At 60.1% G+C, this 57671-nt stretch carries 44 protein-coding genes and 1 riboswitch (1 of these 45 cut by a window edge); of the genes, 14 read left to right on the top strand and 30 right to left on the bottom strand.

The features are described 5' to 3' along the window. From fdhF to IEX75_RS19690, 6 genes are all read right to left on the bottom strand, one after another. Positions 1–776, bottom strand: the 5' end (the start) of a protein-coding gene (fdhF, locus tag IEX75_RS19715; RefSeq protein ID WP_188796957.1) for a formate dehydrogenase subunit alpha. The gene continues 2104 nt to the left of window position 1, outside the view; the window shows 776 of its 2880 coding nt (coding positions 1–776); its start codon is at positions 774–776; the stop codon falls past the left edge of the window. A 137-nt stretch (positions 777–913) separates the two neighbouring features. Continuing rightward, positions 914–2500 carry a formate dehydrogenase beta subunit gene (locus tag IEX75_RS19710; protein WP_188796955.1) on the bottom strand — a complete coding sequence of 529 codons (1587 nt, stop codon included), beginning with the start codon at positions 2498–2500 and terminating at the stop codon, positions 914–916. After that, on the bottom strand, positions 2497–2997 hold the full coding sequence (locus IEX75_RS19705; RefSeq protein WP_188796953.1) for a formate dehydrogenase subunit gamma: 501 nt from the start codon (positions 2995–2997) through the stop codon (positions 2497–2499). The genes IEX75_RS19710 and IEX75_RS19705 overlap by 4 nt, the downstream gene beginning before the upstream one ends. Before the next feature lie 13 nt (positions 2998–3010). After that, positions 3011–4654, bottom strand: coding sequence for an OFA family MFS transporter (locus IEX75_RS19700; RefSeq protein ID WP_188796951.1), 1644 nt, complete (start codon positions 4652–4654; stop codon positions 3011–3013). Positions 4655–5126: 472 nt separating this feature from the next. Then, the gene (locus IEX75_RS19695) at positions 5127–8348 is read right to left on the bottom strand and encodes a WD40/YVTN/BNR-like repeat-containing protein (RefSeq protein WP_188796949.1); all 3222 of its coding nucleotides are present in this window, start codon (positions 8346–8348) and stop codon (positions 5127–5129) included. A 141-nt stretch (positions 8349–8489) separates the two neighbouring features. Continuing rightward, positions 8490–10658 (bottom strand): TonB-dependent receptor family protein, encoded by a 2169-nt coding sequence (locus tag IEX75_RS19690; RefSeq protein ID WP_188796947.1) that lies wholly within the window; start codon positions 10656–10658, stop codon positions 8490–8492. A gap of 379 nt (positions 10659–11037) precedes the next feature. On the opposite strand from IEX75_RS19690, the gene IEX75_RS19685 reads away from it, so the two are divergent. Then, positions 11038–14154 carry a WD40/YVTN/BNR-like repeat-containing protein gene (locus IEX75_RS19685; RefSeq protein ID WP_188796945.1) on the top strand — a complete coding sequence of 1039 codons (3117 nt, stop codon included), beginning with the start codon at positions 11038–11040 and terminating at the stop codon, positions 14152–14154. Positions 14155–14227: 73 nt separating this feature from the next. Here the strand turns inward: IEX75_RS19685 and IEX75_RS19680 are convergent, their stop codons facing one another. Further along, positions 14228–15232 (bottom strand): hypothetical protein, encoded by a 1005-nt coding sequence (locus tag IEX75_RS19680; protein WP_188796944.1) that lies wholly within the window; start codon positions 15230–15232, stop codon positions 14228–14230. 446 nt (positions 15233–15678) lie between these two features. Next, on the bottom strand, positions 15679–16098 hold the full coding sequence (locus IEX75_RS19675) for a VOC family protein (RefSeq protein ID WP_188796943.1): 420 nt from the start codon (positions 16096–16098) through the stop codon (positions 15679–15681). Positions 16099–16235: 137 nt separating this feature from the next. Next, a riboswitch (glycine riboswitch) is annotated at positions 16236–16345 on the top strand. Between the two features lie 39 nt (positions 16346–16384). Here IEX75_RS19675 and gcvP point away from each other — a divergent pair. Then, positions 16385–19270 carry an aminomethyl-transferring glycine dehydrogenase gene (gcvP, locus tag IEX75_RS19670; RefSeq protein ID WP_188796942.1) on the top strand — a complete coding sequence of 962 codons (2886 nt, stop codon included), beginning with the start codon at positions 16385–16387 and terminating at the stop codon, positions 19268–19270. A 307-nt stretch (positions 19271–19577) separates the two neighbouring features. Further along, complete coding sequence (locus IEX75_RS19665) at positions 19578–22472, top strand: sensor domain-containing protein (RefSeq protein ID WP_188796941.1); 2895 nt, start codon at positions 19578–19580, stop codon at positions 22470–22472. A gap of 38 nt (positions 22473–22510) precedes the next feature. On the opposite strand, the gene IEX75_RS19660 is transcribed toward IEX75_RS19665, so the two are convergent. The 4 genes from IEX75_RS19660 to IEX75_RS19645 form a co-directional block, all read right to left on the bottom strand. Then, positions 22511–23269, bottom strand: coding sequence for a hypothetical protein (locus tag IEX75_RS19660; RefSeq protein ID WP_188796940.1), 759 nt, complete (start codon positions 23267–23269; stop codon positions 22511–22513). A 136-nt stretch (positions 23270–23405) separates the two neighbouring features. Beyond that, positions 23406–25274, bottom strand: coding sequence for a M48 family metallopeptidase (locus IEX75_RS19655; protein WP_229720979.1), 1869 nt, complete (start codon positions 25272–25274; stop codon positions 23406–23408). Between the two features lie 266 nt (positions 25275–25540). Continuing rightward, on the bottom strand, positions 25541–26128 hold the full coding sequence (locus IEX75_RS19650) for a LemA family protein (RefSeq protein ID WP_188796936.1): 588 nt from the start codon (positions 26126–26128) through the stop codon (positions 25541–25543). 172 nt (positions 26129–26300) lie between these two features. After that, positions 26301–27800 carry a GGDEF domain-containing protein gene (locus tag IEX75_RS19645; protein ID WP_188796933.1) on the bottom strand — a complete coding sequence of 500 codons (1500 nt, stop codon included), beginning with the start codon at positions 27798–27800 and terminating at the stop codon, positions 26301–26303. Positions 27801–28112: 312 nt separating this feature from the next. On the opposite strand from IEX75_RS19645, the gene IEX75_RS19640 reads away from it, so the two are divergent. Beyond that, positions 28113–29051 carry a sensor domain-containing diguanylate cyclase gene (locus tag IEX75_RS19640; RefSeq protein WP_188796931.1) on the top strand — a complete coding sequence of 313 codons (939 nt, stop codon included), beginning with the start codon at positions 28113–28115 and terminating at the stop codon, positions 29049–29051. Positions 29052–29226: 175 nt separating this feature from the next. Here the strand turns inward: IEX75_RS19640 and IEX75_RS19635 are convergent, their stop codons facing one another. Beyond that, positions 29227–30138, bottom strand: a complete 912-nt coding sequence (locus IEX75_RS19635; protein ID WP_229720978.1) for an NmrA family NAD(P)-binding protein — start codon at positions 30136–30138, stop codon at positions 29227–29229. Positions 30139–30206: 68 nt separating this feature from the next. Between IEX75_RS19635 and IEX75_RS19630 the strand changes: the two genes are divergently transcribed. Continuing rightward, positions 30207–31112, top strand: coding sequence for a LysR family transcriptional regulator (locus IEX75_RS19630; protein WP_188796929.1), 906 nt, complete (start codon positions 30207–30209; stop codon positions 31110–31112). 39 nt (positions 31113–31151) lie between these two features. Here IEX75_RS19630 and IEX75_RS19625 read toward each other — a convergent pair whose 3' ends face one another. Beyond that, positions 31152–32045, bottom strand: coding sequence for a LysR family transcriptional regulator (locus IEX75_RS19625; RefSeq protein WP_188796927.1), 894 nt, complete (start codon positions 32043–32045; stop codon positions 31152–31154). Positions 32046–32131: 86 nt separating this feature from the next. On the opposite strand from IEX75_RS19625, the gene IEX75_RS19620 reads away from it, so the two are divergent. Beyond that, positions 32132–32908, top strand: coding sequence for an NAD(P)H-dependent oxidoreductase (locus IEX75_RS19620; RefSeq protein ID WP_188796925.1), 777 nt, complete (start codon positions 32132–32134; stop codon positions 32906–32908). Between the two features lie 24 nt (positions 32909–32932). On the opposite strand, the gene IEX75_RS19615 is transcribed toward IEX75_RS19620, so the two are convergent. The 12 genes from IEX75_RS19615 to miaA form a co-directional block, all read right to left on the bottom strand. Beyond that, positions 32933–33889, bottom strand: coding sequence for a hypothetical protein (locus IEX75_RS19615; RefSeq protein ID WP_188796923.1), 957 nt, complete (start codon positions 33887–33889; stop codon positions 32933–32935). A gap of 20 nt (positions 33890–33909) precedes the next feature. After that, positions 33910–34149 (bottom strand): type I restriction-modification enzyme R subunit C-terminal domain-containing protein, encoded by a 240-nt coding sequence (locus tag IEX75_RS19610; RefSeq protein ID WP_188796922.1) that lies wholly within the window; start codon positions 34147–34149, stop codon positions 33910–33912. Beyond that, entirely contained in the window at positions 34133–34372 is a 240-nt protein-coding gene (locus tag IEX75_RS19605; RefSeq protein ID WP_188796921.1) for a helix-turn-helix domain-containing protein, read from the bottom strand. The genes IEX75_RS19610 and IEX75_RS19605 overlap by 17 nt, the downstream gene beginning before the upstream one ends. Positions 34373–34458: 86 nt before the next feature. Continuing rightward, positions 34459–35121, bottom strand: coding sequence for a DUF4276 family protein (locus IEX75_RS19600; protein WP_229720977.1), 663 nt, complete (start codon positions 35119–35121; stop codon positions 34459–34461). Positions 35122–35131: 10 nt separating this feature from the next. Next, entirely contained in the window at positions 35132–36214 is a 1083-nt protein-coding gene (locus tag IEX75_RS19595) for an AAA family ATPase (RefSeq protein WP_188796919.1), read from the bottom strand. Between the two features lie 178 nt (positions 36215–36392). After that, positions 36393–37685, bottom strand: coding sequence for an adenylosuccinate synthase (locus tag IEX75_RS19590; RefSeq protein ID WP_188796918.1), 1293 nt, complete (start codon positions 37683–37685; stop codon positions 36393–36395). Between the two features lie 88 nt (positions 37686–37773). Beyond that, positions 37774–37959: a DUF2065 domain-containing protein gene (locus IEX75_RS19585; RefSeq protein ID WP_188796917.1), complete on the bottom strand. Its 186-nt coding sequence runs from the start codon at positions 37957–37959 to the stop codon at positions 37774–37776. 8 nt (positions 37960–37967) lie between these two features. Then, the gene (gene hflC, locus IEX75_RS19580) at positions 37968–38843 is read right to left on the bottom strand and encodes a protease modulator HflC (RefSeq protein WP_188796916.1); all 876 of its coding nucleotides are present in this window, start codon (positions 38841–38843) and stop codon (positions 37968–37970) included. Then, positions 38840–39946, bottom strand: coding sequence for an FtsH protease activity modulator HflK (gene hflK / locus IEX75_RS19575; protein ID WP_188796914.1), 1107 nt, complete (start codon positions 39944–39946; stop codon positions 38840–38842). Before hflK ends, hflC begins: the two co-directional genes overlap by 4 nt. Positions 39947–40247: 301 nt before the next feature. Further along, positions 40248–41558: a ribosome rescue GTPase HflX gene (hflX, locus tag IEX75_RS19570; protein WP_188797173.1), complete on the bottom strand. Its 1311-nt coding sequence runs from the start codon at positions 41556–41558 to the stop codon at positions 40248–40250. A gap of 6 nt (positions 41559–41564) precedes the next feature. Beyond that, complete coding sequence (hfq, locus tag IEX75_RS19565; protein WP_188796912.1) at positions 41565–41846, bottom strand: RNA chaperone Hfq; 282 nt, start codon at positions 41844–41846, stop codon at positions 41565–41567. Positions 41847–42011: 165 nt separating this feature from the next. After that, a complete protein-coding gene (gene miaA, locus IEX75_RS19560) occupies positions 42012–42959 on the bottom strand; it encodes a tRNA (adenosine(37)-N6)-dimethylallyltransferase MiaA (RefSeq protein WP_188796910.1) in 948 nt (315 codons plus the stop codon). A 118-nt stretch (positions 42960–43077) separates the two neighbouring features. On the opposite strand from miaA, the gene IEX75_RS19555 reads away from it, so the two are divergent. From IEX75_RS19555 to kbl, 7 genes are all read left to right on the top strand, one after another. Beyond that, complete coding sequence (locus IEX75_RS19555) at positions 43078–43803, top strand: hypothetical protein (RefSeq protein WP_188796909.1); 726 nt, start codon at positions 43078–43080, stop codon at positions 43801–43803. 105 nt (positions 43804–43908) lie between these two features. After that, on the top strand, positions 43909–44943 hold the full coding sequence (gene tdh, locus IEX75_RS19550) for an L-threonine 3-dehydrogenase (RefSeq protein ID WP_188796907.1): 1035 nt from the start codon (positions 43909–43911) through the stop codon (positions 44941–44943). A gap of 227 nt (positions 44944–45170) precedes the next feature. Next, positions 45171–48833 (top strand): DUF748 domain-containing protein, encoded by a 3663-nt coding sequence (locus tag IEX75_RS19545; RefSeq protein WP_188796905.1) that lies wholly within the window; start codon positions 45171–45173, stop codon positions 48831–48833. 338 nt (positions 48834–49171) lie between these two features. Beyond that, positions 49172–49999 carry an SAM-dependent methyltransferase gene (locus IEX75_RS19540; RefSeq protein WP_188796903.1) on the top strand — a complete coding sequence of 276 codons (828 nt, stop codon included), beginning with the start codon at positions 49172–49174 and terminating at the stop codon, positions 49997–49999. Positions 50000–50052: 53 nt separating this feature from the next. Next, the gene (locus tag IEX75_RS19535; RefSeq protein WP_188796901.1) at positions 50053–50361 is read left to right on the top strand and encodes a hypothetical protein; all 309 of its coding nucleotides are present in this window, start codon (positions 50053–50055) and stop codon (positions 50359–50361) included. Positions 50362–50377: 16 nt separating this feature from the next. Beyond that, positions 50378–52180 carry a tetratricopeptide repeat-containing diguanylate cyclase gene (locus IEX75_RS19530; RefSeq protein ID WP_188796899.1) on the top strand — a complete coding sequence of 601 codons (1803 nt, stop codon included), beginning with the start codon at positions 50378–50380 and terminating at the stop codon, positions 52178–52180. Between the two features lie 234 nt (positions 52181–52414). Next, a complete protein-coding gene (gene kbl / locus IEX75_RS19525) occupies positions 52415–53611 on the top strand; it encodes a glycine C-acetyltransferase (protein WP_188796897.1) in 1197 nt (398 codons plus the stop codon). 82 nt (positions 53612–53693) lie between these two features. On the opposite strand, the gene IEX75_RS19520 is transcribed toward kbl, so the two are convergent. Next, positions 53694–54419, bottom strand: a complete 726-nt coding sequence (locus IEX75_RS19520) for a hypothetical protein (RefSeq protein ID WP_188796895.1) — start codon at positions 54417–54419, stop codon at positions 53694–53696. Positions 54420–54545: 126 nt separating this feature from the next. Here IEX75_RS19520 and IEX75_RS19515 point away from each other — a divergent pair, with 126 nt between their 5' ends. Continuing rightward, entirely contained in the window at positions 54546–55421 is an 876-nt protein-coding gene (locus tag IEX75_RS19515; RefSeq protein WP_188796893.1) for a LysR family transcriptional regulator, read from the top strand. On the opposite strand, the gene IEX75_RS19510 is transcribed toward IEX75_RS19515, so the two are convergent. The 3 genes from IEX75_RS19510 to IEX75_RS24255 form a co-directional block, all read right to left on the bottom strand. After that, positions 55336–56199: a pseudouridine synthase gene (locus tag IEX75_RS19510; RefSeq protein ID WP_188796891.1), complete on the bottom strand. Its 864-nt coding sequence runs from the start codon at positions 56197–56199 to the stop codon at positions 55336–55338. The genes IEX75_RS19515 and IEX75_RS19510 overlap by 86 nt on opposite strands. A 66-nt stretch (positions 56200–56265) precedes the next feature. Continuing rightward, entirely contained in the window at positions 56266–57405 is a 1140-nt protein-coding gene (locus IEX75_RS19505) for an OmpA family protein (protein ID WP_188796889.1), read from the bottom strand. A 69-nt stretch (positions 57406–57474) separates the two neighbouring features. Beyond that, positions 57475–57671, bottom strand: a 197-nt coding sequence (locus IEX75_RS24255) for a hypothetical protein (RefSeq protein ID WP_229720976.1), incomplete at its 5' end; no start/stop codon positions are given.

Genomic DNA, 57671 nt, shown 5'->3' with positions numbered 1-57671 from the left:
CAATAGGCACACGTCGTGACGATGCTGTGCTCGGCCTGGCCGCGTTCGATCAGCGTATTCTCCGATAGCGTCGCGGTCGGGCAAGCCTGCACACAAGCGCCGCAGGAAACGCACTCGGAATCCAGGAAGGCATTGTCCTGGCTGGCCGACACCTTCGACTCAAAGCCACGCCCCTGAATAGTGAGCGCGAACGTGCCCTGCACTTCATCGCAGGCGCGCACGCAACGCGAACAGACAATGCACTTGGAGGGATCGAAGGTGAAGTAAGGATTGGATTCGTCCTTGGGCGCGAAATGCGGGTTGACGTCGCCCTCTTTCGTTTTGGCGAAGACATGGTTCTCGCCGTCGTAGCCGTAGCGCACTTCGCGCAGGCCCACCACGCCAGCCATATCCTGCAACTCGCAGTGGCCGTTGGCTGGGCAGGTCAGGCAATCCAGTGGATGGTCGGAGATGTATAGCTCCATGACGCCGCGGCGGATATCGGCCAGCTTTGACGTTTGCGTGCTGACCTTCATGCCTTCCGTCACCGGTGTGGTGCATGATGCGGGGTAGCCCTTGCGCCCTTCGATCTCCACCAGGCACAAGCGGCAGGAACCGAAGGCATCCAGCATGTCGGTGGCGCACAGCTTGGGAATGTTGATGCCAGCCTGAGACGCAGCGCGCATCACGGAGGTGCCTTCCGGCACGCGGATACTCCGGCCATCGATTTCCAGCGTGACCTGCTTGTCCGATTTGACGGCGGGGGTACCGCGGTCGATGTCGACGATGGACAGCATGACTAACTACCTCCTCAACGATACATAGCCCCTCGCCCCTTTGGGGAGAGGGGTGGGGGTGAGGGGCAAAGGCTTGCCAGAAACATCAATCAAGCCACGACTCCGCACCTGCATAACCTTGCTGCAAGATTTGCCCCTCACCCAACCCTCTCCCCGGAGGGGAGAGGGCTTAGAGGCGGGTGCTTCTTACCTTCAAAATCCTCATGAAAATGATCCAACGCACTCAATACCGGAAACGGCGCCATGCCACCCAGCGCGCACAGCGAACCCGCCACCATCGTCTGGCACAGATCGCGCAGCAACACTTCGTTGCGCGCTTTCTCCGCATCATCACCGGCAACGATGCGATCGATCACTTCCACACCACGCGTAGAACCGATACGGCACGGCGTGCACTTGCCGCACGATTCGATCGCGCAGAACTCCATCGCGAACCGCGCTTGCGCAGCCATATCAACGGTATCGTCAAACACCACCACGCCGCCGTGCCCCACCATGCCGCCGATGGCGGCAAAGGCTTCGTAATCGATCGGCGTATCCAGCTGCGATGCAGGAATGTAGGCGCCCAACGGACCACCGACTTGCACCGCCCGCACAGGACGTCCGCTTGCCGTGCCGCCGCCGTAACCTTCGATCAGCTCGCGCAAGGTAAGTCCGAAAGCGCGCTCCACTAACCCCGTTCGCTTCAGGTTGCCGGCCAGTTGCAACGGCAGCGTGCCGCGCGATTTGCCCGTACCGTAGTCGCGATAGAACGCGGCGCCGCGATCGAGAATGATCGGCACCGTCGCCAATGTAATCACGTTATTGATCACGGTGGGTTTGCCAAACAAGCCCTGGATGGCCGGCAGCGGCGGCTTGAAACGCACCTGGCCGCGCTTGCCTTCCAGGCTCTCCAGCAGCGAGGTTTCCTCACCGCAGATGTAGGCACCGGCACCCATGCGCACTTCCAGATGGAAGGCCTTGCCGCTGCCACAGATGTTGTCGCCGAGATAACCGCGCGCCTTGGCTGTATCGATCGCTGCTTGCAGCGCACGCTGTGCATGCGGGTATTCAATGCGCAGATAGATGTAGCCGCGTGTTGCACCCACTGCCAGGCCGGCGATAGTCATCCCTTCGATCAGCACGAAGGGATCGCCTTCCATGATCATGCGATCGGAAAAGGTGCCGGAATCACCTTCGTCCGCATTGCAGACGATGTATTTCTGATCGGCACTGACATCCAGGCAGGTTTTCCATTTGATGCCGGCCGGAAACGCCGCGCCGCCACGGCCACGCAAGCCCGAATCGGTAACTGCTTGCATGATCGCCGCCGGTTCCATCGTCAATGCGGCAGCGAGTCCGCGATAACCATCGTGCGCCAGATAATCATCCAGGTTGCGTGGATCGACGATGCCGACACGCGCAAAGGTAAGGCGCTGCTGGCTCTTCAACCACGGGATGTCCTCGGTGAGTCCCAGCTTCAAAACATCGTCGCCGCCATGCAGAAAATCGGCATCGAACAGACCCAGTACATCGGTCGGTTGTACGGGGCCATAAGCGACACGCCCCGCGGGCGTTTCCACTTCCACCATCGGCTCCAGCCAATACAGGCCGCGAGAACCATTGCGCACCATGCGCACATCGATATTGCGCGACGCCGCTTCGGCTTGGATCGCCTTGGCGACGGCATCCGCGCCTAGCGACAAAGCGCTGGCATCGTGCGGCACGTAGACGATCGTGCTCATTTGGCCTCCGACAGCAGCCACGCATCGAAGCCTTCCGGCGTCATGCGGCCTTTCAACTCGTCATCCACCATCATGGCCGGTGAGCACGCGCAGTTACCCAGGCAGTAGACCGGTTCCAGCGTGAACGTGCCGTCCGCCGTGGTTTGATGAAAATCCACGCCGAGCCGCTGCTTCACGTGCTGCTCCAGCTTCGTGGCGCCCATCGATTGACAGGATTCCGCGCGGCACAGATAGATGGTGCGCTGGCCGGCCGGATGCGTGCGGAAGTAGTGATAGAAGGTCACCACACCATGCACGTCGGCGCGCGACAGGTTCAACTCGCGCGCGATCAGCGGGATGGCTTCATCGGGTACGTAACCCAGGGAGTCCTGCACGCCATGCAGGATGGGAAGCAAGGCGCCAGGCTGATCCTTCAGCCTGGCGGTCACGTCGAGTACGGCACCGCGGATCCTTTCATCGATCGGTGGCAACGATGCGACGCTTTTTGCGGTTTTCATAACAGGTCGATCCTCAAAACAACGCGGCAGCCTTGCTCAGCGCAATCCAAACGCCAATCAGGAACGGAATGCCGACCAGGGCCCAGGCGACCACGCCCACGATGCCGAAGCTGCCGCGCGCCGCCTGATCGGCATTGGCCACGACATGAGGCGCCTCGTGCTGCAGCGACCGCTCGTGCGCGAGTTCCTCGTCGGTCATATGGTGCGCTTCCTTGACCGGCCTGACCATTAAATTGGCGATAAGGCCAATCAGCAGCAGGCTGGCCAGGATATACAGCGTACGGTCGTACACCAGGTTCTTGGCGACACCGGCATCCAACTGAGCCTGCCGCACAGCGGCAATCAGAAATGGACCGACAACACCCGCTACGGACCAGGCTGTCAGCAAGCGACCATGAATGGCGCCCACCATTTGGGTACCGAAAATGTCGGCCAGGTAAGCCGGCACCGTGGAGAAGCCACCACCGTACATGGAAATGATGATGCAGACGGCGATCACGAACACGCCGGCCATGCCCATGTGCCCCAACGTCGGCAGCGCGCAATAGAGCACGATGCCGAGCACGAAGAACGCCACGTAGGTGTTCTTGCGACCCAGGAAATCAGACACTGACGCCCAGAAAATACGGCCTAGACTGTTGAACAGGCTGAGCAGCCCCACCAGCCCTGCCGCCGCTGCCACGATCGACGCCTTCTGCGCCACCGTAAGCGGCGTGTTTGCATCAATGCCGAGCAAGCGCCCGCCGAACACCTCCTGGAACATCGGGCTGGCCATGGCAAGCACACCGATGCCCGCTGTCACGTTCATGCACAGCACGATCCAGATCATCCAGAACTGCGGCGTTTTCCATGCGCGGTTCAAATGCACGTGCTTGGTCGTGATGAGGCTGCTCTTAACCGCCTCTCCGCTCCACCCAAGTGGCTTCCAACCGACTGGCGGCACCCGGAAACCGAACGCTCCGGCGGTCATGGCAATCACGTAGATCACGCCCATCACGATCAACGTACTGGCTACGCCCGCAATTTCGCCATGCGCGAAGCGCGCCATCAGTGCCACGGCAATCGGCGCACCGATCATCGCGCCGCCACCAAAACCCATGATGGCAAAACCGGTCGCCAGGCCACGACGATCCGGAAACCATTTGATCAAGGTGGACACCGGCGTGATATAGCCCAGGCCAAGACCAATACCGCCGAGCACACCGCAACCAAGAAACACCACCCACAGCTGGTGCATCGACACACCGATACCGCCGATCACCAACCCACCGCCCCAGCACAACGCGGCAATAAAACCGGCCTTGCGCGGCCCGGCATGCTCCAGCCATCCACCCCAGATCGCGGCGGAAATGCCGAGCATGGCGATAAAGGTTTCAAAAATATGCGTGACGGCAGGCACCGTCCAATTGCACGAACCCGCAAACAGCTGCGCAAAAAAACCAAGACTCTCGCAACTCGCCGCTCCCGGCACCAGCTTGCTCATCGGCAGCCAGAACACCGAAAAACCGTATGCCATGCCAATGCACAAATGGATGGCCAACGCTGCCGGCGGCACGAACCAGCGATTGAAACGCGGCCCCGCGATGGTGCGTTCCCTTGCCAACAAACCTGACGTCGTTCCCCCCGACGCCGATACAGATTCAGGCACTACTGTCATGCTCGTCTCCTCATGATTCGCTCGAGACAACCTGTCGCGTCAACGACCTTCTGACTCTAGCTCAAATACATGAGAAGAATGGTTACAAACATGAAAGCTATGAGAGGGTTGCTGCTTCGCAGCATGCCCTACGGATCACTCGTGTGCAGTTTTAGGCAGACGAGATGATCATCGCTGATGCGACAAACATCTGCCGTGCGGATGTGCATCAAAAAATTGCAGCACGTAGACTGGAATGCAATCCCAGCATCAGGGATGCCGAAAGAAAGTTGGGGTTCCATGCCAGCCGGCGCGTAGATGTTTGATCTTTAGCGTACCGTCATTCCGGCGAAGGCCGGAATCCATCTTCGTGCTTGCCATAGATTCCGGCCTTCGCCGGAATGACGGTGAGGGATAGGTGGATTTCCCGCAAGATTCGCCCCTCACCCCACCCCTCTCCCCGAAGGGGAGAGGGAGCTGGCATGTCGCAAGATTAAGGAACATCGTCCGAATCAGCCGGACCTTCTGCGTGGATCTGATTCGCCGCCGGCACAGTGATCGCCTTGATGCCTGCAGCGTGCAGATGCGAATTGAGTGTGGCGAGATCAGCACCACGCATCGACTGCCACTGCGCAACGGCCTTGTCCAGATTCGCCTTGTACTCCGCAAACGCCTGCCGCTGTCCATCGGTCGGCGCGCGATCCGCACCTTCGACATCGGATGCAATGACAGTGAGCGCGTCGTTCATGCCTTCGAGGTTGGTGGAGTTTTCGCTGTCACCGGAAACGAGCGGATCGGTCTTCTTGCGGAAGGCGTCGATCTCCTCTTGCATGGCTTTGTTGCTGCCGAGTTTTTTCTCTGCGTCGTCGAGCTGATCACGCACGCCATCCACTTCACCGTGGGTTTGCCAGACTTGTTGCAGCGCTGTGCCGATGTCCTTCGAGAAAGCCAGGCCTTCGGCAAGTGCGTTCTGGTCGATTGCGACGCGCGGATCAGGCACGACGTTCAACGGCGCGCGATAGGATTTGCCGTTGACGGTGAGCACCACCTGGTATTGACCCGGCAGCGCCATCGGGCCTTCGGGCGTGAGCGGCGTGTCGGAATCCCAGGTGGCGGCGATGCTATAGCCGTAGAGCAAGGCTTCCGGGCGCGGGTAGCGCAAGTTCCAGACGAAGCGATGCATGCCGGCACTGGTGCCGAGTGTTTCCGGCGCGCCGAGCCAGCCTTTCTGGAAGTAACGCTCAGCAGGCAGGTTTTCCGGCTTGTCGGCGCTGGAGAAGTGGCGCACGGTTTTGCCGTCGCTATCGAGAATATCCAGCGTTACAGGGCCTTTCGCGGCGCCGGCCAACTGGTAATCGATGATGGCGCCGGCAGGTGGATTCTGGCCAAGCGGCTCATCGGGCGGTAGCGGCGTGTCTTTGTTTTCGTTCGCGCGCACGCGTACCGCATCCGCGGGTGTGTAGAGCGTAGTCTTGCGCGCGTTATCGGCACTGGCCTGACGCAACGGCGTGATGTCGTCGAGGATCCAGATCGCCCTGCCCTGTGTGCCGGCAACCAAGTCGTTGCCGTGAATGGTCAAATCGCGCACCCATGCGGTGGGTAGATTGCGTTGCAGGGATTGCCAGTGTGCACCGTCGTCGTATGACACATACACGCCGCGATCGGTACCGGCGAAGAGCAGGCCTTCGCGCTGGGTATCGGCGCGCACGACACTGACAAAGTCATCTTCCGGCAAGCCGGCGGAAATATCCGTCCAGGTTTTGCCGTAGTCATGCGTGCGCCACACATGCGGACGGAAATCGTCCTGGCGGTGATTGTCGACAGCAGCGTAGGCAGTGCCCTGCTGAACCGCGGAAAGATCGAGCGAGCTGACGATGCCCCAGTGCGGCAAGTCTTTTGGCGTGACGTTCTGCCAATTCTTGCCGCCGTCACGGGTGAACTGGATGGAGCCATCGTCGGTGCCGATCCAGATTTCGTCGTTGCTGAAGGGTGACGGTGCGATGCTATAGATCACGCCATAGCCACAATCGCGTGCTTGTTGCGCATTGGGGTTGCCTTGGCAACCTTCGGTAGCGCCTTCTTTCTTCGCACTGAGATCAGGGCTGATCACCTCCCAATGCTGACCTTGGTCGGTGCTGCGGAACAATACCTGGGCGCCGAGATAAAGCGCGTACGGCGCCTTGGCGGAAAAAGCGATCGGCGTGATCCACGTGTAGTGATATTTGAAATTAGTGGGGCGCAAGCCATAGCTGCTGACCGGCCACGCGGTGACGTTCTGCACGACACCGGTGCGCCGATCCCAACGCGATACGCGTCCGCCGAGGCCAGAACCGAACACGATGTTGGGATCGTCTGGATACGGCACGTCGTAATCGCGCTCGTCACCGCCGACGGGACGCCAGTCGCGATAGGAAATGGAGCCGTAGTCGCTGCGGCTGGCGATGCCGACCGTGCCGGAATCCTGCTGGCCGGAATAAATCCAGTAAGGGAACTGGTTGTCCGTGGCAAGGTGATAGAACTGGCCGGTGGGTTGGTTGTACCAGCTGCTCCAACTCTTGCCTCCATTAACGGTGACGACGGCACCTTGGTCGCTCGCGGCAATCATGCGCTGCGAGTCGCGCGGATCGAGCCACAGGAAATGGTAATCGTCGCCGCCCGGTGCTCCTTTGAAGACAGTCCAATGCTTGCCGCCGTCGTCGGAACGACGGATGGATTGTCCTGCCGAATAGATGCGATCTGGATCCTTCGGATCGACGGTGATGCGGCTGAAGTAATCGTTCGGCAGCCAGGATTCGTGGCTTTCTACTTGCCACGTAGCGCCGCCGTCATCAGAACGATACAGGCCGCTGTCTTTGTGCGGATCGGCAGAGTTCACCACCGCGTACACGCGATTGCCGCTTGCCGTAGCAATGCCGATGCGCGCCAACGTGCCGCTCGGCCAACCGCCACCGCTGATGCGCTTCCAAGTCACACCGCCATCGGTGGATTTGTACAGGCCACTGCCCGGCCCCGCATTCGGCTGGAAGTACGACAGCCATGGGTAATTGCGCACTTGCCATGTCGCGGCATAGACGACGTTCGGGTTGGATGGATCGGCTGCAAGATCGACAACGCCGGTGTCAGCGTCGACGAAAAGGGTTTGCTGCCACGTCTTGCCGCCATCGGTGGAGCGGTAGACGCCGCGCTCCTTGTTCGGGCCGAAGTAGTGGCCAAGCACGCCGACCAGCAAGCTGTTTGCATCATGCGGGTCGACCAGGATGCGGCCGATGTGCTTGCTCTCGATAAGACCGATGTGCTGCCACGTTTTGCCACCGTCATCGGAACGATACATGCCGTTGCCAGCCGCGACGTCGTAGCGCGCTGCAACCTGTCCGGAGCCGGCGTAGATCACGTTTGGGTTGGAAGGCGCAACGGCGATGGCGCCGATGGGTGCAGTGCGCACGTTGCCGAAGCTCGGCTGCCAGGTGCGGCCGGCGTCGCTCGTTTTCCACACGCCGCCGCCAGCGGTGCCGATGTAGAAAGTATCGGGTTTGGAAGGATCACCCGCAGCCATGGTGGCCCAACCACCACGGAAGGGGCCGACAAGGCGCCACTGAAGGGCATCGCTGGCGTGGTTGGGGGTTGGCGTCGTATCCGCATGCAACGCGGCGGCGCTGGCGAGCACACATGCACAAGCAAGCGCGGAAAGGGGACGGAGGAGAGAGCGTGTCGACATCGTGAACTCCCGCTTCAAGATGGAAATAAGCCCTCTTCACTCCAGGAGAGAGCCATCGTTGTTTTTTTACTCCGTAGGTTGGGGTGTAAACCCCTGCATCTCCCATGCATCCCGATGTTCGGGTTTGCACCCCAACCTACGTTAATACGTCAGCGCAAACCCCGTATACCAAGTTCTGCCAAACGCCGGCTCCAATCCATTCTGCCAAACGCGATCAAAGTAATGCCGATCGCCGAGATTGCTGATCCCCGCCAACAAGCGCAGCGAATGGTTCAACTGCCAATCCGAAGCGACATCCACCACGGTATACGCCGGCATGCGCGCCGGCATATAGGTCAGGCCGCTGCCGTACGATTGATCGGAATCCTGCCAGTACTGTGCCGCTGACGAGACCGCGGTAAGGCTGAGCTTGACGCGTTCGTTGCGCCAGGTAACGCCGGTCTTGATCAGATAGTCCGGTGAAAATGCCGGTGTTTTGCCCACCTGTCCAGGAATGGCGCTGGCGACGAACCTGGCGTTGAGAAGGCTGGCATTGACGAAGGTTTCCAGGTGCTGGCCTTCGGTGGCCAGCTCCGTGGGCGCGAAGAAATCGTAATCGAGTTGCGCTTCCAATCCGCGGCTGCGCGTATCACCCGTATTGACGTAGACGGTGTCGATGGCGTTGATGTACTGCGTTTCGAGGCGATTGCGGAAATTGATCCAGAACACGCTCACGTCGTAATACAAGCCGGTGACCGGCGCACCGTGCACACCAGCTTCCCACGACACCGATTTGGACAATTGCGCGGCATGCCCTTCCAGCAGATTGCTGAAAGGTGGTGCGACATCGAAGAAGCGCAGCGGACGCCAGCCTTGTGAAACATTGAAATACGTTTCGTTGCCGTGACCAAAATCGTTGCCCAGGCCCAGGCCGAACAACGGCAGATGGCGCGTGTCGGTTTCTTTGATCAGCGGGCGTGACAGGAACGGCGGATGCACCGTTTCGTCCACCGAAATGCGTTCGCGCTCCAGGCGTACCGACGGCACGATATGAATGCGATGCGGCAGGCGGAACACGTTCTCGGCAAACACCGAGTTGTATTGCGAATTACGGCGCTGGTTGAGGATCTGCGTGCCGCTGTGGTCATCGCGCGCCACCATCAGGTCCGGACTGCTCCATTGCCGGAACGGATCGCTGCCGTAGTACATCACCGTGCCAATGGTGAAGGCATTGCCATGCCCCCAGTTCTTGCGCAGGCGCACGTCGGCGCCGTAGGTGCGGAAGGCCTCATCCTGCAGCGTGGTGTTGCTCGGCGGCAGTTGGCCCGGCAACGCCGCTTTCGCCGCGCGGCTGACCAGGTCCTGATAGGTGAACCACAGCTTGGCATCCAGCGACCATTGATTGCCGAAATCATGCGTGTGGCCCAGCACCAGCTGATCGCGGTTCACCCAGTCGCGGTTGTACGGCGTGGTGACAGTGCGCGGGTCCTGCTGCCATTGCGTATAACTCAGCCGCCCTGGATCGCCGGATGCAGCACTGATCGCATGAAAATCCAGCCACCACTGCTGGTGGTCGTCCGGTTTGTAGGCCAGGTAGAAGTCGGCCTGCCGATTCTGCGAGCCATCGTTGGCGCGCGTGCCATCGCTATGCACATAACCCGCATCGGCACGAAATGCCCACGCGCCCTGGTTGCGTTCGATCACGTTGTAGCTGGACAACAATCCGTGTTCGCCGACCACGTTTTCAGTACTCATGGTGAGCGGCGTATTCGGCGCCGGGCGCTTGGATACCAGGTTGATCACCGGCGCCGGCTCGGGCCCATAGAGCAGGCTGGAACCGCCACGGATGAGCTGCACTTCAGACAAGCTCTGCGTCATCGGAAACGCATACAGCGTAGGAAAGCCGATCCAATCGCCTTCCATTGGAATGCCGTCCTGCATCACCAGCACGAACTCCGATTCCTGGGGATTGCCGATGCCGCGATAGCTGAAATTGAACTGCGTAGGCGTGGGTTGTTCGGAAACCAGCACACCGGGCGTGCGCGCAAGCGCCTGGTTGAGGTTGTTGCTGACCACCGTGGGCTGGTTTTCCAGATGCGTCACCGTGGTTTTCCTGGTGACGGTGATCTTGGGGCCGTCCACTTCCGGCATCTGGTATTGCAGCTTCGCCTTCTGGTATTTGCGCCAGTCATTGGCGTTGACGTTCACCGCAGGCAGCTTGGTGGTCTTGTGGATGCCAGTGGCTTGATCGCTGTCCTGCGCGAAGGTTGAGACGGAGGCCAGCGCAAGCAACAAGGCGAATGGCAGCGCAGCGTGGCACAACGGCAGCATGCGGGTTCCTGGCAATGGCAAGACAGCCGTGCTTTATCGCGCATGTGACTGCACTTGGCTATATGCCATCGGTTTACCCTTTGGGATCAGCGACGACAGCGCTACAGTGTGGCGACAGCTTCCTTGCCTCTCCGGCGAGAGGGTCAGGGTAAGGGGCAACCTCGCAAGCATGTTGCGCAACCACACGGACGTCATTCCCGCGCAAGCGGGAATCCATTGTTGCTTTGGCACAACGTCCAAGTGGATTCCCACCTATGCTGGAATGACGACACAGAGGGTCACGCGACATGAGCACGCTTGAGGCGAGTGTGTCCCCTCACCCCATCCTTTCCCCGGAAGAGAGAGGGAGTAAACCTCTCCCTGCAAGAGATACCGCCCCGTGCAACTGCGCCGTCTTGCTCTACTCGCCTTCGGCATCACCACAGCCCTTGCCGCTCACGCCACCGTCGATCCGTCCTTGTTCCAGGATCTGCACTGGCGATTGATCGGCCCTTTCCGCGGCGGCCGCGTGCTGGCCGTCACCGGCATTCCCGGCGATGACCGGCATTTCTATTTCGGCGCCGTCGACGGTGGCGTGTGGAAGACCAACGATGCCGGCCGCACCTGGCAGCCGATCTTCGACGCGGAGCACGTTGGTTCGATTGGCGCCATCGCGGTGGCACCATCGCAACCGGATACCGTGTATGTCGGCACCGGCGAAGCAGACATGCGCTCGGATATTGCGCATGGCAATGGCATGTATAAATCCACCGACGGCGGCAAGCATTGGAGCCACATCGGCCTGGACGATAGCCGGCAGATCGCGCGCATCCTGGTCGATCCGCATGATCCCAACCGTCTGTACGTTGCCGCCCTGGGCCATGCCTATGGTCCGAATGCGGAACGCGGCGTGTTTCGCTCCACCGACGGCGGCCAGCACTGGGAGAAAGTGTTGTTCAAGGACAACGACACCGGTGCAATCGACATGGCGTTCAAGCCGGATGATCCGAACACGATCTACGCCTCGCTCTGGCAGACGCGCCGTCCGCCGTGGAGCGTGTATCCGCCTTCGAACGGGCCAGGCAGCGGCTTGTATGTGTCCCACGATGGCGGCTCGCATTGGACCCCGGTCCAAGGCAACGGCTTTGCGGCGCATCCTGGTCGCATCGGCGTGGCGACTGCACTCAGCGATCCCAAGCGCGTCTATGCATTGATCGATGCACCCAATGGCGAAGGCGGCCTCTACCGCTCCGACGATGAGGGCGCTCATTGGAAACATGTCACTGACGATCAGCGCATCTGGCAGCGTGGCTGGTATTTCGACCGCCTGACGGTGGATCCAAAGAACGCCGATCGCATCTATGTGATGAACACCATCGTCTTGCGCTCGGACAATGGCGGCAAGCAATTCATCGCGCTGAAAGGCGACCCGACCGGCGACGATTTCCACGAGATGTGGATCGACCCGACCGATTCGAGCCGGCAGATTCTCGGCATTGACCAGGGCACGCTGATCACGCTCAACGGCGGCGCGACGTGGAGCAGTTGGTACAACCAGCCGACGGCGCAGATCTATCACGTCAGCACCGACAACCGTTTCCCGTATTGGGTGTATGGCGCACAGCAGGATTCCGGCGCGGTGTCGCTGCCCAGCCGCAGTGGCAGCCATGACGGCATCACCATGCAGCAGTTCCACGAACTCACGCCGGGTGGCGAAAGCGACATGATCGCGCCCGATCCGGACGATCACGACATCGTCTATGGCGGACGTGTCGACAAGCTCGACATGCGCACCGAGCAGGTACGCAGCGTCGATCCCACGCTGGCCTATCCCGCTGCACATTACCGTGTGGCCTGGACGCTGCCGCTGCAGTTCTCCAAGCGCGATCACAAGGTGCTGTATTTCGCCAACCAACGCCTGTTCCGCACGGCGGACGGCGGCGAGCATTGGGCGCCGATCAGCCCTGACCTCACGCGCCAGGACGCAGGCGTGCCGCCCAACCTCGATGCGCCGACTGCCGCCGACGACAACCATGTCGACAAGCAACGCGGCGTGATCTACACCATTGCGCCCTCCCCGCTCGATGCGAAGGCTCTATGGATCGGTACGGATGATGGGCTGGTTTGGCGTACCGACGATGAAGGCGCGCATTGGAGCAATGTCACGCCCAGTGCACTGACGCCATGGTCGAAAGTGGGTGGCATCGAGCCCTCGCATTTCAGTCCTGACGTGGCGTATCTCGCCATCGACCGTCATCGTCTCGATGACGACGCACCCTACATCTACCGCACCACCGATGGCGGCAAGAGCTGGCAGCGCATCGACAACGGCATTCCGTCCAACTGCTTCGTCAATGTGGTGCGCGAAGATCCGGTGCGCAAAGGCCTGCTCTACGCCGGCACTGAAAAAGGCATGTTCGTGTCGTTCGACGACGGCGCGCATTGGCAGCCGCTGCAGCAGAACCTGCCGTCGACCTCGGTGCGCGATATCGATGTGCATCAGGATGACCTGGTCATCGCCACGCACGGCCGTGGCTTCTGGATCATGGATAACGTGACGGCGCTGCGCCAGGCAGAAGACACGAGCGCGCAAGCGGTAACGCTGTTCAAACCGCAGGATGCCTACCGTGTGCGCCATCCCGAGTTCACCGGCACACCGATGCCGAAGGACGAACCTCTGGCGGCCAATCCACCGGATGGCGCGATGATCGACTATGCCTTGCCGCAGCACGTCAAAGGCCCGGTCACGCTGACGATCCTGGATGCGCAGAACAACAAGGTGCGCAGCTTCAGCAGCGACGACAAGCCGCCGATGCTCGACCCGGCGAAACTGGAATTCGCGCCGGAATGGGTGCCGATTCCGACGCCGCTGCTTACTACGCCAGGCATGCATCGCTTCGTGTGGAATCTGCGCTATGCCGGCAAGGGCGAAGAAGGACGCCGCCATCAGAAGGATGGCATATGGGCAGTACCCGGCCATTACACGGTGGAGCTGACCGTCGACGGGCACAGCCACCGGCAACCGCTGACCATCAAGCCAGATCCGCGCGTGACCGTTTCGGTGGCGGCGATGCAGCGCGAGTTTGAACTGGCTACCAGGGTGGAGACGTCAGCCGGGCAAGCGGCCAAGGCTAGCGCGGAAGCGAAACAGTTGCTGCAAGCGCTGGATGATCGGCAGTCGCACGCCAGCGGCGCCTTGCATGATCAGATTGCGGCGTTGATGGCGCATGCCTCCGATGTGTCCGGCGTGCCATTGCATGCCGATCCGCGCAATTCCATGGGATCGGATCCTCGTCGCACCGACAGCCTGCGCAGTTTGTCGATGAATCTGGAAAAGCTGCTCGCTGCCGTGGATGGAGCTGACGCCGATCCGAGTTCGGATTCGCAGACGTCTTATGCAACGCTATCGAAGACGCTGGATGCGACGCTTGGTGAATGGCAAAAGCTGAAGCAGCAGGAATTGGCCGCACTCAACGACAAGTTGAAAGCGGCCGGACAAAAGGTGATCACGCTGTAGGTTGGGGTGCGAACCCCAACATCGCGATCCGTACAGGCATGGCAATGTTGGGGTTTGCACCCCAACCTACGGTCTATCGCGCCGCCAACCGCGCCTGCACTTCCGCATAAATCCGCGCGCGCTTCGCGGAAAACCAACCCAGCACGCCGGTCACCGGCATCGGCTGCAAACCAGCCAGGCGCGCATGCGCTACGCGCAACAGATGCGCCCGGTGAAATTCCGCAAACACGTCCGCCAGCGCCGGCGTCTGGAACGGTGCTTCCACGAATTCGTCCATCACGGTGCCAAGCACTGCCGCGGCGCGCCGCGCAATCTCGGTATTGGCTTTCACGATGCTCGCGTCATTCGACGGCACGTGGTAAGCACCTTCGATAGCGCACGCCAGCCGATGAAATTCAGTGGCATGCAAGGGCCGGCAATAGATCGGCGTTTTTGCGCGGGCCAGCAGCCACGCCTGATCCACGCGCGTGAGCGCACCGGAGTTGTTGGTGGCGATATCCAGTGCATCGTTATAGCCGTAGGCATATTCGCCCATCAGTTCGATGGCCAGCTCTTCGCGCACCATCGGTTCCGCACGACGCACGCCATCACGCCCGTACCAGCGGATATATTCAGGCGTGACCTGCATAAAGCTGCCGCGCGGCGGACGATTGAACAGCCGCTCTTCCACCTCGCCGTGAACCTGCGGATGCACCGCCTTCATGCCGGACGCGCGTGCCGCCAGCACGCGATCCATCAGCACTTCGGCCGTGACCAGTTCATGGTGGTAATCGCCATACAGACTGTCGTCATCGACGTGGGCGAAGTACACGAAACGAATATGCCGCACCACACGCAAAGCGCGTCGCGCCCGCTTGGCGGGATCGTACAAGCGGCGCTTCCACGCACGGCCATCCTGCATGGTGTGGGCACCATGCGCCGACGGCAAGTCGCTGAGCAAACGACCCACTTCGCGATCGGAAACGTGAGCGATATTCACCGTGCCGCCATTTAATGAACGAGTCGAACTATCCGATTCACACACACCGACATCCTCGAACTGCGGGCGCACGGCCACCCAAGCCGCTACCCGGCGCATTGAAGAATCCCGTTGCCTTGCCCACGCATGGCCAAACGCGGCCACGCGCGCAGGAGCAAACGCTCCTACACGCTGTAGACAGCCTTGCGAATACCTTCGCGGTGAACGGATCAGCCGGTGGGGAAAGCCGGCCGATGCCTCAAACTCCTTGCGCCAGGAACAGCTCGATTTGCTGGAACCGAATCATTCGGCACGAACGCCGACGCGTTCATGGCGAGATCCGTATGCATCGAAAGCCATCGTGAAATCCGTCGCGAATGCCAGAGGGGGAATTGCTTCGCTGGATTGCACTCGCTTATGCGCTGCACCGTGGGGACGGCAAGCAGGCACACGCGCCCTGGGAAGCGCGCATTATAGCGAGAACCAGATCACAAACGTTAAATGCATGACCTATGGCCCATGCTTTTTTAAAGCATACGTATGTATCGGCCAAGTACATTAATCGGCTAGCTGATCGGCGGCCCTTTCAGCTCCACCATGTTGCCTTGTGGATCAAAGAGATAAATGGAAGGGCCTTCGCCCTTGGCGCCATAACGGCTGCCAATTTCACCTACCCGCACACCATGCTCCTTCAAGTGCGCCACGATGGCGGTTTCGTCGTAACCGGCCACGCTAAGGCACAGGTGATCCATGTTGTGCCCTTCCGTTCCTGGCCCCTTGCCACCGTAGCGGCCGAGCTTGCCGTCGATGCTGACCAGGTCGATCAGCGAATGGCCGGCGCGTAGCTGCACCAGGCCGAGCTCGTCCTGGCGGCGCTCAACGGTGCAGCCAAGCACGTCGCAATAGAACGCCTGCATGGTTGGCATGTCGTAGGCGCGCAGGACGATGTGGTCGAGTTGCTCGAGGCGGAAAGGTGGCTTGTTCATATTTTCTGATCTCGCCGCTATGAGTGGTGGTGCGAGGTATATAATCACCGCCTTGACGTACATGGTGGGAGAAGCGGGCAAATACCCGCTGCCGAAGGCGCAACGCCCGTAATCGCTCAGGCCCCATACCGCCATCTACCCAAGACTCTGGAGAGACCGGTTGAATCCGGCGCCGAAGGGGCACGAAGACAGGGTTTATCGAACCCGGCGCTTCCAAACTCTCAGGCAAAAGGACAGAGGGGCGCCCCGCGTGCGGCCTGCACGTTTTCTTCGGACGCCCTTGCCCATGACTCAAGCACCTTCATCTCCCTTGGCTTCCCCCTCGCTGCGCGATCTCGAGCACCACGACGCTTTCATCGAGCGCCACATCGGCCCCAACGATGCCGAAATCGCGCAGATGCTGCACGCGATCGGCTACGACTCGCTCGAAGCGATGACCGACGCGATCGTGCCCGGCCAGATCAAATCCAAGGCGCCGCTGGCGTTGCCGGCAAGCATCACGGAAGAAGAAGCGCTGGCGAAGATCCGCACCATCGCGCGCAAGAACAAGGTGTTCAAGAACTTCATCGGCCAGGGTTACTACGGCACGCTTACGCCGAACGTCATCCTGCGCAACATTCTTGAGAACCCCGCGTGGTACACGGCATACACGCCGTATCAGGCGGAGATCTCGCAGGGCCGCATGGAAGCGCTGATCAACTTCCAGACCATGGTGGCCGACCTCACCGGCATGGACATCTCCAACGCCTCGCTGCTGGACGAAGCCACCGCGGCAGGCGAAGCGATGACGCTGGCCAAGCGTTCGGCGAAGTCCAAGAGCAACGTGTTCTTCGTTGCCAACGACGTACATCCGCAAACGCTGGAAGTGCTGCATACGCGCGCTGACGGCATCGGCATCGAGCTGCATCTGGGCGAACCGGCGGAAGCATCCAGTGTGGATAGCTTCGGCGTGCTGCTGCAGTACCCGAATACGTATGGCCAGATCCGCGACTATCGCGCCGTGGCCGATGCAGTCCATGCACGCGGCGGCATCGTGGCAGTCGCCACGGATTTGCTTGCATTGACGCTGATCGCCTCGCCCGGTTCGTGGGGCGCCGATATCGTGATCGGCAACAGCCAGCGCTTCGGCGTGCCGTTCGGCTTCGGTGGCCCGCACGCGGCGTACCTTGCTTGCCGCGATGCCTACAAGCGTTCCATGCCGGGACGCTTGATCGGCGTATCGGTGGATGCGGAAGGCAAGCCGGCTTACCGCCTCACGCTGCAGACGCGCGAACAGCATATCCGCCGTGAAAAGGCCACCTCCAACATCTGCACCGCACAGGTGCTGCTGGCAGTGATGGCCAGCATGTACGCGGTGTACCACGGCCCGGATGGCTTGAAGCGCATTGCATACCGCACGCACCGCTTTGCCGCCATTCTTGCCGCTGCACTGCGCCGCGCCGGCCTGACGGTAAGCAGCGACTTCTTCGATACGCTGCACATCACCAACGTCGATGCGGATGCGATCCACGCCAAGGCCGCCAGCGCCGGGCTGAATCTGCGCCAGATCCACGGCCAGAGCGTGGGCATCAGCCTGGATGAAACCACCACGCGCGCCGACGTGATGGCGCTGGCCGCACTGTTCAGCGCCGAGATCGTCGATATCGACGAAGCAAACACCACCACGCCGGACGAACTGCCCGCCGCACTGCTGCGCAAGGAAGCCTTCCTGCAACATCCGGTATTCAACACGCATCACAGCGAACACGAGCTGTTGCGCTACATGCGTTCGCTATCCGACAAGGACCTTGCACTGGATCGCACGATGATCCCGCTGGGCAGCTGCACGATGAAGCTCAACGCCACCGCAGAGATGATTCCGGTGACGTGGCCGGAATTCTCCAGCATCCACCCGCTCGCACCCGGCGACCAGACGCAGGGCTACAAACAGCTGATCGATGAGCTGGAAGCGATGCTGGTGGAATGCACCGGCTACGACTCGGTGAGCCTGCAGCCGAACTCCGGTGCGCAAGGTGAATACGCCGGCCTGCTCGCCATTCGCACCTACCACCGCTCGCGGGGCGAAGATCAGCGCGACATCTGCCTGATTCCGGAATCCGCACACGGTACCAATCCGGCTTCCGCCCAGATGTGCGGCATGACGGTGGTGGTCACCAAGTGCGACAGCAACGGCAACGTTGACGTCGAAGACATCCGCGCCAAGGCCGAGAAATATTCCGATCGCCTCGCCGCACTGATGATCACCTACCCCTCCACGCACGGCGTGTTCGAGGAAGACGTGGTGCGCATTTGCGAGATCGTGCACCAGCACGGCGGCCAGGTGTACACCGACGGCGCCAACATGAATGCGCTGGTCGGCCTGGCCAAGCCGGGCAAGTGGGGCTCGGACGTCTCGCACCTCAACCTGCACAAGACCTTCTGCATTCCGCATGGCGGTGGCGGCCCGGGCGTCGGCCCGTGTGCGGTGAAGTCGCACCTCGCGCCCTTCCTGCCGCGCACGCTGGGCGGTGAAGGCAAAGTCGGCATGGTGAGCGCAGCGAGCTTCGGCAGCGCCAGCATCCTCCCGATCTCCTGGATGTACGTCACGCTGATGGGCCAGCAGGGCCTGCGCAAAGCCACGCAGGTTGCGCTGCTCAATGCCAATTACATCGCCAAGCGTTTGGCGTCGCATTACGAAACGCTGTACACCGGCCGCAACGGCCTGGTGGCGCACGAGTGCATTCTCGACTTGCGCCCGCTCAAGGACAGCACCGGCATCAGTGCCGAAGACGTGGCCAAGCGCCTGATCGATTTCGGCTTCCACGCGCCGACGCTGAGCTTCCCCGTGGCCGGCACGCTGATGGTGGAACCGACCGAAAGCGAATCAATGTATGAGCTGGATCGCTTTATCGACGCGATGATCCAGATCCGCGACGAAATCCGCGCGATCGAAGACGGCCGCCTGGATCGCGAGGACAATCCGCTGAAGAACGCGCCGCACACCGCCACCATGGTCACCGGCACGGAGTGGACGCATGCCTACCCGCGCGAGCTGGCCGCCTTCCCGCTGCCGAGCCTGAAGTTGCAGAAGTACTGGTCGCCGGTGGCGCGTGTGGACAACGTCTACGGCGACAAGAACGTGATGTGCGCGTGCATTCCGGTGGATGCGTACAAGGAAGAGGCAGAGGCGTAAGCCACCCTGTCATCCTTTGCAAAAACCCCGCTCAATGCGGGGTTTTTTGTAGGTTGGACACTATGCGCGACTGACACCCAGGACACCAAGGTTGTCCATGCATGTCGCAGGCATTTTGATCTTGCCATGCGACTTTCTTAGCTTTACCCCAGAACTATGTGTCATCTATGTGAACGCCGTAGTGACGCGAAACCATAGATGGAAACGACAATCGATGCGCTACCTTCCCCAGGCATTGCGGCGGTTGTCGTCGCCAGCGTAATCTGAACCTACAAACCCGAGCCTTTATGGGGAAGGCTACCGTGCTATGAGCACCTCATCCTGGGGTTTTGACCCAGTCCAGGTCTTCGAACGCATTTCCGAAGCGCTTGCGGCGGTCGACGAGCAGTGGCGCTATACCTATCTGAATACCCAGGCCTGTGCATTGCTGGGGCGCGATGCCGAGGAACTCATCGGCAAGCGTGTGGGAACCGAGTTTCCAGACGGCATCGGCCAGACCATCCGCCAGGCATGTGAAAGAGCCGTGAAGAACCAGGTAGCGGTATCGTTGAGCATCCTGGCTCCGTCTCGCCAACGATGGCTTGAGTACCGCATTTATCCGGCTGGCGATGGCGCAACGATTTATTTTCGAGACGTCACCGAGCAAAAGCTGGCCACCCAAACACAGCAGCACGATCAGCAAGTTTTTGCCCGCGCGCAGGAGATTGCGCATCTCGGCAGCTGGGAGTGGGACATTGCGACCAATCGCGTCACGTGGTCCGACGAGCTTTATCGCATCTACGGAATATCCCCCGGCGAACACGAGGCGACGTTCGAAGGTTATCTGGCACGCGTGTGTGAAGACGATCGCGCGCGAGTCATGGGTATCATCAAGCAGTCGCTTGCAGACCATCAGCCCTACGAATTCGAAGAGCGCATCGTTCATCCGAACGGTGCCATGCGCACCCTGCTCAGTCGTGGCGCGGTTCATGTGGACGACCACGGGCAGCCGGTTCTCATGCTCGGTACCTGCCAAGACATTACCGACCGCAAGCGTGCGCAACGGCTTGCCATAGGACAGCATGACATTCTGGTAGGCGTGGCTGCACAACATCCGCTCATGGACAGTCTGGAACGGATTGCACGCTTGCACGAAGAACTCAATCCCGGCGCGCTGTGCTCCATTTTGCTGCTGGATGAAAGCGGGAGCTACGTGCTTCACGGTGCTGGACCAAGTCTTCCCACCGCCTATAACGCCGCCTTGAATGGATTGGCCATTGGCGACAAGCGAGGCTCCTGCGGAACAGCAATCTGGCGCCGCGAACGCGTCGTCGTAGCAGACATCGCCACCCATCCCTATTGGGAAGAATTCAAAGGACTGGCTCTGGCATATGGGCTCATGGCGTGCTGGTCCACACCCATCTTCGGCAGCGGCGGCCAGGTGCTCGGCACCTTCGCCGTGTATTACCGCGAAAAGCGCGAACCGCAGCAAGAAGAACTCGAGAGCATCGACCGGATGGTACCGGTGGCCGGCGTGGCGATCGAAAGTGCGCGCCTCATCAACCGTCTTCGCGTGCGCGACAGCTTCTTCGAAATGTCGCTGGAGTTGTTCTGCATCATCGATCCAGCTACCGAGCGATTGGTGCAGTTCAACCCGTTCCTGCAGCGGCTTACGGGGTATTCCACTGAGGAGCTTGCCAGCCGAACCTATCGCGAGTTATTTCACGCCGACAGCCGAGAGCCGTTATTCAACGAAGCAGGACACAGTATTCACGAATTTGTCAGTGGTTGTGGATGCAAGGACGGCAAGAAATGCGTACTGGAGTGGATGTCCTTCGCGGCGCCCGATGGATTGGTCTACGCCGTCGCGCGCGATATCACCGAGCGCCGCCAGATGGAGGCGAACCTTGCCTATGCCTCATCGCACGACGCCATCACGGGGCTTCCGAATCATCCGTTGTTCGAACAGGAGCTAGGCAAGATTCTGCACGATGGGGCGCCACCTGTTTCCGTCTTCGCCATTGGATTGGACCGCTTTCGCGTCGTCAACGAATCGGTCGGCCATCTGGCCGCAGATGACGTACTTAAGTGCCTCGCCGTTCGTCTCCAATCCGTGGTGCAACATCTGGGACAAGTCGCGCGTTTTGCCGGGGACCAATTCGTCATAGCCATCATCGGCCTCGATCCAGCCGGTGCTCGTGTCATGGCGGAAAAGCTACGCACGGTCATTGCCGAGCCGCTTGAGGGCGAGAATTATCGTCTGCTGCTTACCGCCAGCGTTGGTATCAGCCGTTTTCCTGATCACGGGCGCACTCCCGAGGAACTGCTGCGTCGTGCCGAAGCGGCGATGATCCAGGCCAAGCGCGATGGGCGAGACCAGGTGGCAGAGCTTACCCGCGCGCAGATGATCGAACTGGAAGACCGGGTTACGCTTGGATCTCATCTGCGCGACGCCGTAAAGCGCGGTGAATTGGAACTCTATTATCAACCGCAACACCGCGCTGCCGATCTGGAATTAACGGGATTCGAGGCGTTGTTGCGCTGGAACAGCCCGCGGCTGGGGTTCCTGCTGCCGGGGCGGTTTATCCCGATCGCCGAAGCACTTGGACTGATGCCAGAGATCGGCGACTGGGTGCTCCATACTGCCTGCCAGCAAATGCGCACGTGGCTCGATCAAGGACATGGCAATTTCACCGTCGCCATCAACGTGTCGGTACAGGAGCTCAAGCGCCCCGGTCTCGCCGAGCGCGTGAGCGAAGCGCTGCAACGACACGCGGTGCCGGCGGCGATGCTGGAAATCGAAATGACCGAGAGTTCCGTCATGGAAGACGTGACGCGCGCCCGGCACACGCTGACCAGCCTCAAGAACCTCGGCACGCGCCTGTCACTGGATGATTTCGGCACGGGATATTCCAGCCTTTCGTACCTGCGCCTGTTCCCGATCGACAAACTGAAGATGGACCAGAGCTTTGTCCGTCATCTGCCAGGTGAAACCAGGGATGCCGCGATCGTCCGCACCATCGTGATGCTTGCCCACCAACTGGATATGGAAGTCGCAGCCGAAGGCGTGGAAACCCATGCGCAGGCGATGCTTCTGACGGAGATGAGATGCGATGGCTTGCAGGGCCATTACCTTTCGGAAGCATTGCCGTTTCGAGCGGTAGAAAACTACTTTCGCGCTACGCGTGTCGCCGGGCAAAGCGGTGTCGGATCGGGGGGCTGAGGCATGGCCATGTTGGGGTTTGCACCCCAACCTACTGGCTAATTGCTGCCGCCGGCTGCCTTGGCAGGCGCATCGACCTGCCGCAACGACCCTACCGTGACGTGTCCTGTCCATCCCTCGAAGACGGTGTCAGCCTGGCGGTCAATCGTCGTGACCACTTGTTGTACCGGTGGGCAATTGGCTGGATCGACCGTCTGCCGATCGAGCGTCGACATGCCTTCCAGGCAGACCTGATTGTTGCCCATGTTCATGCGTGCCAGCCACTTCATGCCCTCGATGTAGCGTTCCTCGGCGCGCTTGGTGGCGGTCGCATCACCGTAGATCGGCCGCATCTTTTCCAGCAGATCATCCGCAGCGCGGCGCTCGGCCTGGGTCGATACCTTATGGAGCTCTTCGTAAGGCGCCTGGAAGCGCGAATTCGGCCGCTCCGACGCGAGCGCAAGCCATGCCAACGCAAGCGCACGATTTCGTGGCTGGTGATCGCCGTTCAGCGCCATCACGGCCAGCACATATTGCGCGGGTTTGCTGGCCCAGCTCGCGGCCGTGGTGAAGAAACGTACCGATTGGCCGTAGTTGTGCTGGCCGTAGGTGAGACCGCCGAGGCAGTAGTAATAGTCACCCGGCAGGAAACGCTCTTCACCGATGACGCAGTGTGCGGCGGCAAGGTCCGCATCGGTGGGCACGTAGCCGGCACTGCTTGACGACGCAGGGGTTTGGGGTTCCTGCGCTTGAACCCATGCTGCAATCGGCATGCTCAAGCATAAGGCGATGGTGGTGCTCCAGAATCTCTTGGACATGCAAACTTTCCCTGTATCCATGAAGAATAAAAACGCAGTGCCACGATAAACGATCCATGGCGCATAACGATGACAAGCATAGGGCTTGCTGCGACGTCATTCGGGCGAAGGCCGGAATGACAGGCAAATGATATGCCTACACGCCGGCCTGCGCCGGCACGGGGCAATGCAGGCTCGCACAGATGACGCGCAACAACTCCGACTCTGCCGGCGTCACAACACCATCCGCGCGAATCGCGCTCAGCAAACTCTGGATGACGATCTCCTTGGCCGCGGGCATCAAGCGATCCAAATCATCCAGTGCGCGATCAAAATGAGCCTGCCATTCCAACGGCAAGGTCTGCCATGTAGCGGCAGCTCCAGGGAATGCCTGATTCATGGCCAGCAGCCACGCCCGGCGGGCTGCAGCGTCATCGCTGGCGCCATACGTGGCAACGACGGCACAGACAAGCGACACACTGTCCCTGCATGCAGGCAGCTTCTTCTGTCCATCGACCGGCGCACTGCGTGGCTTGCAGGCTTCAAGCAAATGCATCCGCAGCAATCGCACGAGACAGTAATCGTCCAGACCCACTTGCGGATCGATACTGACCACACCATCGAGTGTTTCCAGCAAGGTTTGCTGGCGCCCTTGCGGCAGTTGCTTGAGTGCTGGAAAGGCAAGCGACAACAGAGGCATGTGTGAAGTCGGCGGCAGCGCGTTCACCTCTGTCGCGAATTCGCCCACGGCCGATTGCACATCATCGCCAAAGGCATTGGCGACCACCCTTGCCTGTCTCGCTTGAAGCTCGGCGTGCCTGGACGTAGCGAGTACCAGTGAGATGGCAAGCGCGGATTCCGGCTGCCTGACAGCCTCCCTCAAGCGGGTAAATATTTCTCGCGAAGAGATCGTGACGTTCGGAGCAGCTTCCGTTGCTTGGGCAGCCTGAGGCGTCGCGGCAACCTGCGCCGCCACCGCCGCCGCTCCCACCACCTGGCCAGGCCACTGCAGTGGCGGCAGTTCACGGGGCGCTGCAGCCTGTGCGTCGTCATTATGTTTGGCCGAAGACGCCTGGACCTTTGTCTTGAGCTGTTCCAACTGCTGCTCGCGGAAATAGGGTTCCAACAGGCGAATGCGCGCCATCAAAGGCGGATGCGTAGCGAACCACGCACTGAAGTGATCCACATCGCCAAGCATCATGTGCGCGATTTCATGGCGGTTCGTGACTTGCAAACGCGAACCTTCCGCCAATACGGCGATCTTCTTCAGCGCACCGGCAATACCGCTCGTCTGCCGGGTGAATTGCACGGCCGATGCATCGGCAAGCGTCTCGCGCGATCGCGCCACCGCAGCCTGAATCAAGCGGCCAAAGAAATGCCCGATCGAACCGATAGCCATCAATGCGATGCCGACCAGGAACCAGGCCGATGGTCTGTTGCGGTCGTCCTCGCTATTCCAGATACCGATATTGCCTCGCGACCACGTCATCTGCCGACCGATGATCGACAGCGCCATGATGCCGAACAGCAATCCCATCAAGCGAATGTTGAGCCGCATGTCGCCATTCAACACATGGCTGAACTCGTGAGCGATGACGCCTTGCAATTCGTCACGCGTCAGATTGTCCAAACACCCCTGTGTCACGCAGATGGCGGCATCGGAGGGCGAATAGCCGGCCGCGAAGGCATTGATGCCTGGCTCATCCGGCAACAAGTAGATATCCGGCACGGGTGTGCCGGAAGCAATCGCCACTTCTTCGATAACATTGCGCAATTGGCGCAACGCCGGATCTTGCGTATCCGGCGGCACCAACTCTCCGCCGACATCCTCCGCCACCGCCTTGCCGCCGCCGGAAAGGCTGCTGATGCGATACGCCGCACAGCCTGCAATCAGCCCAAGCACAGCGATCGTGCTGATGGTCAGCAATGATGCGTGCGTAGCTTTCACCCACGGGCCGACAACCAGCAGCACCAACATATCCACCGCTGCGACGATGGCAAGCACTGCCGCGATGAAAAGCAACACCAATATACGGGTGCTTTCCCTTACGCGTGCCTGTTCCGCAAAAAAGTCCATCCCGCCCCCGAGTTAGAGCCTGTTTGATGTCTTCGCGTGGTTCGCATCGTTTCTGAGCAGCCGTCAGGTGGTCGTGCGTGGCGCAGCGCCAGACTGGCTGTCTGGTCAAGCCGCGCGCGGCCGCATGACGGCTACTCAGGGGCGAGGCGGACTGCGCGGAGACATTAAACAGGCTCTTATTGAACGCTATATGTCTTATTGAAAACGCCGACCGATCAGGCGAAAGAAACTTTGGGCGCTTCGCGCACGGCAGCGTCTTCGATATGCAGAGGATGGGCTTGCGTGAAACTGAAGCTGTTGGCGATGAACGAACTCGGGAACATTTCGCAACGGTTGTTGTACGTCATCACCGAGTCGTTGTAAGCCTGCCTAGCGAAAGCCACGCGATTCTCCGTGGAAGTCAGCTCCTCGGAAAGCTGCGCCATGGTCTCGTTGGCTTTCAGATCCGGATAAGCCTCGCTGACTGCAAACAATCGCCCCAAACTTTGATTCAACCCGTTTTCGCTGGCGGCGAGCTGTGCCATTGCAGCGGAATCGCCGGGCTTTTCTTTCGCATCGGCCAAGCCTTTGACGGCAGTGTTGCGCGCCTGGATCACTGCCTCCAGTGTGCTGTGTTCGTGTGCGAGATAAGCCTTGGCGGTTTCAACCAGGTTGGGAATGAGATCGTGCCGACGCGTCAGTTGCACATCGATTTGCGCAAACGCGTTTTTATAGCTGTTTCGCGCCGTAACCAGCCCGTTGTAGAGCGCCACGACATAAACGACGACCAGCACGATAAGCGCCAAAAAGACGAACAGACCCATGGATATTCCCCCTTAGCAGCGCCGCCCTACGCCATGGAAACGAGCATAGCATAGGGTCCGCTGGGGAGAATGTGCCGGGAAAAACAGCCAAATGACCCGCGTTTTGCCGGCGCCCCGGCACCGGACGAGCCCGCCACGCCCTCTCGAATGATCGTAGTGTTACAGCAGCAAACTAACCGTTCATGTGTACGCTATCCAATCCATCGGGCATGACATGAAGCGCCAGCTCGTAGCGATTGCGGCCCTGGCTCTTGGCGCGATAAAGCGCGCGATCAGCTTCATCCAGTATGGCTACTGAATCCACCGGTGTCTGCGCTGCCTGGGTAGCAATACCGATGCTCACGGTGATGTATCCCGATGGACAATTCGGATGCACGATCTGCAATCGCCCGATGGCCTCGATCAACCGGCATGCCACATCCTGTGCCGCTTCTGCCGTGGTGTCCGCGAGTACCACGGCAAATTCCTCACCACCATAGCGAGCCACCACATCATTGGCACGCACCCGGCTGCTGCTCAGCGCGCAAGCCACCTGGACCAGGCAAGCATCGCCGGCGATATGGCCGAGGCTGTCGTTGTATTGCTTGAAGAAATCGATGTCGATCATCAGCACCGAGCAGTAACTTGCCGTTCTGCGCCCCTCTTCCAGCACTTCGCGCAAACGCGTATCGAGCATGGCGCGATTGGCGATGCCGGTGAGCGGATCACGCCCCACCTGTTGCTCCAGCCGCCACGTGCTCAAATCGACGGCGCGCTGCCGGTCCAAGTGACGGCTTTGAATGAATGCCATGCGCAAGCCATAGAACAGCACCGCAGCAGATCCAGCCAGCAGGCTGGGAGCAAGACTGACGCGCGATGTGCTGATACTGAGCATCACCACCACCATCGTCATGATGATCGGCGCGAACGAGGTAATGGTTTGCGACACCGCCAACGAGGGATGGTATGCGCGCAACCAGCGCGGCGGCTGCCGCACCGCCACCAGCACCACCAGCGCATGGGGAATGTCGATCAATGAACCCGCCCACCACGGCAGGCCATGCATCTCAATGCGGTTGTAGATGGCCGCAACCGTGGCATTGACCAGCAGGTGCACGCTGGCCGCGTAATAGAAATAGCGCCACCGAAAACTGCGCGCACCAAGCAGTCGCAGGATTGCCATCGCGGACAGCGAAAAATCGATCGCATCGGCCAGATAGATCACCACGTAGATACTTGCGGGGTCCGAGGCCAGCGGTCCGCTCAGCAACTTGGTGAAAAACAGATACAGCTGTACCGCCACCATGCAGGACAGAACCAGATCCAGCACTGCCATGGTGCGCGCTTCGTCCGCAGCGAAGGAGCGCGTAACCATGAACATGCATGGGATCACGTAAAGGCTGGAAAGAACGGTAGCGAGCGCCGCGAGATAACCGCTTTTGTCTCCCAGTGTCGCGGCGAGCACGTTGGTGCCCACCCAAAACACCTGCATCGCCAGCGCCAGGCTCATCAGCAGCCACGGCAGACGCAGCAGCGCCGGGCTGCGCCGGTACCGCATGAAGGCCGCCCATACCGCCATGACCATCACCGCGAGCATGGCCAACTGGGGCAGCGTGTCCTCGGCATGGCCGCTCCACTTCGCCAGGCCTAAATGGGCGATCAGCAGCAGGACGACTAGCCAGATAGCAAACAAACGATTTCCCCAGAAACACACGGCAAGAGCAGCGAGAGGGCATCCATGGACCAAATGCGTCACGTCCCTCCATGGCTCCCACGCACCATGGATACCTCAAGCAAGTTACGCGCCTTGTACTTGTGGCGGCATAACCGTTGCATAGTATCCGGGCTTTGGCGGGCGGCTAAGTCCGGACGGGCATATCGCTGCCTGCCGCGCCAGACCCAACAGGGAACCAAGGGGGATTCCCAGACGAGGACGCGTTCTCTTCCACCGCATCGCAGCAGATACCCAGCCTTACCTGACCGATTCATCCATGGAGCGAAAGCCATGAGCACCATTGAAAGCCGAATGGAATTCGACAACGCCACCTATAAAACGCTGCTGGAATCGACACGTGCGATTCCGTGGAGAATCGACTGGGAAACGATGCAGTTCACCTACATCGGTCCTCAAATCGAAGCGCTGCTGGGCTGGGAACCCGATAGCTGGGTATCCGCGCAGGACTGGGCCGAACGCATCCACGTGGAAGATCGCGACTGGGCGGTGAATTTCTGTATCGCCCAGTCCAAGGCTGGCGTGGACCATGAAGCGGACTACCGCGCACTGAAGAAGAACGGTGACTACGTGTGGATCCGCGACGTGGTGCATGTGGTGCGGCGCGATGATGGCACGGTCGACTCGCTGGTTGGTTTCATGTTCGACATCAGCGAACGCAAACGCACCGAGGAACAACTTGCCGCTTTGCGCCGGGAACTGGAAGAGCTGTCCTTCAAAGACGGCTTGACCGGCGTTGCCAACCGCCGCCGCTTCGATGTGGTGATGGAAACCGAATGGACCAACGCCTGCCGCAACAAGCAACCTTTGTCAGTGCTGCTGCTGGATATCGACTTCTTCAAACAGTACAACGATCGCTACGGACACCTGGATGGCGACCAATGCTTGAAGCGTGTCGCCAAACTGATCACCCTGGCGGCCGACCGCCCGCGCGATTTCGTCGCTCGCTTCGGCGGCGAGGAGTTCGTGGCGGTGCTTCCCGATACCCATGAAAGCGAAGCCTACAGGATCGCGTCCCGCTGCCGTGACTTGATTGCCGGCGAACACATCCCGCATGAAGGCTCTGCGATCGGCAAGTACGTAACTGCCAGCATCGGCCTGAGCACGATGATTCCCGAATGCAGCGACGAAGCACAAACGTTTATCAAACTGACGGACCGTCGCCTGTATGAGGCGAAGCAGCGCGGGCGCAATACCATCGTCAATGAGTGATGTGCCGGCTCATCGCTACAGCGATGAGCCAAGCAATAGCGGCCTTCACCACGCCACCGTCTGCCCTCGATAGTTGAGATAGCGCAGACCGCCGACGATCAGTGCCGTGCAGGCGTTCGAAGTCGCCATGACATGCATCGTTATCACCAACCAAGACAAAGGAGAGGATACGCCCCTACTGTGGTCGGCTCGTCAACGACAGCAACACCTGCTCCAACGAAGTGGTGCCGAAACGGCGCTGCGAAACGTCGTGCTCAAAATCAATCCAGCCTTCGTTGAAACCATCCAGCATGTGCATGCGCGGTTCTGGATGACGCATGCCTTGACTGCGAAACAGGCCGTCCCAGGTATCTCGCGGCACGATTTCCGTACGAACCGTACAACCTAACGTCGCGGCATATCCTTCCGCGATGTCGTTGGCGCTGTAACGGCGCGGCCCTTCCAGCTCGACCACGCGCGTGCCTTGCCAGTCTTCCATCAGCATCTGCGCAACAGCAAGGCCGATATCGGCGGTGGCCACCATCGGAATCGGGTGATCCAGCGGTTGCAGGAAACTGGGAATCATTCCCTTGCTGGCAGTCTCCAGGTCCCACTTCGCGTTCTCCATGAACCAGGCAGCTCGCAGGAAACCTGCGGGAACGCTCAGACGGCGCATCGCGGCTTCAATCATTCGAGCATTGTTGAGCAGCGAGAATTGCTCGACGTGCGCACCGACCGTGGACAGGAACACCAGCCGTCCAGGCTTGGCGCTTTCGACCGCAGCCGTGACGCTATCGATGATCGAACGTATTTCGGGAAAACCAGGCGCTGGGTCGTAGTCCGGCGGAATCATCAGAAAGACGCCATCGACACCGGCCATGGCCTTGGCCAGGCTGGCAGCATCCTGCACGGACACCTGCGCCACCTCGCATCCCGCCGCAGACCAGTCCGCCGCTTTCGCGGCATCACGCACCAACACCCGCACCGCTTGATCGGCGTTCAACAGGTTCTGCGCCACCTGACGCCCAACCTGTCCCGTGACACCCATGACAGCAAACATCTTCGCAGCCTCATTCGACCAGCGATCAACCATCGCGATGGTTGGCATTTTCCGTATCGGCCTTTCATTTCGCGATAACATGAATGTCATGGCATTCATGACAAAAAGGCATGATCATGGCTTTTGACGAACGTCTGTTGAATGGCATGGGCGTGCTGTGCGCCGTCGTTGATACCGGCAGTTTCGCTGGCGCGGGCGAAGCGCTGGACATGTCCCAGCCCGGTGTCAGCCGCGCCATCGCGCGGTTGGAAGCCCGCCTCGGCATACGCCTGTTCGACCGCACCACGCGCTCGGTCAGCCTCACCGATGAAGGCCACCGTTTTTATGCGCAGGTGATGCCTTTGCTCAGCGGCCTGGAAGAAGCCGCGAGCATGGCAAGGCAAGGGCGCACCGCCGTACGCGGACGCCTGCGCGTGAACATGGATCCATTCTTTTCACGCATGACGCTCGGCCCGAAGCTTGGCGCCTTTCTGCAAAAACACCCCGATTTGGAATTGGAGCTGGTCACTCGCGACCGGCTGGGAGACATGGTGGCCGATGGCTTCGATCTGGCCGTGCGTTTCGGCGAGCCGCAACCATCCAGCCTGATCGCACGCAAGCTGCTGGAAACCCGCATCCTCACCGTCGCCTCGCCTGCTTATCTCAAGCATCACGGTCGCCCTCCCGCGCCTGCCGATCTCGCCAAAGACGGCCATACTTGCATTCAGTACCGCGACCCGGAAACGGGTCGTCTGTTCGAGTGGGAGTTTCATCGCGGTCGCAAGATACTTCCTGTCGCGACGCGCGGCGCGCTTACCGTCAATGATGTCGGCACCATGCACAGCGTATGCGTCGCGGGATACGGCATCGCGCAAGTGATGGCCTTTGGCGTGGAGCCACTGCTGGCTAGCGGCAAGCTGATCGATCTCTTTCCCGATTGGCCGGACGAACGGTTTCCGCTCTATGCGCTCTATCCATCACGGCATTACGTACCGGCGAAGACGCGCGTCTTTCTGGATTTTGTGATGTCGCTGCAAGCTTGAAGGCGCAACAATGAGTAATGCTGGCGGACAACGCCCTCATCAGATCGACGCCGCAATACATTCCCTCAACCATTGATGCGCCGGATCGCGATGCGAGCGCTCATGCCAAAGCATGGACATCTCGTAGCCTGGCACGTCGACCGGTGCCTCCACCACCTTCAGATCACGGTTATCGCGAATCAGGCGCTCGGGCAACATGGCCACCAGATTGGTATTCGCCAGCGCCGCACGTACGAACAGGAAATGCGGCACAGAAAGCACGACCTTGCGCACCACACCCACTTTCGCCAGTGCATCATCCGTTACGCCGAAAAAGCCGCCGCCGTCCGGCGAGACCATGACGTGTTCAAGCTGGCCGAACTGCTTTAGTGTGGGCCGCCGCTTCAAACGCGGATGATCGGCACGCCCCACGAGCACGTATCGCTCCTTGAACAGCGTGCGTCGACGCAAGCTGGGCGGCGACCCCTCGGTCGTATGGAAGGCCAGATCGATCTCGCCCTGCTCCGCCTGCCTGGCGATGCGCGCCGGCACCATTTCAACCACGGCTAGCTGAGTGGCCGGCGCCGCCACGCGTAAGCGGTTCAAGGCAGGCAGCACGATGGTGGATTCACCGTAATCGGACGCAGCAATGCGCCATGTATTCGTGGCCTCGGCCGGATTAAAAGGCTTGGCCGGCGAAACGGTGCTGTCGAGTGCTTCCAGCGCTTGCCGCAGCGGTTCGCGCAATGCTTCCGCGCGCGCCGTCGGCCGCATGCCGCGCGGCCCTGGCAGCAGCAGCGGATCACCAAAGAAATCCCGCAGCTTGGCAAGTTGGACACTCACGGCGGGCTGCGAGAAGTTCAGCCGTTGCGCCGCGCGGGTCACATTGCGTTCGGAAAGCAATGCATCCAGGGTGACCAGCAGGTTGAGATCCAGGCGCCTGAGATTACGCATAGCAATACCAGGAATATCAGAAATTAATTTCCAATATACCTGATCGATTTCTATTCTGCGGCTATTCCAAGCACAAAGGTCCCGCCATGAATGTACTGATCGTCTACGCCCATCCCGAGCCCAAATCGCTGAACGGCGCACTCAAGGACTTCGCCGTAAAGCGACTGCAGGCGGCCGGACACGCGGTACAGGTATCCGATTTGTATGCCATGAACTGGAAAGCGGCGCTGGACGAAAACGACAGCCTGGACGGCAAAGCCGGTGATCGCTTCGAACCTTCCCTCGATTCCAAGCGCGCCTACCAAAACGGCCGGCAGAGCGAAGACATTGCGCGCGAGCAGGAAAAGCTGCGCTGGGCCGATACCGTGATCCTGCAATTTCCGCTGTGGTGGTTCTCGGTGCCGGCGATCATGAAAGGCTGGGTGGAGCGCGTGTATGCCTATGGCTTTGCCTACGGTGTCGGTGAGCATTCCGACAAGCATTGGGGCGATCGCTACGGGCAAGGCTCGATGGCCGGCAAGCGCGCCATGCTGATCGTCACAACCGGCGGCTGGGAATCGCATTACAGCCCGCGCGGCATCAATGGCCCCATCGATGACATTCTGTTCCCCATCCAGCACGGCATCCTGTATTACCCGGGCTTCGACGTTTTGCCGCCGTACGTGATCTATCGAATCGGCCGTATCGACATGGCACGCTATGCACAGATCACGGAAGAGCTCGGCCAACGGCTGGACGATCTATTCACCACCTCGCCGATCGCGTTTCGGCCACAAAACGCAGGCGCTTACAGCATTCCCGCTCTCACGTTAAAGGACGATATTGCGCCGGCGCTCTCCGGCTTCGCCGCGCATGTGGCCTGAATCATCCATCCCCGCACAACGCGTTCATTCCTCCCGGAAATGCACGCGTTGCGCGTACCACCATCGCCCCCAGACGATCATCACGAGGGCCGAAACCGCGCCGAACAGTACAAGCGCGAACGTCGGCGCAGGCGGTATACCGCCTACGAAAAACATAGCCAGTTGCGATACCCAGGCTCCACCTATGATCACGAACACAAGCCGCCACGCCAGCACGCGTCGACGATAGATGCCATAGGCCAGCCCCAGCATTGCCATGCCGAACATTCCCGACAAGTAGCGAGACGTCACGTCAGGATAATGCGTTATGACAGAACCGCCCGGGCCCGCCCGATAGGACTGGACCCCAGTGATGGCGGAAATACTCACCATTACGCCAAGCAGGGTCAGCGCTGCCGCTGCCTTGGTCGTAAAACGAGCCCATCCTGTCGAACGAACTTGGCTTCTCGCGGGCGATGACGCCATCGCATCGGATACCGCGCCCGGAGAGCTCAACGCACGACTGATGACCTGTGACAACCACACCGGGTCGTTACGCGACAACCACGCGCCGAAGCAAATCAGCAACACCGCGAACAGCAACATGCCCAGGCCGACGAAAGGCATCGGCACCGCGCGATGCGATTGCGTGGCCGCCACGCCCCCGACCAGCGTTATGAATGCGACGAAAGCCATCCAGACGCCCATAAATACCTTGACGAAGATGTGCATGGTGAACCGCCCGATCAGCACCACCTTGTCGGCTCGCCGTTCGAACTTCCCAACGAAAAAAGGCTTGAACGAGTTGCCGACCATGGGAATCACACGCTGCAAAGACACACGCGATGCTGTCACCGTGCCTGCGGCAACCTCTGTCGATGAAAACAGCGCCCAGCGCCGCGTCGCGTCCCGCAATCGCAGCACCGACTCATCCAAACCGTAGTCGCTTTCGAATTCCATCGGCTCGGAGCCCGTCAAAAACTGCCTGACCGCGTGCAGCATGCTTCCTCCTAAACGCGACGCTATGCGGCGTTCGCCGCGTTCGATGTCTGTTCGATCACCCGCACCAGCACGTCGGCATCCGCTTTGCCGAACAATGCCTCCGGACCAACTGGCGCTACATCGCTGAAGGGCGATTCGTATAACCGCCCCGCGTCCATAGCGCCGTGTTCGGTCAAGTGATCGATCAGCATGTTGATGAACTCGTACTGGTTGCCCGAAAGCGTACGTCCGTGCAAAAACTGCTCAAGCGACTCTTGCACAGCGGATCGCTCCAACGGGTTGCAGCACAATATCCAGCCCCAGCAACAGGCATAGCCGGTGAATGCGATCGAACGATGCGCGAGTGGCGTGGGTTTCGAGTTTTGAAACCGCTTGCGTGGTAACGCCAAGCTGGCTGGCGACGTAGGCCTGGGTCAGGCCCTGTTTGATGCGCGCGGCACGCAGCAAGGTGCCAAGCTGATCGGGAGTACGGATGGCATCCATGGATTCAGCCTTAGGTTGATAGCGGCCAAATCAACCTACAGGTTGAATTCAGCAAAATCAACCTGCAGGTTGATTCGCGGCCAGCCTCAAACCAATGCTCGGAGCTTTTCTATCCAACCACGAAAGTGCAGACACTCGGATTCCATCGTCGCCAACGTCACCCGACCCGCCACCAACGGACCGTGGCGGGTCTTTCTATATTGAGGTTCAAGCAAGGCTTCAAGTCGACGGGAAGGCTTCGTCTCGAAACTGTCGTTGATGTGTTCCGGCGTCGGAAACGCATCCCTGATCACGCGTAGCTGGTTCAAATAACGTTTCCACCGCGGCTCGATCGTACTGAGCGCAGTCACATCGGAAAACAACAACCCCTCGAACTCATAAGGCTGAATGTGAGGAATGAAGCGTTCGGCCCTGCATCCAACTTGAGTAACTACTTCACGGTGAAGCGCCGCCTCCAATTTCGCCACCCTGCCGGCTACTTCAGCTTGCTTTTTAGCCTCATGAAATTCAGGAAAATCGGTATCGAGGCCGTATAGATCCAAAAAAGTGGTGAGTATCGCGTTGGGATATTGGCGCAATGCGTTGCGCGCATAAAACATCAAGCGTCCAAAGGTAACGGCGCCGCCGGTGCCCTGTTGCGAGGTTTTCAGCGTTTGCGCCTTCAAGTAGATCTGTTGATGGTGCAGCGAAGGCGCTACGACCTGTTTGATGAACTGTTCTTCTGATTGACCTTCGGCGAAGACGATCACGTCTACCATCTCATGGTCTCCCACCCAGCACGTTGCGCTTCCATAGCTCTCCCATGCTGTACTCGGTGAGCCAACCTTCCAACTGCTCTTCGGTGAAGCGTTGGAATGTTGAATAACCAGATTGCTGGTCAACTACGATGACGTCTTCCGGGGAGAGCTCATTCACCAGCTCGACGGACTGCGTAGAGACGATCAGCTGCTTTCGTTCGGACACCTGTTTGAAGATGTCGGCAAGCACCGAAATAGCGTAGGGGTGCAGGCCCAGCTCGGGCTCGTCGATGAGTACCGTATCGGGCAGCAGCCCGGAGGGTTGGAGCAGTAGCGTCGCCAGACAGATAAAGCGCAGAGTACCGTCGGACAACATGTGCGCTTTAAAGGGCGTATCGGGATAGCCCTTTTGCGTCCACTCGAGCTCGATCGTTTCGGGATTGCCAGGACGCTCTATGAAATCTCCAAAGAAGGGAGCTACCAATTGAATGGTTTCGACGATGCGGTGATAGGACTCTTCGTGTTCGCTGCGAAGCATGCGCAAATAGGCAGCCAGGTTGGCGGCATCCGCCTTGAGCCGCAAATTATCGTTAGCGGCGTGGCGCTGCTTAACCTTGGCGGTATTACTTGTGTCGTGAAAGTGATAAATGCGCCAGCTCTGCAAGGCCGGGCGCACGTAACTGGAGATTCTGTCCTTCGCCGTGCGGATCCTGGCCTCCTCATGACCTTGTCCGAGCAGCTCATCATGGCTTGGCTTGTAGTCACCACTGAACCAGCTGATTTCCCTCTCAAATATGAGGCGATTGTCGCTGGTCGGCACCAAGTCGAATTTGTAACCGTTGTGGCCGAAATAGAATTCGGCGTGAAGACGCTCGGTTATCTTGCGACCGAAATGCAGCACTGCGTCTGGCCCGCCCTCTCGCTGCTGCACGTATACCTGAAGGTTCTGCTCATACATCTCATTGAGCAAGCGAAAAAGGCTAATGAAATTACTCTTGCCTGCTCCGTTCGCACCAATCAGGACGTTCAAATTGCTTAGCTTGAAATCCTCGAGCCGTCGAATGGATTTGTATCCGGCGATGGAGAGCGAGCCGACCTTGGGCATACGACCATTGCCTCTTCAGGTTTGGAGGTTTCACAAAGCGTCCTTGCAATACGAGCGTATCGATCCGCGGAAGTCGACTGGCATTGATACCGGCGGCCAGCGACCCGCATCCCTGCAGGTCGCTCAAGGATGCCTTGATGTCAGATGGAAGCAAAGTCCCTGAAATCGCCAACACGCATCACGCAAACGGATCGTCAAGCACGATCGTGTCTTCGCGATCCGCGCCCGTGGCCACGATCGCCAGGCGGCAACCGGAGAGTTCCTCCACCGCACGCAGATAAGCACGTGCAGCTGGCGGCAGCTTGTTCCAGTCGCGGATGCCCGCCGTGGATTCGCTCCAACCCGGGAACTCCAGATACACCGGTTTGCACTCGGCCCAGCCGTCGGCATCGAGCGGGGCGAGTTCACGGCGCTTGCCGCGGTATTCGTAGGCGATGCAGACCTTGATGGTTTCCAGGCCATCGAGCACATCGAGCTTGGTGATGGCCAGGCCGTTGATGCCGTTGATCTGCACCGCACGCTTCAATGCGACCAGGTCGATCCAGCCGCAGCGGCGCGGGCGGCCGGTGCTGGCGCCGAATTCGTTGCCGACCTTGCGCAGGCGCTCGCCCATCTCGTCGTTGAGTTCGGTCGGGAACGGACCGCCGCCGACGCGCGTGGCGTAGGCCTTGCAGATACCGAGCACGTAGTCGATGTCGCCCGCACCCACGCCCGTGCCGGCCAATGCACCACCCACGGTGGTGTTGCTGCTGGTGACGTAGGGATAGGTACCGTGATCGATGTCGAGCAGTGCGCCTTGCGCACCTTCATACAAGATGTTGCCGCCTTCCTTGCGCACGTCGTGCAGGATGGTGGCGACGTCGTCGACCATCGGGCGGATGAATTCGCCATAGGCGATCGCATCGTCCAGCACCTTCTGGTACTCCACCGGCTCGGCCTTCAGCCACTGGGTGAGGATGAAGTTGTGGTACTCGACCGCGCACTTGATGAGGTCGGGCAGCTCATGCGGATACATCAGGTCGGCCACGCGCACGCTGCGGCGGGCCACCTTGTCTTCATAAGCGGGACCGATGCCGCGGCCGGTGGTGCCGATGGCCTTGCCGCCAGCAGCGACTTCGCGCGCCTTATCGACGGCGATGTGGTACGGCATGATCAGCGGCGTGGCCGGACTGATCTTCAGGCGCGGACGCACGTTGACACCTTGTGCTTCCAGCTCTTCGATTTCCTGCTTGAGCGCGGCCGGCGACAGCACCACGCCGTTGCCGATCAGGCACAGCGCGTCGTCGCGCAGGATGCCGGAGGGAATCAGGTGCAGCACGGTCTTCTTGCCCTTGATGACAAGGGTATGGCCGGCGTTATGGCCGCCCTGGAAGCGCGCTACCGCACCCACGCGCTCGGTCAACAGGTCAACGATCTTGCCTTTGCCTTCGTCGCCCCACTGTGCGCCAAGAATTACGACTGACTTGCCCATGATGTGTCTCGCTCTAAAGACGTTCCGATCGGCGGAACGGGTAAATGAAAAACTTAGCTCGCGCTGATGACCGCGTGGTGAAACTCGTTCAATGCACCAGCCGCAACGTAAGCAGGCCGATGCCGATGGCAATCGCGCCGCATACCCGCAAGGTGCGCGGCTCCATCTTGGACGCTTCGCGCATGACTGACTGCCAGCCGTTCGGCGCGGCGAACAACACCAGGCCCTCGATCACCAGCACCAGGCACAGCGCCGCGTAGAATTCGCGTGGCATGGCCATGCTCACCGGTGCGCCGGCACGGCGGCCGGGTTGCCGAAGTAACGCAGAAATTCGGAGTCAGGCTTGAGGATGATGGTGCCCTTGCCGTCGCCAAAGGCTTTCTTGTACGCCTGCAGGCTGCGGTAGAAGGCGAAGAAATCCGGATCCTGCGCATAGGCTTGCGCATAGATCTGCGCGGCTTGCGCGTCGCCCTCGCCTTTCACCTTGTCGGCATCGCTTTCGGCATTGGCGCGGATGATCTGCGCCTGCGCCTGAGTCTCGGCCTTGATCGCTTCGGCCTGCTGCTTGCCGTCCGCGCGGATGGCGGCAGCCTGCTGCTGGCGCTCGGTCTGCATACGCTTGTAAACAGCCGCCTTGACGTCGTCGGGAAACTCGATGCTGGTGATGCGCACATCCACCACCGACACGCCCAGCGTTTTCTGTGTCTGTTCGTTGGCTTGCTGCAGCGTGCTCGCGGCGATATCGCCTTGGCCACCTGCAACAAGCTCATTCATGGTGTGCTCGTTGACGACACTGCGCATCGCATTGCTGATGATCGGGCTCAGGCGCTGACCGGCCTGCAATTCATCACCGCCGCTGGCGCGGTAATAGTCGGCCGCATTGGCGATGCGCCACTTCACGTAATAGCTGACGTTGATGCTCTCCTTGTCCGACGTGGCATAGCGCTGGGGCGCGCCGTCGTAGGACAGGATGCGGTCGTCCAGCGTCAGCGTCTGCTGCAGCAGCGGCACCTTGGCGTGCAGGCCAGGCTGATGATCCGTGCGGAGGATTTTGCCGAACTGCAGTACCAGCACCTGCTGGCCCTCGCCTACCGTATAGAAGCTGTTGAAGCCCAGCAGGATGAGCAGAACGATGATGATCGCAGCGGTGGTCTTCATGGCTGCTTCCCCTTGTCGGCATCTTCGCCCAGCCCATTGCCGGACGGCGCCACCGTGCCGACGCCCGGCAGGTTGGCGGCGGGTGCCGCTTCGCCGCGATCGTTTTCGATATTGATGACGCTGCGGCCGTCGGAACCGTCGATGACCTTGTTGCTGGCGTGCAGGATGTCTTCCATGGTTTCCAGCCACAGGCGGCGGCGGGTGACGTCCGGCGCGGCGCGGTATTCCTTGAGAATAAGGTTGAAGCGTTCGGCATCACCCTGCGCGCGAGCCATGCGCTCGGCTTTGTAGGCATCCGCTTCGGCCGCCAGGCGCCGGCCATCGCCCTTGGCGTTGGGAATGTCCTGGCTGGTGTTGGCCTTTGCCTGGTCGATCAGCCCCTGGCGATCCTGGCGCGCGGCGACGACGTCGTCGAAGGCGTCCTTGACTTCCTGCGGCGGCGTGATGGCTTGGAGACTCACGTCGGTCACTTGCAGACCGCAGTCATAGGCATCGAGTGTGTGCTGCAGTTGATCGCGTACCTGTTGCTGCAGGGTACCCAGGTGCGGTACCGGTGCATTGGCATCGCCCTGGCCGGTGAGGATGTCGTCCATGGATTGCGCACCGATGACGGCCCGCACGGCAGCCTGTGCGGCTTCGTTGAGCGTGCCATCCGGATCGCGCGCGCTGAACAGGTATTTCTGCGGATCGGTCACCTGGTATTGCACGTTGAAATCAACCGTGACGATGTCCTGGTCACGCGTCAGCATGCGGATCTGGTCCGACATGGCGCGCACACGCGAAGTTGCCACCGGCTGCACGGTTTCGATCGGCGACGGTAGCTTCAGATGAAAACCCGGGCCGACGGTGCGCACATAGGCGCCGAACCGCTGCACCACGCCCACCTGCCCGGTACCCACTACCGCATAACTGGTCAGCAGCAACCAGGCCAGCAGGATGGCCACCACGATGGTGAGAATGCCGCCCGGCCCTCCCATCCGCCCGATGCGCTTGAACAGATCCTTGAGCGCTGCCTCGACGCCGGGCTTGCCGCCGCTGGCACCGCGCTTGTTGTTCTTGTTCCATGGATCGCGCTGCCCGTTGCCGGGTTCGTTCCAGGCCATGGTCAGTCTCCTTGAGGCCGCTGGGAGGCCGGCAGCAACGGCCGGAAAACGCTGGGTTCGGAATGGGACATGGTGACGGATAGTGGGCGTGCAAGCACCTGGTTCAGGTGGCGCACAAACGGTCGCATTCTAGCAGAGACAGTCAGATCAAAGCCCCTCTTCCGCTGGGAGAGGGGTTGGGGTGAGGGGCTGGACTCGAGCAATACAGCGTATCTCGCAGCTCGTAGGTTGGGGTGCAAACCCCAACATCGCCATGCTTGTGATCGCGCTATGTTGGGGTTTGCACCCCAACCTACGCAGGTCACATGCCCGCGTCGGGATTACCCAACAACCCCCGCAACAATTCCACATCCTGCCCTTGCCCACCCGTGAGCGGCGCCAGCACGCTACGCGGCGCATCGATACGCAGACGCCAGCCTTCTTCGTCCACCGCTTCCTCCGCAATCGCGCCCGCTGCGCGCAACCGCGCATGCAGCCGGCCTGCAGACAGCGGCAAGCGCAATTCGGACTGCACGCGCTCGCCGCCCAGGCATTCGCCCAACGCTTCGCGCAGCAAGTCCAGGCCTACGCCGGTCGCCGCAGACAGCCATACTTGCTGCGGTACGCCTTCCGCATTGCGCACGATGCGCGGTTCGCCGCCGGTGAGGTCGATCTTGTTCATCACATGCAACTGGGGCATGTCGCCAGCGCCGATTTCCTCCAGCACCTGATCGACCACTTGGTGCAGGCGGTCACGCTCTTCATCCGAGGCGTCGCTGACGTGCAACAACAGATCCGCGTCGCGCGCCTCAGCCAGCGTGCCGCGGAAGGCAGCGACCAGGTCATGTGGCAATTCGCGGATGAAACCCACGGTATCGGCCAGCACGGTTGGGCCACAGCTCAAGTCTTCGAGCTTGCGCACGGTGGGATCGAGCGTGGCGAACAGCTGGTCCGCTGCATACACATCGCCCTGCGTCAGCACATTGAACAGGGTGGATTTGCCGGCGTTGGTGTAGCCGACCAGGGCCACGCGCGGCACCGTGTTGCGCAGACGCGCGCGGCGCTGCTGGGTGCGCTGGGTCTGCACTTTTTCAAGGCGCTTGCTGAGCATCTTGACGCGCTCGCCGAGCAGGCGGCGGTCGGTTTCCAACTGTGTTTCGCCGGGGCCACGCAGGCCGATGGCACCACCGCGCTGTCGCTCCAAGTGGGTCCAGCCACGCACCAGGCGGGTGGCCAGGTGCTTGAGCTGGGCCAACTCCACTTCCAGTTTGCCTTCATGGGAACGGGCGCGCTGGGCGAAGATGTCGAGAATGAGGCCGGCACGGTCGACCACCCGTACGTTGAGCAGCTTTTCCAGATTGCGCTCTTGCACGGGAGAAAGCAGGTGGTCGACCAGCACCACATCCGCTTCCAGCGCACGCACGGCCTCGGCCACTTCGTCGGCCTTGCCGGTGCCGATGTAATAGCGTGGGTTGGGCGTTTCCACGCGCGCGGGAATGCTGGCCAGCACTTCCGCGCCCGCGGACTTCACCAGCTCAACGAACTCTTCCGCACGCTCCGCCGCATCGTCTTCCCCCCGCCAGTGCGGAAGGACGAGTACAGCCCGTTCGCCTTTCTTCTGCCTATCGAACAGAGTGGATCAACCTTCGCTTTCGACCGACGCGTGCTCGAGGTGGGCTTCGTGGCCTTCGTGACCTTCGTGGCCGTTGCCCACTCGCACGTTACGGCTTGGCACCACGGTGGAGATGGCATGTTTGTAGACCATCTGGCTGACCTGGTTGCGCAACAGCACCACGAACTGATCGAAGGATTCGATCGTGCCCTGCAGCTTAATGCCATTCACCAGATAGATGGCGACCGGTACGCGCTCACGGCGCAATGCATTTAGAAATGGATCTTGCAAGGACTGCCCTTTTGACATTTTTGTTCTCCCCCTCTCCACGGATGGGCCGGAAAAAAAGCGACGCCAAACGGCGCCCCGACCCGAGTTTCTGAATGTTAACCGCTTTTAAATCGAGGATGAAAGAGTTTTGTAAGTGATGACAAAGACATAACGGAATGACGTCATCTTTTTTACAACTAACTCTCACTTCGTACCCAGAAACAACCCTACGGCGTCTATCGCCTGTCCCAGCAGATCGGTCCGCTCCGGGTCCAGCATGCGTGCGTCAAGCTCGCTGCGCAGCCAGGTGATCTGCCGCTTCGCCAGCTGGCGGGTGGCGAAGATGCCCCGGTTGCGCAGCTCGGCCGCGTCATAAAGGCCATCCAGATGCTCCCAGGCCTGGCGATAACCCACCGCGCGGACGGCCGGCAGATCGGGCGCCAGATCGCCACGCCGGCGCAGCGCGCGCACTTCGTCGAGCAGACCATGGCGCAGCATGTCATCGAAACGATGGGCGATGCGGGCATGCAATGGGGCACGGTCTTGCGGCACCAGTGCCAGCTTCAGCACGCGCCATGGGAACGGCTGGCCGCGCCCGCCTTGCTGCTGCGCGCTGAGCGGTTGGCCGGTGAGCACGATCACCTCCAGTGCGCGCTGGATGCGTTGCGCGTCGCCGGGCTTGATGCGCGCAGCGGCTTGCGGGTCGCGCCCGGCAAGCCTGTGATGCATGCCTTCCCAACCAACGACGGCAGCTTCTTCCGCCAGTTGTGCGCGCACCTCCGCGTCGGCCTCCGGCAGGTTGGATAAACCACGCTGCAGCGCGCGGAAGTACAGACCGGTGCCCCCCACCAACAAAGGAACGCGCCCGGCCTCGCCAACGCGCTGCATGGCCACCTGCGCGTCCGCGCTGAAATCGGCAGCCGAATACGGCTCGCCCGGATCGCGGATATCGATCAAGGCATGCGGGTAGCGCGCGAGCGTCGCGGCATCCGGCTTGGCTGCACCGATATCCAGGCCGCGGTACACCAGGGCCGAATCCACGCTGATAAGCCCCAGCGGAAAACGCTCACTCAATGCACAGGCAAGTGCCGTTTTGCCCGACGCAGTCGGGCCCATCAGGAATATGGCGAGCGGGCGGCGATCGACAGGCATCCAGACAGTTTAGCGGTTCGACTTTGCGTTGCACCGCGATTTCTTGCTTCCCAGGAGCTGTGCACTCGAACGCGCTCAACGCGTTGAAACCTGGAAGCTCACTGCCAAGACAACACTCATGTCGCTTTCCCTTGCCCGCTCATCGCGCCTGCTGCTCGCTACCGGATGGTTCTTCGCCACCTGCGCCTCGGCGCAAACCGCTGCGTCGGGCCCTGACTTCAGCGGCATCTGGCAGCTCAACGACAAGGAAAGCGACAGCGCCGCAACCATCACGCAACGCCTGCATGCAGAGAAGAAACATGAGCAGGCACCGTCCTCGCGCCCTGCTTCGGCAAGCTCAAGCGGTGTACCGGCTTCATCGTCGAATGGCGGTTTCGGTGGACGCGGTGGCGGCCGAGGCATGGGCGGTATGGGAGGCGGCGGCATGGGTGGCGGGCACATGGGAGGTGGCCGGCACGGCAATCAGAATTCGCAGGATTCCTCCAGCAGCCATAACAGCGCGCCACCGAAGGATCCAACACCACCGCTGCTCGCAGACGATTCGTTCTTGAACGTGCAGCAGAACACCCAGGGCATGCAGGTGGATTACAACAACACCGACCGCCTTGATACCCGTTTCGATGGCGAGGAACGGCAGTCACTCAACAGCAGCGCACGCGTGCAGACGCGGCTCACGCCTGATGGCATGGACGTATCCATGACGTTCGATGATGGCACGCTGCTCCATCAATCCTGGGTGCGTTCGCCAGACGGCCATCATTTGACCGTGACGGAAACCTGGAGGCCGAACGACTTGCAACAACCCATCACGTTCAAACGCAGCTACGACCGGCTGGATCTTTAGGCAAGCAGCGGCCAGCACATGCCGCAGCGCAGTAAAGCGCCTACAGCATGCACCGATATAATTGCGGCCTTGTCTTTCCCTCCCTGCCTGCTGTGGATGTCCCCCATGCCGCAAACGATGAAAGCCCTGGTCAAGCGCCTGCCCGAAAAAGGCATCTGGATGGAAGAAGTCCCGGTGCCCGAAGTCGGCCCGAACGAGGTGCTGATCAAACTGGAGAAGACCGCGATCTGCGGCACCGACCTGCATATCTATAAGTGGGACGAGTGGTCCCAGCGCACCATCAAGCCCGGCCTCACCATCGGCCATGAATTCGTCGGCCGTGTCGTCGACATCGGCCCGGGTGTTACCGGCTACAAGCTCGGCGACCGTGTTTCCGCCGAAGGCCATATCGTGTGCGGCCACTGTCGCAACTGCCGCGCCGGCCGCCAGCACCTGTGCCCGAACACCGTAGGCATTGGCGTGAACCGCAACGGCGCCTTTGCCGAATACATGACCATGCCGGCCTCCAATCTCTGGCCCATTCCGGATCAGATTCCCTCCGAGCTGGCCGCCTTCTTCGATCCCTACGGCAACGCCGCGCACTGCGCGCTGGAGTTCGACATGGTGGGCGAAGACGTGCTGATCACCGGCGCCGGCCCGATCGGCATCATCGCCGCCGGCATCGCCAAGCACGTCGGCGCACGCAACGTCGTGGTGACCGACGTGAATGACTACCGCCTCAAGCTCGCCGCCGACATGGGTGCGACGCGCGTGGTGAACGTAGCCAACCAATCGCTGAAAGACGTGATGAAAGACCTGCACATGGAAGGCTTCGATGTGGGTCTGGAAATGAGCGGCAACCAGCGCGCCTTCAACGACATGCTCGACTGCATGTACCACGGCGGCAAAGTCGCGCTGCTCGGCATCCTGCCCAAGGGCGCCGGCATCGACTGGGACAAGGTGATCTTCAAGGGCCTTACCTTGCAAGGCATCTACGGCCGCCGCATGTACGAGACCTGGTACAAGATGACCCAGATGGTGCTCACCGGCTTCCCGCTGCAGAAGGTGCTGACTCACCAGATTCACATCGACGACTTCCAGAAGGGTTTCGACCTGATGGATAGCGGCAGCTGCGGCAAGGTGGTTTGTTCCTGGCACTAAGTTCACGTCCGGGCCGTCATGCTGGCGAAAGCGAGCATGACGGCCTCGTGGGTCATCCACGATGCTGAATCAAACAGAAAAGTCTTACGACAGTTCTACGCAATTCCTACACTGCACGCTACACTCCTCCCCGGCGTGCCGACATGAGTTTCTAGGCTGGGGATAGTGCACGGCTAATTAGCGCCGGCACGGTCGGTCCGCGATGTCACGTAAGGAGCATCGACGGCATGGCAAACCGGAACCTGTCACCCGACGCCTTGATGAAGGCTGGCCGCGAACGCGCCATAGGCCTGTATCGCTCCCGTCGCATGCGCATCACCGCACTGGTGATCGCGATCTTTCTCTTGCTGTTTGGTCTGTTCGGCTTCTTCATTGCGCCCGGCATCATCAAGAGCCAGCTCCAAAAGCAGCTCACGACGCAACTGCAGCGGCCGGTTAGCATCGACGCGATCCATCTGAATCCGTACACCATGCGGCTGACGGTGGACAAGCTGCACATCGGCGATCATGACGGCACCGCACCCTTCATCGATCTCGATCAGCTGGTGGTGAGCGCATCGTGGAGCTCCGTGTTCCACCTGGCACCGGTATTGGACGAACTGACCCTTCAGCATCCTCAGATCCACATCACGCGCACCGGTCCGCAGACCTTCAACTTCACCGATATCCTGCAGCGCTTCGCATCGAAACCCTCCGATCCCAACGCACCGCCGACGCATTTTGCGGTTTACAACATCAGCGTGCACAACGGCGACATCAGTTTCGATGACAAGGTGCAGAACGCCACGCATCGTGTGGATCAACTCGAACTGGGCGTTCCATTCATCACCAACCTGCCGCACGGCGTGAACGTCTTCGTGCAACCGTTGCTGGCAATGCGCGTCGACGGGAGTGCACTGCGCATCCAGGGCCAGACCAAGCCCTTTGCAAGCAGTCTCGAATCGGTGATCAGCTTCAACATGGATCACCTCGACCTGGCGAAATATCTGGCCTATTCGCCCACGCCGCTGCCGGCCGACATTCCGAGCGGCCTGTTGTCGGGCACGCTGGACGTGCACTTCGTGCAAGCACAGCCGACGCCGCAACTGCTGCTGCAAGGCACGCTGCAGCTCGACAACTTCGCGATGACCACGCACGATCATGCTCCCATGCTGGAACTGGGGCATGGTGCTGCCACGCTCCAGGACGTGCAGCCACTCGAGTCGCGCTATCACTTCAGCACCATCCAGCTCGATCACGCCGCGCTTCACTACACCAAGCAGCATGATGGAAGCACGAACTTCGACGCGCTGCTCGGCAAGAACGCGCCACCGCCGAAGCCTGGCACGCCACCGACCGATGCACAGATCGACACACTCGCGCTGCAAAACAGCACGCTCGACTATGGTGATCTCAGTGGCCCCACGCCGGCGCATCTGCCACTGGAAAACATGCAGGGAACGATCCGCGGACTTTCTACGGTTTCCGCGCAACCTGGCGTCGTCGACCTGACCTCAGGACTTGCCGGTGGCAGCCTGCATGTCGCCGGCAATCTGTTCATGCACGCAAGCCGTTTCGAGGGACAGATCAGCGCCAACCACGTCGGGCTGCAGCCGCTGGCCGCATTTGGTCCAGCGCTCAACGCGGACATTGCGAGCGGCACGCTGGACGGCGACACGCACCAGAAAGTGGATTGGAGCAAGACGCTCGCCTTGACGATGGACGGCAGCAAGCTCGCCGTGAACGACTTCGCACTGGCGCGACACGAACATAAACCCGTGTCGTGGCAGTCGCTCGCGGTCGGCATCAACCATCTCGACCTCGGCAGCAGCACCGCGCAGCTTGGTGACATCACGCTGCACGGCTTGAAGATCGATGCGCAACGGCTGAAGAACGGCAGCATCGATCTCACCACGCTGACGAAGTCGTCGCCACCTGCGAAAGGCAAGCAAGCGGCGTCGCCGTCCTGGCATTGGAGCATTGCGCATCTGCTTATCGACGGCAGCACGTTGGCGCTGACCGATCCGAGCGTCCCCGCCAAGAACGGACGCATCGAAGTCGATGCCGACAAGTTCGGCTTCGATAATCTTTCGGATGACATGCACAAGCCAATCAAGCTGGATCTCAGCGGTGGCATCGGCCATGGCAAGTTCAAGGTGGATGGTAACGTCAAGCCCGAGCCGGCCGATGCCGATTTGCGTGTCGACGCGACGAAGCTGAATATCGCACCGTTCGCATCGCTGGTGCAGGTACCGTTGAACGTCAACATCGATAGCGCGCTGCTCAGCGCGAAGGGAAGCATTCGCTATCGCGATCGCAAACCGACGCCGCTGATGGCCTATCAAGGACGTGTGGTCATCAATCGTGTACACGTGCAGGACAAAGTCACCGGCGATGATTTCCTGCGCTGGAATACGCTAGCTGCCAATGGCATGAAGGTGCAGATGGGTGAAGGCGCACCGAAGGTGGTGATAGGCGGTTTGGCGCTGGACGATTTCTATGCGCGCGTGATCATCAACGCCAACGGCCGCATCAATCTGCAGGACGTGGTTTCCAATCCAGCGCAGGCTCCCGTGTCCGTTACGCGTGAGCAGAACGGCCCTGCTCCCGCCGCCAGCGCACCGCCCCCCCCACCGAAGGAACCCCCACCCGCGCCAAGCGCTGGCACAACTGGCAACGCCACACTCGCCACGGCAGCCACGACAGCAGCGCCACCTGCGGATATTCATATCGGCCAGATCACGCTGGCCAACGGCAATCTCAACTACACCGACAATTTCATCAAGCCGAACTACACCGCCAACATCACCCAGCTCGCGGGCAAGATCGGTGCGTTCGGCACAGATACCAGCAACAATCCCGCCGATGTCACGCTGCAGGGCGAACTGGATGACAACTCGCCGGTGAACATCCAAGGTTCCATCAATCCGCTCACGCCGATGGCGTTTCTGGATATCAAGGCCACGGCGAACGATGTGGAACTCACACATCTAACGCCCTACTCCGGCAAATACGCGGGCTACCCGATCACCAAGGGCCGGCTCACGATGGATGTGCATTATCAACTCGACCAGAACAAGTTGAATGCCGACAACCACATTGTGCTCAACCAGCTCACTTTCGGCGATCGCATCGAAGGCCCTGGCATCAGCCATTTGCCGGTGAAACTTGCGGTGGCGCTGTTGAAAGATTCCAACGGCAATATCGATATTCACGTACCGGTCTCCGGTTCGCTCAACGATCCGCAGTTCAGCCTCGGTGGGGTTATCTGGCAGGCCTTCGTGAATCTGCTCAAGCGCGCGGTAACGTCACCCTTCCGGTTGCTCGGCTCGATCGGCGGTGGCGGTAGTGGCGGCCAGGATCTCGGCTACGTGGAGTTCGCACCGGGCTCGGCCGTGCTCGATGTGCCATCGCAGGACAAGCTCGCGCACGTGGTGGACGTACTCAACAAGAAAACCGACCTCAAGCTCGATATCACCGGTCGCATCGACCCCAGCGTCGACGAACAAGGTCTTCGCTCGGTCACGGTCGACGACATGGTGCAAAAAGAGGAAGCCGACGACATCGGCACCGCCGCTGCCAAAGCCGCGCCGGTAAAACCCGGCACCGACGACTACAACAAATACCTGACCAAGGCGTACAAGCACGCCAAGTTCAAGAAGCCGCGCGATCTGGTCGGCCTGACCAAATCACAGCCACCCGACGAAATGATCAAGATGATGGAAGCCAACGTCACTGTCGACCAGGATGCGCTCCGTCATCTGGCTGAGCGTCGTGCTGATGCAGCCCGCCAGTATCTACATGGCAAGATCGCCGACAATCGCGTTTTTGTGCTGGCACCGAAGCTCGATGCGAAGGGAATCGACGATAAAGGCAAGACGACGCGTGATGACTTTGGGTTGCATATGTAGTCGTATGCCAGCCATCGCCCTTGCACGGCATCCGCCAGAATAGAAGTTCTCCGTATGAAGAGCCTCGCTACCGCGAAAGCTGGTCTGGCGGCCATAGGATTTTTTCACACCCCGTCACACGGCAAGCCTGGTCACAGGGGTCAGAAGTGGACCTTGCTTGTCACACCACCCGCAAGCTGCAACCTAGCCAACCTTCCATAGTTACCGCGGATTTGCCGCATCAGCCTTCGTAAACGTTTGCCGCAACAAAAGGCACGCCCCTTGCTTTGTCAGTGCTGTTGACCCGTTTCCGGGCGCACCTCAAGCCCGGCCATCACGTTACTAAGGAAGGTCCCGCAATGAGTGCAGCGTCTCTCGCATCATCGAACGACACCACCCGCGGCAGCCTCGCATGCGTCGGCATGGGCATGACCCTGGGCTCCCACCTCACGCCATTGGCACGCGACCATATCGAACAGGCGGATGTGGTGTTCGCAGCGCTTTCCGATCACATCGTGGAAATGTGGCTGCAACGCATGAATCCGGATGTACGCAGCCTGCAACCTTACTACGCCGAGGGCAAACCACGGTCAAAGACATACCAGGAATGGGTAGACCTGATGATGGTCGAGGTACGCGCAGGTAAACGTGTTTGCGCCGTGTTCTACGGTCATCCCGGTATCTTCGCCTGGTCCCCGCACAACGCCATCGAGGTCGCTCGTGCGGAAGGGTTTCAGGCGCATATGGAACCGGGTATTTCCGCTGAGGATTGCCTCTACGCCGATCTGGGCATCGATCCCGGTCGCTTCGGTTGTCAGCATTTCGAAGCAAGCCAACTGCTGTTCTACGAACATCGCATCAACCCTGCCGGCTATTTGGTGCTATGGCAGGTGGCACTGGTTGGCGATTGGTCGCTGACACGTTTCCACACCGGACCGGCCTATCGGCAAGTGCTGGTGGAGAAGCTGAGCAAGGATTATCCACTCGATCATGAAGTGATTCTTTATCACGGAGCAACACTGCCGATCGAAAAACCACGCATCAGACGCATGGCGCTGCGCGATTTGCCCGATGCCACATTCACCTCACAAGAAACGTTGGTCCTGCCGCCTGCGACCGTACTGAAACTGGACCTCACCATGCGCGAACGATTGGCTGAGCTGGACAAAGCGACTGGCTTCGCATGAGGTAAACAAACGCTTCAAGGCAACACTCACATCACAGGGAAAAGGGGAAACACATGGCAGACACGATTGAATGGCTGGAAATCATCGGCAAAAACGCCAAGCTGCGTCACGCAATGGCTGAGGAGCTCGCACATACGCTGGAACAAGCTGACGCTTCAGATGCTTTGAAAGCTGCCGTGATACACGGAGACGGCGCACTACTGTCTGCCGAACTCGGTCACAAAGACATGCGCGGCGAGAACGATTCACACACGCACCCGCGTCCTCCCCATCATCCGTTTCGTCCGGATGAGCCAGAGAAAGAAAAAGAGCCAGGTCATCACGAGGATGAACCCGGTCAGGGCGAACCAAAGTCACCCTGATATAGGTGCCGCCGACATGACGCGGTGGCAAAACCGCAATCGGCCATGGTCTGTTCTGGCGACCATGGTCGGCTGCGCTTTTTTTCTGTCCGCCCATGCCACCACATTAACGTCCAACGTGACGGCGTTGCTTGAGCAGACTGAAAACTTACGCACCTCCGATCACCCGCAATTTCTGCACCTGCTAGGCGTGCTCCACCTACAAACGTCCAGCATGTCTACGCATGAACGCTGGCAATTGCGTTATCTCGATGCGTGGCAGGACTCGTTCCAGGGTGACTATGGCAATGCAGACCCTGCGCTTCAGGATGTCATCAAGCATTCCGCCGATCCAGTTCTGGTGACCAAGGCGTCCGCCGTCCTCATGGACGATATGCGTAACAGTAGACGCTACGAACCAGCCTTCGAGTTGGCCAATCAACTAGTGGCCAATCTCCCGAACACCCGGGACAACCTGGCGCGGTATATGGTGCTGTCCTATGCCTCACAATTGCTGAGGTCAGCCGGACAATACGACCTGGCGGCCACGTACGCGCGGGACATGGCGCAGGCACTTCCGCCAGGAGAGACTCCATGCCAGCCATGGGCTCAACTGCTCGCCGCGCTTCAAGCCAGCCACAAGCTGACATCGTCCAGTCTAGACATTCAGCGCGGGCTTGAGGCCTGCCAAGCTGCCAAGTTGCCATTATTCACAGAGATCATCGAACTGGTGAAAGGCGATCTTTACTTGGATGAGAATCAGCCGGCCAAGACCGTCGCCTTGCTGAGCGCGATAGCGCCCAGCATTCGTGCAAGCGGGTTTCATTTGGCCATGCTGCACGCCCGGGAACAACTTGCCCGCGCTTACTGGAAACTCGGCGACGACGACAACGCTCGCAAAGCCGCCCTCACCGTTTTGGCCATCAGTGAACCAGGTGACGTGAACGAGTCATTGCGTAATGCCTACCAGGTGCTTTATCTCATCGAGAAGAAACACGGTCGTGCGACCGCAGCGCTAAACTACTATCAACAATATGCCGAACAGAACGCCGGTTATCTCAACGATGTCAGTGCCAGGACGCTGGCTTATGATGTGGCCCAGCAACACATGCTTGCGCAAAAGCTCGAAACGGAAAAGCTGAGCAAGCAAAACAACATCCTTCGATTGCAGCAAACGCTCGCTGCCAAGACGATCGAAACCGGCCGACTTTATATCGTGCTGCTGCTGATGCTGCTGGCATCCGTCATCTTCTGGCTGCTTCGCACCAAACGTTCACAACTTCACTTTCAACAGCAGGCTCGTCTCGATGGGCTTACCGGTATCTTCAACCACCAGCACTTCATCAGCGAAGCACAGCGCGCCATGAATCTGCTGGCACGAAGACAGGGCGATGGCTGCCTGGTATTCATCGACCTGGACTACTTCAAGCAGATCAACGATACCCACGGTCACGCCATCGGCGATGCCGTGTTGAAACACACGGTTTCCATCTGCAGGCAGGCATTGCGCGCCAACGACTTGTTCGGCCGTCTTGGTGGTGAGGAATTCGGTATTCTGCTGCTGGATTGCCCGCCGGGACACGGCGCGGTCATAGCCGATCGCATTCGCACGATGATTGAAACGACGCCGCTCGACATAGACGGGCATGTCGTGACGTTCTCCGCCAGCATTGGACTGGCTTCTACCATGACGTCCGGCTACGAATTGAAACGACTGTGCCGGGACGCCGATGCGGCGCTGTACAGGGCCAAGCACATCGGGCGCAATCGTGTCATTGCCTATGCAGAGCATGGCGATTTGGCCACGGCTTTCCATGCGGGAAATGTTGGGCAATCGTAGGCTGGAGCACCGCTCGCCTCAAAAAAGTCGGTCTTGCCACGACACCATTTCAGTGCCGCAAATGTCTGGGCTTCGTAGAAGGAACACGCGCCTTCATGGCAACTGATGCACCTTATCGCACCGGATAGCGGCTCCAAAAAAACAAGCACATCCAAAGCCATTAAGCCCTCCCGGTTTCCCCAACGCCCGCCTCGGATCACAATATCGCTTTCCCACCACCCGAATCTCCCGACCATGAGCTACCCCGGCCAGACCCGCTACGCCCAGGAACTGCAATCCATCCGCGAACAAGGCCTGTTCAAGGCCGAACGCGTGATCACCTCGCCCCAGTCCGCCGAGATCGAGCTGGAGGATGGCCGCAAGGTGCTGAACTTCTGCGCCAACAACTACCTGGGGCTGGCCGACCACCCCGAGGTGATCCAGGCCGCCAAGGAAGCCTTGGATACGCACGGCTTCGGCATGGCTTCGGTGCGCTTTATCTGTGGCACGCAGGATCTGCACAAGGAACTGGAAAAGAAGATCGCCGATTTCTTCGGGACCGAAGACACGATTCTGTATGCCGCCTGCTTCGATGCGAACGGCGGCCTGTACGAGCCGCTGCTGGGTGAAGAAGACGCGATCATTTCCGACGCGCTCAATCACGCTTCCATCATCGACGGTATCCGGCTGTGCAAGGCCAAGCGTTTCCGTTATGCCAACTCCGACATGGCTGATCTGGAAAAGCAGTTGCAGGCTGCCGATGCGGCTGGCGCGCGCACCAAGCTGATTACGAGCGATGGTGCGTTTTCGATGGATGGCTTTATCGCGCCGCTGGACAAGATCACTGAGCTGGCGGCCAAGTACAGCGCACTGGTGCATATCGACGAATGCCATTGCACCGGTTTCCTTGGGCCGCATGGCCGCGGCTCGGCCGAAGTACATGGTGTGCTGGACAAGATCGATATCTTCACCGGTACGCTGGGGAAGGCCTTGGGTGGCGCGCTGGGCGGCTTTACCACGGGGCACGGCGAGATCATCGAGATGCTGCGCCAGCGTTCACGCCCTTATCTGTTCTCCAACTCGCTGCCGCCGCATGTAGTTGCTGCCGCGATCAAAGTCTTCGATATGCTGGGTTCGGCCGGTGATCTGCGCGAGCGCGTGCAGGAGAACACGCGTTACTTCCGCGAGCAGATGACGAAAGCGGGTTTTGACATCAAGCCAGGTGTGCATCCCATCGTGCCGGTGATGGTGTATGACGCCAAGAAGGCGCAGGCGATGGCTGCGGCGCTGCTCGATGAAGGTATCTATGTCACCGGCTTCTTCTATCCGGTGGTGCCGCAGGGGCAGGCGCGTATTCGCACGCAGATGAGTGCGGCGCATACGCGTGCGCATCTGGATCGGGCAATTGCGGCGTTTACCAAGGTGGGACGGTCGCTGGGTGTGATTGGTTGACGTTGCTATCGCGTTCTAGCTTGTAATCCTCATGGCCGTCATTCCCGCGAAAGCAGGAATGATGGCCATGTAACATCATCTGCTATGGCAAGTTGCTAAGATCAGCATGATATTCCCAGCTTTCTGTCGTGCTTGAACGCACCGCATCCGTGAAGTCACGCAGAGCATTCTGATCACTGGCCAGCAAATCGGTTATGTCTTTGCGGAAGGTGTCGTAACTCGCCCCATTCGCACGCGCCACCATCAGCATGTATTGCGGCTTGTCGCCACCGGTTACCAATCGATACCAGGTATGCGGCGGCGCGCTGGGCGTTGCGGCAAGCACGCGCCGCGCTGTTTGCAAGGCACGTTCAAAGCGCGCTTCTGTGCCAGGACGAAGATCGAAATAAGTGACTTGCACCGTAGCGCTGGGTTTGCGGTTTTCCAGCGGCGTGCCGTAGCTGAGTTGGGGCAACAGTTCATAGACGAGTTGCGCTTGGGGCGTGACATAAGGCGTCACGCTGGTCCTGAAATCCGCACCATCTTGCTCGACATCGACACGATGATCGAATGCAGCGAAAGGCTCGCCGACATTTGCGTCGATGAAATAGCCATCGCGCTTGCCGTCCGAAACCGTCCAGCCGTACCAGACCAAGGGATCGTGATGGCTGCGATGCCAGCTCAGGTGATGGCGATAACCGTCTTCGAACTTGGCTTGCGCGCCGGGATTCACTTGGTAAACGAAAAAGTGTGCGGCGGAACCTTGCTGAGCTTTGACGGGCGAGATCAGCAACAAAGCTAGCGCGGCGAGCAGTGAGCGATACATCATGGAATCCTCGCGGGGAAGATATGTAAAACCGCGCCATACTAGGCTTGCCCCAGCTCGCAAAACCATGCGAATCTTTTTGGCCTGACACACAAAAAATTTTTCAGGCCAACCTTTACGGGCGCAGCCATGAACGTGGAAATGCGTTACCTGCATACCTTTCGAGCCGTCTGCGAAGCGGGCAGCGTGCGCGCTGCGGCCGGTGTGCTTCATCGCACCGAGCAGGCCTTGAGCTATCAATTGCGCAAGCTGGAAGAAGCGCTCGGCATGCCAGTGTTTCAGCGTGGAAGCGGGCGACTGATACCGAATGCCGCGGGTGAGCGCCTGCTGGCGTTCTGCCGTGAGATGGGGCGCGATTGGGAAAAGCTGCACCAGGACATCCATGCTGCATCACCAATTGTGCCGTTGCGTATTTCAGCCGTCAGCGGCTTCGGGCGTTATCAATTGCTGCCGCTGTTTCGTGATGGTCCATTGGCCGACGTTCCTATTCGCATGCGTTATCCGACGGCCGAGGACATTATTCGTCAGGTGGAATCGGGGGTCTGCGATCTGGGCTTCGTGCATCGCATGGATACGCACGACCGGCTCAGCCACACGCCAGTGGGTGTGGAAGAAATCGTGCTGATCGCTTCGGCGCATTTGGTGCAACCACTTGCGCTTGATGCACAGTCGCTGCGTGATGCCCGTTATGTCACCTATGACGAAAGCGACTACGTTTTCGCTACCTGGTTTACCCAGGTGCTAGGCATGAACATGACCCGCCTCAACACGGTCACGCATTTCGAGGAACTGGAGGAAGTGCTGGATTGGGTGGCAGCAGGTCGCGGCATATCGATCGTACCGACAGCTTGCATTGCAGAGCATGAGGCTCGCGGCGAAGTGGTGGCTTTGCGCAAGCCGGAAACCCGATGCCGCAATACTATCTACGCCGTGTTGGATCCAGCCCGCCATCACGCCGCGATCGAGCGGGTTTTGGAGGCGGTGCGGACGCGCGCAATGTTTTAGCGACAGCTCGATCATGGCCAGATGGGCCTGAGAGGCTTGCAACCTCTTCTGCCTTCAGATGACGCCATTGCCCTTTGGCGAGATCGCCCAGCGCAAGGCTGCCGATAGCCACACGAATCAATCGCAGTACACCGATGTCTTGAGTAGCAAGCAAGCGCCGGATGTGCCGGTTGCGCCCTTCGTCGAGGACGACTTCGAGCCAGGCGTTCTTTTCGCCCGTGCGCAACAGCGTCACGCGCTTGGCCGTCAGCTGTTCACCGTTGTCGTCGACACCACGCAGCATGCGATCGAGCACGGATGGATTGGGAATGGTATCGATCTGCACGTGGTAGGTTTTGTCCACGTGGTGAAGCGGATCAGTGAGTCTTGCCGCCCATACGCTGTCGTTGCTAAGCAATAGCAAGCCCTCGCTCGCCTTGTCGAGCCGGCCGACCGGCCCCAGCCACGGCAAGCCTGCATCTGCCAGCAATCCATACACCGTGTCGCGCCCGCGCTCATCGGCAGCACTCACCACGATGCCGCGTGGTTTATTGAGGGCAATGTAGATACGCTGGGCGGTAGCAACGACCTCGCCATCCAGGCATATGCGCTCGCGTTCGGCCTCGGTGGCGCGTTCCGGATCGCGCACGATGCGCCCGTCCACAGTCACCCTGCCCTCGCGCACGGCCTTTTCGGCCTGGCTACGCGAGCACACGCCCAGCTTGCTGAGCACGCGCGCGAGTCCGTAGCGCGGGGTTGCTGGCGTTGCCGTGGATTGGCGTGGGCGAGAGGTGGTCATGGCATCGACGATAAAAGAAAAGCCCGGCGAATGCCGGGCTTTTCCATACTGCTTGCAAGGGTTCGATTACTGCTGAACCTGCAGTTCCGTACGACGGTTGCGAGCGCGGCCAGCATCCGTCTTGTTGGTGTCGATCGGATCGTTCATGCCGTGACCGACCGGGCCTTCCAGACGGCTCGGATCGATACCGTGCGCGGTCAGGTAGTCGTACACGATCTGCGCACGACGCTCCGACAGCGACTGGTTGTACGCCGGCTTGCCCACGCCGTCCGTGTAACCGGCCACCATCACCTTCACCTGCGGGTAGCGCTTCAACGTATCCACCGCCTGATCCAGGATCGCCAGCGAGTCGCTTGCCGGCACCGCCAGCGTCGGCTCGATGTTGCTCTCGCCCTTCTTCGGACGGTCGAACTTGAAGTTCACGCCCTTCAGGTCGATCACCACCTTCTGCGGGCAGCCATCCGGGCCCACGATCGTGCCTTCCGGCAGGTCCGGGCACTTGTTGTCGCACAGGTTCACGCCATTGCGGAACTGCTTGGAGCAGTCCGGCTGCGGCGGCGGGGGCGGTGCAACCGGGGCGGCCGGGGCCGGCACGGCACCGATCTTCGCCACGATGCTGAAGCCCAGCAGCCAGTCGCCATAACCATTCTTCGCCGGCTGGGTCTTGTCGTCCCAGTCATAGCGGTACTTGGCTTCCACGCGGAAGTCAGCACTGTCGGTGATCGCCTTCGAAATACCCACGCCAGCTTCCGCGGCCGGTGCCCAGTCGCGATTCAGCGGGTTGTGGTGGTAGCTGCCCATCACGCCACCTTCCAAGTACGGACGCCAGGAGTTGGCATCACCAAAGAAGTAACGCGCCGACACGCCGTAGTTGTTGTTCGACCAGGTGTTGCCCTGACCAAACACCGCCGTGTCCGCCTTGCGCTTGGTGCGATCCACGAACAGTTCAACCGCAACGTTCGAGCTGATGAACTTACCTACCGACAGCCCGTAGTAAATCTGGCGGCTGCGCGTGTTGCGGTCGGTATCGTTGTAGTAACCGCCCACGGTCGGGGCAACGTACCAACGGTCGTCAAAACCATTCGGCCACGCCGGCGCGGTGCTGCTCGCCGTGCTGCTGCTTGCAGCCGTGTTGTCCTGCGCGTGAACGGCACCTACGCCGCCCAGGGCAAGAGCGATCAAAAAATACAGGCCCTTACGTTTCATCAGGTGTCTCCTCGTTTATTGGTGTTCGCGTCCATTCCACCCCAGACGGAAATCGCGCGGCAGAACTTTTTAGGTATGCGGGGGACTCGATTCGCTACCTTGCTTGGTGTCCCTAACAGCAAGCGCGGCAGAGTGTAGCAAAACCGTTAAGGCATTCACACGCCGGACTTTCACGGAGCATCCGGCATCGGTGAAGCTTTGTTCAGCTAATTCGCGTGCGTTAAATACCGTATGGATACAGTTATTTACTTTTCCCAGCCATAAGA

Origin of the sequence: Dyella nitratireducens, assembly GCF_014642835.1 — a bacterium.
Taxonomy (GTDB): Bacteria; Pseudomonadota; Gammaproteobacteria; order Xanthomonadales; family Rhodanobacteraceae; genus Dyella_B; species Dyella_B nitratireducens.
Note: the sequence above shows the minus strand (reverse complement) of the source record. Positions and strands in the feature narration are given on the sequence as shown.

Excerpts from the sequence above, each read along its gene's own strand:
- IEX75_RS19675 (WP_188796943.1), bottom strand. The coding sequence starts at position 16,098 with ATGAACAAGCCACCTTTCCGCCTCGAGCAACTCGACCACATCGTCCTG.
- miaA (WP_188796910.1), bottom strand. The coding sequence starts at position 42,959 with ATGCCTGTCGATCGCCGCCCGCTCGCCATATTCCTGATGGGCCCGACT.
- IEX75_RS19680 (WP_188796944.1), bottom strand. The coding sequence starts at position 15,232 with ATGCGCCGGGTAGCGGCTTGGGTGGCCGTGCGCCCGCAGTTCGAGGAT.
- IEX75_RS19705 (WP_188796953.1), bottom strand. The coding sequence starts at position 2,997 with ATGAAAACCGCAAAAAGCGTCGCATCGTTGCCACCGATCGATGAAAGG.
- IEX75_RS19625 (WP_188796927.1), bottom strand. The coding sequence starts at position 32,045 with ATGCGTAATCTCAGGCGCCTGGATCTCAACCTGCTGGTCACCCTGGAT.
- IEX75_RS19510 (WP_188796891.1), bottom strand. The coding sequence starts at position 56,199 with ATGACCACCTCTCGCCCACGCCAATCCACGGCAACGCCAGCAACCCCG.
- IEX75_RS19695 (WP_188796949.1), bottom strand. The coding sequence starts at position 8,348 with ATGTCGACACGCTCTCTCCTCCGTCCCCTTTCCGCGCTTGCTTGTGCA.
- hflK (WP_188796914.1), bottom strand. The coding sequence starts at position 39,946 with ATGGCCTGGAACGAACCCGGCAACGGGCAGCGCGATCCATGGAACAAG.
- IEX75_RS19590 (WP_188796918.1), bottom strand. The coding sequence starts at position 37,685 with ATGGGCAAGTCAGTCGTAATTCTTGGCGCACAGTGGGGCGACGAAGGC.
- IEX75_RS19555 (WP_188796909.1), top strand. The coding sequence starts at position 43,078 with ATGTCGCTTTCCCTTGCCCGCTCATCGCGCCTGCTGCTCGCTACCGGA.
- IEX75_RS19545 (WP_188796905.1), top strand. The coding sequence starts at position 45,171 with ATGGCAAACCGGAACCTGTCACCCGACGCCTTGATGAAGGCTGGCCGC.
- IEX75_RS19690 (WP_188796947.1), bottom strand. The coding sequence starts at position 10,658 with ATGCTGCCGTTGTGCCACGCTGCGCTGCCATTCGCCTTGTTGCTTGCG.
- hflC (WP_188796916.1), bottom strand. The coding sequence starts at position 38,843 with ATGAAGACCACCGCTGCGATCATCATCGTTCTGCTCATCCTGCTGGGC.
- IEX75_RS19530 (WP_188796899.1), top strand. The coding sequence starts at position 50,378 with ATGACGCGGTGGCAAAACCGCAATCGGCCATGGTCTGTTCTGGCGACC.
- IEX75_RS19640 (WP_188796931.1), top strand. The coding sequence starts at position 28,113 with ATGAGCACCATTGAAAGCCGAATGGAATTCGACAACGCCACCTATAAA.
- hfq (WP_188796912.1), bottom strand. The coding sequence starts at position 41,846 with ATGTCAAAAGGGCAGTCCTTGCAAGATCCATTTCTAAATGCATTGCGC.
- IEX75_RS19700 (WP_188796951.1), bottom strand. The coding sequence starts at position 4,654 with ATGACAGTAGTGCCTGAATCTGTATCGGCGTCGGGGGGAACGACGTCA.
- IEX75_RS19660 (WP_188796940.1), bottom strand. The coding sequence starts at position 23,269 with ATGTCCAAGAGATTCTGGAGCACCACCATCGCCTTATGCTTGAGCATG.
- IEX75_RS19650 (WP_188796936.1), bottom strand. The coding sequence starts at position 26,128 with ATGGGTCTGTTCGTCTTTTTGGCGCTTATCGTGCTGGTCGTCGTTTAT.
- IEX75_RS19585 (WP_188796917.1), bottom strand. The coding sequence starts at position 37,959 with ATGCCACGCGAATTCTACGCGGCGCTGTGCCTGGTGCTGGTGATCGAG.
- IEX75_RS19535 (WP_188796901.1), top strand. The coding sequence starts at position 50,053 with ATGGCAGACACGATTGAATGGCTGGAAATCATCGGCAAAAACGCCAAG.
- IEX75_RS19595 (WP_188796919.1), bottom strand. The coding sequence starts at position 36,214 with ATGCCCAAGGTCGGCTCGCTCTCCATCGCCGGATACAAATCCATTCGA.
- IEX75_RS19630 (WP_188796929.1), top strand. The coding sequence starts at position 30,207 with ATGGCTTTTGACGAACGTCTGTTGAATGGCATGGGCGTGCTGTGCGCC.
- tdh (WP_188796907.1), top strand. The coding sequence starts at position 43,909 with ATGCCGCAAACGATGAAAGCCCTGGTCAAGCGCCTGCCCGAAAAAGGC.
- IEX75_RS19505 (WP_188796889.1), bottom strand. The coding sequence starts at position 57,405 with ATGAAACGTAAGGGCCTGTATTTTTTGATCGCTCTTGCCCTGGGCGGC.
- IEX75_RS19605 (WP_188796921.1), bottom strand. The coding sequence starts at position 34,372 with ATGGATGCCATCCGTACTCCCGATCAGCTTGGCACCTTGCTGCGTGCC.
- IEX75_RS19710 (WP_188796955.1), bottom strand. The coding sequence starts at position 2,500 with ATGAGCACGATCGTCTACGTGCCGCACGATGCCAGCGCTTTGTCGCTA.
- IEX75_RS19620 (WP_188796925.1), top strand. The coding sequence starts at position 32,132 with ATGAATGTACTGATCGTCTACGCCCATCCCGAGCCCAAATCGCTGAAC.
- kbl (WP_188796897.1), top strand. The coding sequence starts at position 52,415 with ATGAGCTACCCCGGCCAGACCCGCTACGCCCAGGAACTGCAATCCATC.
- IEX75_RS19520 (WP_188796895.1), bottom strand. The coding sequence starts at position 54,419 with ATGATGTATCGCTCACTGCTCGCCGCGCTAGCTTTGTTGCTGATCTCG.
- IEX75_RS19615 (WP_188796923.1), bottom strand. The coding sequence starts at position 33,889 with ATGCTGCACGCGGTCAGGCAGTTTTTGACGGGCTCCGAGCCGATGGAA.
- IEX75_RS19665 (WP_188796941.1), top strand. The coding sequence starts at position 19,578 with ATGAGCACCTCATCCTGGGGTTTTGACCCAGTCCAGGTCTTCGAACGC.
- gcvP (WP_188796942.1), top strand. The coding sequence starts at position 16,385 with ATGACTCAAGCACCTTCATCTCCCTTGGCTTCCCCCTCGCTGCGCGAT.
- IEX75_RS19515 (WP_188796893.1), top strand. The coding sequence starts at position 54,546 with ATGAACGTGGAAATGCGTTACCTGCATACCTTTCGAGCCGTCTGCGAA.
- IEX75_RS19635 (WP_229720978.1), bottom strand. The coding sequence starts at position 30,138 with ATGCCAACCATCGCGATGGTTGATCGCTGGTCGAATGAGGCTGCGAAG.
- IEX75_RS19540 (WP_188796903.1), top strand. The coding sequence starts at position 49,172 with ATGAGTGCAGCGTCTCTCGCATCATCGAACGACACCACCCGCGGCAGC.